Source organism: Paraflavitalea devenefica (assembly GCF_011759375.1).
Taxonomy (GTDB): Bacteria; Bacteroidota; Bacteroidia; order Chitinophagales; family Chitinophagaceae; genus Paraflavitalea; species Paraflavitalea devenefica.
Genome location: NZ_JAARML010000003.1, coordinates 519,043 through 576,713, shown reverse-complemented (window position 1 = coordinate 576,713; position 57,671 = coordinate 519,043). Strand labels below are relative to the sequence as shown.

The 57,671-nt window shown below is 44.3% G+C and carries 50 protein-coding genes, 1 tRNA gene and 1 pseudogene (2 of these 52 only partly in view); 21 read left to right on the top strand and 31 right to left on the bottom strand.

Annotation, left to right across the window (positions count from 1 at the left end; genetic code table 11):
- Positions 1-376, bottom strand: the 5' portion of a protein-coding gene (locus tag HB364_RS20690) for a DUF6056 family protein (protein ID WP_167290228.1). Its footprint begins 1,127 nt before the window's first position; only the first 376 of its 1,503 coding nucleotides appear in the window; the start codon lies at positions 374-376; the stop codon falls past the left edge of the window.
- A gap of 127 nt (positions 377-503) precedes the next feature.
- Entirely contained in the window at positions 504-701 is a 198-nt protein-coding gene (gene rpsU / locus HB364_RS20685) for a 30S ribosomal protein S21 (RefSeq protein ID WP_167290227.1), read from the bottom strand.
- Between the two features lie 97 nt (positions 702-798).
- Here rpsU and HB364_RS20680 point away from each other — a divergent pair, with 97 nt between their 5' ends.
- The gene (locus HB364_RS20680) at positions 799-1,395 is read left to right on the top strand and encodes a riboflavin synthase (protein WP_167290226.1); all 597 of its coding nucleotides are present in this window, start codon (positions 799-801) and stop codon (positions 1,393-1,395) included.
- A 16-nt stretch (positions 1,396-1,411) separates the two neighbouring features.
- Positions 1,412-2,458 (top strand): Gfo/Idh/MocA family protein, encoded by a 1,047-nt coding sequence (locus HB364_RS20675; protein WP_167290225.1) that lies wholly within the window; start codon positions 1,412-1,414, stop codon positions 2,456-2,458.
- A gap of 8 nt (positions 2,459-2,466) precedes the next feature.
- Here HB364_RS20675 and HB364_RS20670 read toward each other — a convergent pair whose 3' ends face one another.
- The 7 genes from HB364_RS20670 to HB364_RS20640 form a co-directional block, all read right to left on the bottom strand.
- Positions 2,467-3,681, bottom strand: coding sequence for a radical SAM protein (locus tag HB364_RS20670; protein WP_167290224.1), 1,215 nt, complete (start codon positions 3,679-3,681; stop codon positions 2,467-2,469).
- Positions 3,682-3,774: 93 nt separating this feature from the next.
- Positions 3,775-5,328 (bottom strand): hypothetical protein, encoded by a 1,554-nt coding sequence (locus HB364_RS20665; protein ID WP_167290223.1) that lies wholly within the window; start codon positions 5,326-5,328, stop codon positions 3,775-3,777.
- 17 nt (positions 5,329-5,345) lie between these two features.
- Positions 5,346-5,702: a hypothetical protein gene (locus tag HB364_RS20660; RefSeq protein ID WP_167290222.1), complete on the bottom strand. Its 357-nt coding sequence runs from the start codon at positions 5,700-5,702 to the stop codon at positions 5,346-5,348.
- Between the two features lie 4 nt (positions 5,703-5,706).
- Complete coding sequence (locus tag HB364_RS20655) at positions 5,707-5,856, bottom strand: DUF5989 family protein (protein ID WP_167290221.1); 150 nt, start codon at positions 5,854-5,856, stop codon at positions 5,707-5,709.
- A gap of 43 nt (positions 5,857-5,899) precedes the next feature.
- Positions 5,900-7,765 (bottom strand): carbamoyltransferase family protein, encoded by a 1,866-nt coding sequence (locus tag HB364_RS20650; RefSeq protein WP_167290220.1) that lies wholly within the window; start codon positions 7,763-7,765, stop codon positions 5,900-5,902.
- A 55-nt stretch (positions 7,766-7,820) separates the two neighbouring features.
- On the bottom strand, positions 7,821-12,890 hold the full coding sequence (gene porU2 / locus HB364_RS20645) for a putative type IX secretion system sortase PorU2 (RefSeq protein WP_167290219.1): 5,070 nt from the start codon (positions 12,888-12,890) through the stop codon (positions 7,821-7,823).
- 39 nt (positions 12,891-12,929) lie between these two features.
- Complete coding sequence (locus tag HB364_RS20640) at positions 12,930-14,042, bottom strand: putative type IX sorting system protein PorV2 (protein WP_167290218.1); 1,113 nt, start codon at positions 14,040-14,042, stop codon at positions 12,930-12,932.
- A gap of 332 nt (positions 14,043-14,374) precedes the next feature.
- Here HB364_RS20640 and tyrS point away from each other — a divergent pair, with 332 nt between their 5' ends.
- Together tyrS and HB364_RS20630 are read left to right on the top strand one after the other, a co-directional pair.
- Positions 14,375-15,652, top strand: a complete 1,278-nt coding sequence (gene tyrS / locus HB364_RS20635; protein ID WP_167290217.1) for a tyrosine--tRNA ligase — start codon at positions 14,375-14,377, stop codon at positions 15,650-15,652.
- Positions 15,653-15,768: 116 nt separating this feature from the next.
- Positions 15,769-16,632 carry an OmpA family protein gene (locus HB364_RS20630; protein WP_167290216.1) on the top strand — a complete coding sequence of 288 codons (864 nt, stop codon included), beginning with the start codon at positions 15,769-15,771 and terminating at the stop codon, positions 16,630-16,632.
- Positions 16,633-16,639: 7 nt separating this feature from the next.
- Here HB364_RS20630 and HB364_RS20625 read toward each other — a convergent pair whose 3' ends face one another.
- On the bottom strand, positions 16,640-17,944 hold the full coding sequence (locus HB364_RS20625; protein WP_167290215.1) for an aminotransferase class V-fold PLP-dependent enzyme: 1,305 nt from the start codon (positions 17,942-17,944) through the stop codon (positions 16,640-16,642).
- Positions 17,945-18,115: 171 nt separating this feature from the next.
- Here HB364_RS20625 and HB364_RS20620 point away from each other — a divergent pair.
- A tRNA-Gln gene (locus HB364_RS20620) sits at positions 18,116-18,186 on the top strand.
- Between the two features lie 178 nt (positions 18,187-18,364).
- On the opposite strand, the gene HB364_RS20615 is transcribed toward HB364_RS20620, so the two are convergent.
- Positions 18,365-18,838: a helix-turn-helix transcriptional regulator gene (locus HB364_RS20615; protein WP_167290214.1), complete on the bottom strand. Its 474-nt coding sequence runs from the start codon at positions 18,836-18,838 to the stop codon at positions 18,365-18,367.
- Between the two features lie 514 nt (positions 18,839-19,352).
- Between HB364_RS20615 and HB364_RS20610 the strand changes: the two genes are divergently transcribed.
- The 6 genes from HB364_RS20610 to HB364_RS20590 all read left to right on the top strand — a co-directional run bounded on the left by HB364_RS20610 (position 19,353) and on the right by HB364_RS20590 (position 25,822).
- Positions 19,353-19,784 (top strand): helix-turn-helix domain-containing protein, encoded by a 432-nt coding sequence (locus HB364_RS20610; RefSeq protein WP_167290213.1) that lies wholly within the window; start codon positions 19,353-19,355, stop codon positions 19,782-19,784.
- A gap of 41 nt (positions 19,785-19,825) precedes the next feature.
- Positions 19,826-20,173 carry a helix-turn-helix domain-containing protein gene (locus tag HB364_RS20605; RefSeq protein WP_167290212.1) on the top strand — a complete coding sequence of 116 codons (348 nt, stop codon included), beginning with the start codon at positions 19,826-19,828 and terminating at the stop codon, positions 20,171-20,173.
- 397 nt (positions 20,174-20,570) lie between these two features.
- The gene (locus HB364_RS20600) at positions 20,571-23,684 is read left to right on the top strand and encodes an NAD(P)/FAD-dependent oxidoreductase (RefSeq protein WP_317170717.1); all 3,114 of its coding nucleotides are present in this window, start codon (positions 20,571-20,573) and stop codon (positions 23,682-23,684) included.
- A gap of 11 nt (positions 23,685-23,695) precedes the next feature.
- Positions 23,696-24,184: a MauE/DoxX family redox-associated membrane protein gene (locus HB364_RS33670; RefSeq protein ID WP_394353241.1), complete on the top strand. Its 489-nt coding sequence runs from the start codon at positions 23,696-23,698 to the stop codon at positions 24,182-24,184.
- 229 nt (positions 24,185-24,413) lie between these two features.
- A complete protein-coding gene (locus HB364_RS20595) occupies positions 24,414-24,710 on the top strand; it encodes a hypothetical protein (RefSeq protein ID WP_167290211.1) in 297 nt (98 codons plus the stop codon).
- Between the two features lie 62 nt (positions 24,711-24,772).
- The gene (locus tag HB364_RS20590; protein ID WP_167290210.1) at positions 24,773-25,822 is read left to right on the top strand and encodes a hypothetical protein; all 1,050 of its coding nucleotides are present in this window, start codon (positions 24,773-24,775) and stop codon (positions 25,820-25,822) included.
- A 33-nt stretch (positions 25,823-25,855) separates the two neighbouring features.
- Here the strand turns inward: HB364_RS20590 and HB364_RS20585 are convergent, their stop codons facing one another.
- The 11 genes and pseudogenes from HB364_RS20585 to HB364_RS20545 form a co-directional block, all read right to left on the bottom strand.
- On the bottom strand, positions 25,856-27,013 hold the full coding sequence (locus tag HB364_RS20585) for a DUF4369 domain-containing protein (RefSeq protein WP_167290209.1): 1,158 nt from the start codon (positions 27,011-27,013) through the stop codon (positions 25,856-25,858).
- 592 nt (positions 27,014-27,605) lie between these two features.
- Positions 27,606-29,042: a redoxin family protein gene (locus HB364_RS20580; protein WP_167290208.1), complete on the bottom strand. Its 1,437-nt coding sequence runs from the start codon at positions 29,040-29,042 to the stop codon at positions 27,606-27,608.
- A gap of 53 nt (positions 29,043-29,095) precedes the next feature.
- On the bottom strand, positions 29,096-29,290 hold the full coding sequence (locus HB364_RS20575; protein WP_167290207.1) for a hypothetical protein: 195 nt from the start codon (positions 29,288-29,290) through the stop codon (positions 29,096-29,098).
- 29 nt (positions 29,291-29,319) lie between these two features.
- Positions 29,320-29,451, bottom strand: a pseudogene (locus HB364_RS33665) (hypothetical protein); the annotation flags it as partial.
- Positions 29,452-29,540: 89 nt separating this feature from the next.
- Positions 29,541-29,672, bottom strand: a complete 132-nt coding sequence (locus HB364_RS33400; RefSeq protein ID WP_262889811.1) for a hypothetical protein — start codon at positions 29,670-29,672, stop codon at positions 29,541-29,543.
- Positions 29,673-29,941: 269 nt separating this feature from the next.
- Complete coding sequence (locus HB364_RS20570; RefSeq protein ID WP_167290206.1) at positions 29,942-31,354, bottom strand: RagB/SusD family nutrient uptake outer membrane protein; 1,413 nt, start codon at positions 31,352-31,354, stop codon at positions 29,942-29,944.
- A 15-nt stretch (positions 31,355-31,369) separates the two neighbouring features.
- Positions 31,370-34,672: a SusC/RagA family TonB-linked outer membrane protein gene (locus HB364_RS20565; protein ID WP_167290205.1), complete on the bottom strand. Its 3,303-nt coding sequence runs from the start codon at positions 34,670-34,672 to the stop codon at positions 31,370-31,372.
- 843 nt (positions 34,673-35,515) lie between these two features.
- The gene (locus HB364_RS20560) at positions 35,516-36,730 is read right to left on the bottom strand and encodes a FecR family protein (protein WP_167290204.1); all 1,215 of its coding nucleotides are present in this window, start codon (positions 36,728-36,730) and stop codon (positions 35,516-35,518) included.
- A 129-nt stretch (positions 36,731-36,859) separates the two neighbouring features.
- Entirely contained in the window at positions 36,860-37,741 is an 882-nt protein-coding gene (locus HB364_RS20555) for a hypothetical protein (RefSeq protein WP_167290203.1), read from the bottom strand.
- Between the two features lie 617 nt (positions 37,742-38,358).
- Positions 38,359-38,814, bottom strand: a complete 456-nt coding sequence (locus HB364_RS20550; RefSeq protein WP_167290202.1) for a hypothetical protein — start codon at positions 38,812-38,814, stop codon at positions 38,359-38,361.
- A gap of 214 nt (positions 38,815-39,028) precedes the next feature.
- Positions 39,029-39,628, bottom strand: a complete 600-nt coding sequence (locus HB364_RS20545) for an RNA polymerase sigma factor (RefSeq protein ID WP_262889810.1) — start codon at positions 39,626-39,628, stop codon at positions 39,029-39,031.
- A 1,376-nt stretch (positions 39,629-41,004) separates the two neighbouring features.
- Between HB364_RS20545 and HB364_RS20540 the strand changes: the two genes are divergently transcribed.
- The 6 genes from HB364_RS20540 to HB364_RS20515 all read left to right on the top strand — a co-directional run bounded on the left by HB364_RS20540 (position 41,005) and on the right by HB364_RS20515 (position 44,482).
- The gene (locus HB364_RS20540) at positions 41,005-41,358 is read left to right on the top strand and encodes a hypothetical protein (RefSeq protein ID WP_167290200.1); all 354 of its coding nucleotides are present in this window, start codon (positions 41,005-41,007) and stop codon (positions 41,356-41,358) included.
- Positions 41,359-41,468: 110 nt separating this feature from the next.
- Positions 41,469-42,026 (top strand): putative glycolipid-binding domain-containing protein, encoded by a 558-nt coding sequence (locus HB364_RS20535; protein WP_167290199.1) that lies wholly within the window; start codon positions 41,469-41,471, stop codon positions 42,024-42,026.
- Positions 42,027-42,163: 137 nt separating this feature from the next.
- On the top strand, positions 42,164-42,736 hold the full coding sequence (locus HB364_RS20530; protein ID WP_167290198.1) for an RNA polymerase sigma factor: 573 nt from the start codon (positions 42,164-42,166) through the stop codon (positions 42,734-42,736).
- 61 nt (positions 42,737-42,797) lie between these two features.
- Positions 42,798-43,139, top strand: coding sequence for a hypothetical protein (locus HB364_RS20525; RefSeq protein ID WP_167290197.1), 342 nt, complete (start codon positions 42,798-42,800; stop codon positions 43,137-43,139).
- A complete protein-coding gene (locus tag HB364_RS20520) occupies positions 43,136-43,663 on the top strand; it encodes a periplasmic heavy metal sensor (RefSeq protein ID WP_167290196.1) in 528 nt (175 codons plus the stop codon). The genes HB364_RS20525 and HB364_RS20520 overlap by 4 nt, the downstream gene beginning before the upstream one ends.
- A gap of 138 nt (positions 43,664-43,801) precedes the next feature.
- On the top strand, positions 43,802-44,482 hold the full coding sequence (locus tag HB364_RS20515) for a TapB family protein (RefSeq protein ID WP_167290195.1): 681 nt from the start codon (positions 43,802-43,804) through the stop codon (positions 44,480-44,482).
- 15 nt (positions 44,483-44,497) lie between these two features.
- On the opposite strand, the gene HB364_RS20510 is transcribed toward HB364_RS20515, so the two are convergent.
- The 8 genes from HB364_RS20510 to HB364_RS20475 form a co-directional block, all read right to left on the bottom strand.
- Positions 44,498-45,712 carry a glycosyltransferase gene (locus tag HB364_RS20510; RefSeq protein WP_167290194.1) on the bottom strand — a complete coding sequence of 405 codons (1,215 nt, stop codon included), beginning with the start codon at positions 45,710-45,712 and terminating at the stop codon, positions 44,498-44,500.
- Position 45,713: 1 nt separating this feature from the next.
- Positions 45,714-46,628, bottom strand: coding sequence for a dTDP-4-dehydrorhamnose reductase (rfbD, locus tag HB364_RS20505; RefSeq protein ID WP_167290193.1), 915 nt, complete (start codon positions 46,626-46,628; stop codon positions 45,714-45,716).
- A 9-nt stretch (positions 46,629-46,637) separates the two neighbouring features.
- The gene (gene rfbC / locus HB364_RS20500; protein WP_167290192.1) at positions 46,638-47,198 is read right to left on the bottom strand and encodes a dTDP-4-dehydrorhamnose 3,5-epimerase; all 561 of its coding nucleotides are present in this window, start codon (positions 47,196-47,198) and stop codon (positions 46,638-46,640) included.
- A 15-nt stretch (positions 47,199-47,213) separates the two neighbouring features.
- Positions 47,214-48,278, bottom strand: a complete 1,065-nt coding sequence (gene rfbB, locus HB364_RS20495; RefSeq protein WP_246228557.1) for a dTDP-glucose 4,6-dehydratase — start codon at positions 48,276-48,278, stop codon at positions 47,214-47,216.
- On the bottom strand, positions 48,278-49,558 hold the full coding sequence (locus HB364_RS20490; protein WP_167290191.1) for a nucleotide sugar dehydrogenase: 1,281 nt from the start codon (positions 49,556-49,558) through the stop codon (positions 48,278-48,280). The genes rfbB and HB364_RS20490 overlap by 1 nt, the downstream gene beginning before the upstream one ends.
- A gap of 139 nt (positions 49,559-49,697) precedes the next feature.
- A complete protein-coding gene (locus HB364_RS20485; protein ID WP_167290190.1) occupies positions 49,698-50,678 on the bottom strand; it encodes a UDP-glucuronic acid decarboxylase family protein in 981 nt (326 codons plus the stop codon).
- Between the two features lie 50 nt (positions 50,679-50,728).
- Positions 50,729-52,048 carry a UDP-glucose dehydrogenase family protein gene (locus HB364_RS20480; protein ID WP_167290189.1) on the bottom strand — a complete coding sequence of 440 codons (1,320 nt, stop codon included), beginning with the start codon at positions 52,046-52,048 and terminating at the stop codon, positions 50,729-50,731.
- 50 nt (positions 52,049-52,098) lie between these two features.
- A complete protein-coding gene (locus HB364_RS20475; protein WP_167290188.1) occupies positions 52,099-53,235 on the bottom strand; it encodes a DegT/DnrJ/EryC1/StrS family aminotransferase in 1,137 nt (378 codons plus the stop codon).
- Between the two features lie 518 nt (positions 53,236-53,753).
- On the opposite strand from HB364_RS20475, the gene HB364_RS20470 reads away from it, so the two are divergent.
- The gene (locus HB364_RS20470) at positions 53,754-55,112 is read left to right on the top strand and encodes a 3-deoxy-D-manno-octulosonic acid transferase (RefSeq protein ID WP_167290187.1); all 1,359 of its coding nucleotides are present in this window, start codon (positions 53,754-53,756) and stop codon (positions 55,110-55,112) included.
- Here the strand turns inward: HB364_RS20470 and HB364_RS20465 are convergent.
- Positions 55,085-55,795 carry a hypothetical protein gene (locus tag HB364_RS20465; RefSeq protein ID WP_167290186.1) on the bottom strand — a complete coding sequence of 237 codons (711 nt, stop codon included), beginning with the start codon at positions 55,793-55,795 and terminating at the stop codon, positions 55,085-55,087. The genes HB364_RS20470 and HB364_RS20465 overlap by 28 nt on opposite strands.
- 76 nt (positions 55,796-55,871) lie before the next feature.
- Here HB364_RS20465 and HB364_RS20460 point away from each other — a divergent pair, with 76 nt between their 5' ends.
- The 3 genes from HB364_RS20460 to ccsA form a co-directional block, all read left to right on the top strand.
- The gene (locus HB364_RS20460) at positions 55,872-56,438 is read left to right on the top strand and encodes a thymidine kinase (protein ID WP_167290185.1); all 567 of its coding nucleotides are present in this window, start codon (positions 55,872-55,874) and stop codon (positions 56,436-56,438) included.
- Entirely contained in the window at positions 56,435-57,100 is a 666-nt protein-coding gene (locus HB364_RS20455) for a heme exporter protein CcmB (RefSeq protein ID WP_167290184.1), read from the top strand. The genes HB364_RS20460 and HB364_RS20455 overlap by 4 nt, the downstream gene beginning before the upstream one ends.
- A gap of 261 nt (positions 57,101-57,361) precedes the next feature.
- Positions 57,362-57,671 carry the beginning of a cytochrome c biogenesis protein CcsA gene (gene ccsA, locus HB364_RS20450; protein WP_167290183.1) on the top strand. Its footprint extends 362 nt past the window's final position, so 310 of the gene's 672 nt are visible here — the first part of the coding sequence; the start codon lies at positions 57,362-57,364; its stop codon lies off the right edge, out of view.

Genomic DNA, 57,671 nt, shown 5'->3' with positions numbered 1-57,671 from the left:
GAAATACCAGCAACATCATGGCCGAAATTCCAGCTATTTGCAGACCATTCAGGACAGGTTCAAACAAACGCCTGCTACATATCCTTACAAAGAAAAAAAGGCAGCAAAAGGTAGTGATCAGAAAGCCAAGAAGAAGAAGGCCATATTGGCTTAGCAAAGACTTTGAGGAGCTGATCGTCAGAAAAACAGGAATACTGGTGAATCGTCCATTCTTTTCACGCAGGTACCATTGTATAGCCCCACCCAGGCCATATTTCTTTTCCAGGTAGCTGCCTGCAAAATCATCCTGTGACGGAAACTGGAAAAAGCAGAGCCAGGCAATGAGGATAAGGAAAATAAGGAGCAGTAATCCCGTAAGCCATGTTAGTTTTTTCATCCGATCCGGTGTTTAAGCGTATACCAATACCCTGCACTTCATATTAAATATTTACGTATACACAAAAAAATAGCCACAAAGCTAAGAACTTTGCAGCTATTCCAATATACTATTCAGAATGAATGAATTATCCTTCGATCTGACCGCTGGCTATTTTTTGCTTATAGACAGCTTTCAACACCTGGTTACGACGCCTTACAGACGGCTTGGTGTAAGATTGACGCTCTCTCAGTTGCAACAGGATCTTGGCTTTTTCAAACTTCTTCTTGTACTTCTTGAGCGCTTTGTCAATATTTTCGCAATCTTTTGAATCAATGATCAGCATAGTTGTATACCTCCTTTAAAATGCTTTTGGGGCAGCAAAGATAACAGAAATTCTGAAATAGAACAAGATTACTATTAAAAAACCGACTTTTGTTACCATGTTTACAGGCATTATAGAGGCCACTGGCCGGATAGAGGAAATTTCACCCGCAGGCACCAATCTTACTTTATGGCTCTCCTCCCCTATTACCGGGGAGCTGAAAGTAGACCAAAGCGTTTCCCACAGTGGGATCTGCTTGACGGTAGAAGCCATCAAAGGCGACCAGTACCGGGTGACAGCCATTGCGGAGACCCTGGAAAAGACGAACCTGGGAAGCTGGAAGACCGGCGACCTGGTAAACCTGGAGCGATGCCTGTCTTTCCAGGGAAGGCTGGATGGCCATATCGTGCAGGGGCACGTAGACGCTACCGCTGAGTGTATTGATAAAAAGGACCGCGACGGAAGCTGGGAATTCAGGTTCAGGTTCCCGCCGGCATTTGCCGCCCTGGTAATAGAAAAAGGGTCTATCAGCCTGAATGGCATCAGTCTCACCATTTTCGGGGTTACCCACGATGAGTTTTCCGTAGCCATCATTCCTTACACTTTCGAGCATACTGATATTCAACGCATTATACCAGGCAGCCGGGTCAATCTTGAATTTGACATGATCGGGAAATATGTTTCCCGTATTTTCCGGGTGCGCAATGAACAATGATCCTTAATTTCCAATGATGTATACCCAACGCCTTATTGAGCGATATAAAACGGCCAGGAAAAAGAAGTTCCTTGATAAGCATTCGAATTATAAGCACCAATATGCATTCATTGGGGTGGGACAGCACAGCATCAGCAACCTGTACCCGGTTATCCAGTACCTGGGTATTCCACTCAGCAAGATCTGCACCCTGCATATACAGAATGCCCAAAAGATGGCGGGCCATTTTACCGGTTGTGTAGGTACGGATAACATCGGCGATATTTTGCAGGACAGCTCCATTAAAGGCGTATTTGTAAGCGCCTCGCCCACGCAGCACTATGGGATCGTAAGCCGGCTATTGCAGGCCGGAAAACAGGTATTTGTTGAAAAGCCGCCCTGTTTTTCATTACAGGAACTTACCACGCTGATCGGGTACCAGGGAACTGCCAATTGCCAGCCAGGATTGCAGAAACGCTTTTCGGCTATTAATAACCTGCTGCAGCCATACCGGGCCAAAACAAAGAATTACAGTTACCGGTACCTTACAGGACCTTACCCGGAAGGGAACCCACCTGTTGAATTGTTCATTCATCCTGTTGATAACCTTATTCATCTTTTTGGCCCAATAGCCCAATCAACAATACATAGTTCCGGGAAAGATAATGCCACTTTCTTTGTGCATGTTACGCATCATTGCGGGATCACTGGTATGCTTCATTTGTCTACCGATCATTCCTGGCAATCGGCTATTGATGAGCTGCAAATAAATACTACCGGCGATGTGCTGCATGCCAGTTACCCGTTCAGGCTTACCGGCATTGAAAAACCTGCCCGCTTTTTAAGCCTCCCGCTGGAAAAGATCTTTAAATCGCCTGTGCACCAAAAGGTATACCTCGACAATAACGGCTTTTCATTAACGGCCGCTCATAATAGCCTTGCCCTGCAGGGCTTCCTGGGCGAGATTGAACACTTTGTAAGTATGACAGAACAAGGTATACAGGACAAGCAACACAACCTGCAAAGCCTGGTGGATACTTATGAATTACTGGAAAAAATGAATGCGGCAGGCATGCGTTCTTAGAAGATAACTTATTGTCCGGCTTTTTTAAAGTAGCCGGCATAGGTAGTGCGGGCGTCGGACTCCCATTGATAGTAGCCAAACATTTTGGAGGTCAGGAACTTTCCAAAGTATTTCTCGAAGGTACGGTACAGGATTACATCGTATTTACGGTGAAAATTCAGCCAGCATTGATTGCAATTGTGTACATACTCTTTATGTAATTCCTGGGTAGCTGCTCCATTAAATATCTCGTCAAGGCTCTTCTCAAAAACATTCCCCAGCTTGAGATCAAGGTTTTGGCAGATGGGCACCCCGCCATCGGGCAATATGACCAGGCTATCCAGGATGCTGTAACAGCGCATTTTCAGGTTTCCCTGTCTCCATTCATTGTATAATACAAGAAAGTCATAGTTTTCACTGAACTCCTTGATGATGGCAGGGATCTTATCTGTGAAGTTCCCCCCTGCCATATAGTTATGTTTGGCAACTGATATATCTCCTGCTATTTCTTCTTTTTTGTGGGCTTTTGCCTGGCCGAAAGCGTCTGATTGTTTCCATTCATTTACCTCGGAAAAACGCAGGGGCTCCTCTCCCTTCCTGCTTCCTATTTCAGTTTCATGGGCTTTATCAATGGTATCGAAGAAAGCAATGTCATTGTATATCCCCACGCGCATATCTATGCCATATTTCCTGCATATTTCCGCCACATGCTGCATATCGTCAAAATCATTGTAAGGCGATAAGGTGAACATGACAGACATGGGCAATACTTTGTGCAGGGCTTCAATCACTTCCAGCACACTGTGGTAGCCCGGTTTTCCGCGCATGTAGAGGTAGGTATCTGCTGTACCGTCCAGTGAGATGAGCAGACGTTGGGGAGGGTATTTTTTGACGGCTTCAATGAGTTTACCAGGCTTCAGGCAGTTGGACAGGAGATCATAGTGAGGATGATTGTGGTAAAACCATTCCATGATCTTTTCGGCATCCGGGTGCAACATAAATTCTCCTCCTTCCAATCCAACAGCCGTATGTTTGGTGATACACTTAGCTTGCATGATCTCCTTTATCTTTTCAAAGGAGAGGTAATGAACGGGACGTTTTGCCCAGATGAGACAATGCTTGCAGGCAGAATCACATAAGTCCGTGGCATATATCATCAGGGTAGACAGTTTCTTGTTACCAGGAAATAACTGGTTGTTCAGAAACGTTTTTCCCCTTGAAATATAGCTTGATAGGTTGTACATACTCTTCTTTCAGATGGTGTTCAAAAGCCTGCCTGGACAAATATCGGATACCGTAAGCATCCAAATTTAATTAATATTTCTGCAGGGCACGATTTATAACGCTATCCATTCCTGTTTATTCCAATAGATGATGACACTGTTTGGGGGAACGGGAATACCCGGCCTGTTCATCTCGCCTATTGTTGTTCCGCCATCTGCCTGTTGCTGAATATAGGTGGATGGCGGGATAAAAATGCCCTGTTTCACTTTTCCGGGCTGCAGAATGCCAGGCCATTGTACCAGGGTATCCCTTTTGGCCCGGTTTATTACTATTACACCGGCAGTGTCAATATTGCGTAGTATTAACGCTTCCCTGAAGCCTACCCTGAAAATATAGGCCCCCTCCGTTTCCTCGGGCAGGTTAATAATATAGATGTTCCGGCCCTGTTCACGATTCTTCAGGCGGTCCAGGATACTGACTACGGCTGCAGAGGCTTTACGCCAGTTCATTAAGGTAAGCTGCAGGCAAATGACCTGGTACAGCGTTAGTCCGGCCACCACCCATAGCAAAGCATTTTTTTGGTAGAAGAAGGTGACGATAACAAAGGCCATGATGGCACATAAAAAGAAGGAAGGGAGATGCAGGAACCTGTCATTTTCTGACGTATGTGTACTGACGCTAATGAGAAAAGGGATCAGCGAGGCCAGGAGAAAGAAGGCAAGCTGGCTTAACAAAAAGTACACGGCCTGCCTGTCGGCCCGTATGCGTTTCCATAATTTGAACAATAAAAAAAGGAGGGCGCCAGCCACTATTATGAAAAGTAGGGTCATGAGCTTGCCTTGCTCCATGGGAGGCAGGAAAAAGCGGCCGCTCGTTTTGACCACGCCCGTTAATACCTTCAGCGGGTCCGTACTCAGCAGCGAGGCGCCATATTCGCCCGTAACGCCACCGGAAGCTTTTACCCGGATGATAAAATGCGCTGATAAGGTAAGCCCCAGGGTCAGCATCCATATTATGTGCCGGCGTAAAGCAGCCTTGCCGGCGAGTAACCACACGAAGACCATTGCCGGCAATATCATTACCGACTCATACCCTGTCATGCCCACAAAGTAGCAGGCGGCAACACCGGCTATTTTATAGGGTTCTTTCCAGGTACTCACCATGATCACCAGCGCCAGCATGCCAAAGGTGTTCGCCAGTAAACAGGCCCTTCCCAGGATCCATACCACGGGTTCGCTATGAAAGGGATAGGTAAGAAAAAGCAAAGCGGCTATACCGGCAAACAGCAACTGCTTATGGGTATCCGGGGTCCACTGCCAGCGCCGGCAAAAATGGAACAGGAGAAGTACATCCAATGCATGCAGGAGAATATTCGTTAAATAGTAGCCGGCGGGATTGAAACCACCCACCAGGTAGTTGATGAATAAGGTAATGTCCGACAAGGGACGGAAGAAACCATTGATGTTCAACTGCCGGTCTATACAAACCTTCTTAAGCACGGAAAAGTCGTCACTCACAAATGAATTGCCAATGATCGGAGCAAAGAGTACCAGCGCCAGCATGCTTATTATTAACCATTGCAACCACCAGGAGGATTTTGCAAACCAAGCCAATGCCTTTTTTACCATGTAATTATTGCTGCGTATTTTTTGAATAAGTTTCAACATGCTGATGAAGCCATGGATCACCAGGTGTTTTCCATGCTTTCCCTGGTATACACAAAATTCCGGACTTCAAAATAACTTTCAGCGCCTGGTTTTAATTGATTATTTTTTCTAAAGAGCTTCGACAGCAATGACAGCGGGTACAAGAGGAGAAAAAATATCAATGTTATTATTATGCGTCCTGTAATATACCCAAGCCCTTCACCCAGCTTCATCCACAACCAGTGTATTTTATCGGCGATATAAGGGGAAAGTATGCCTGAAAAGCCAAGAAGAAGGGCCACTGGTAAGAAGTACTTCTTTCCCGTCAGCCAAAATAATACAATACAGGCTATCACCAGTACCAATATAGTTGCCGTGCTGTTTTTCTTTGTCATGTGATCAGAATAAGGTGTAAATAAAAGGGGCCATGGCCGATCCACCGCCCAGCACCAGCAGGATGCCGACCAATAGCAGGATGATAATAATGGGTGCGAGCCACCATTTTTTTCTTACTTTTAAGAAGGCCCAGAGATCTTTTAAGAAATCCATGATATTCCCTAATTGTCGTTTATAAAAGATGGGTTGCCGGCTGTTAATCCGGCTTAATTTCATTTTTCCAATCAGCATTTTCGGTCCAGGCCGGTTGGTCCTGCTTACGCAATATAAAATTACCGATCACCAGGTAATCCATGCTTGTGCGCATAAAGCACTTATAGGCGTCGTCCGGCGTATTAACAATAGGCTCTCCGCGTACATTAAAACTGGTATTTACCATTACCGCATAGCCTGTTTGCTCTTTCATATAGTGCAGTAATTTCCACAACCGGAAGTTGGTTTCTTTATGTACCGTTTGAATGCGTGCAGAGTAGTCAATATGCGTTATAGCCGGCATGTCGCTTCGCCGAAAATACAACTTCTCCAGCATGCTTGTACCGTTGTATTCCGCAGGATAAGGTACCTGCCGGTCCCTTTTTACCGGTTTCACCAATAACATATAAGGCGATATACCTGCATGCTCAAAATAGTTACTCACCTCTTCCGCCAATACAATAGGTGCAAAGGGCCTGAAGCCTTCCCGGTATTTTATTTTGAGGTTCAGTTTCTTTTGCATCTCAGGGTCACGTACATCGGCCAGAATGCTTCTGGCGCCCAGCGCCCTGGGGCCAAACTCCATACGGCCCTGATGCCAGCCTGTTATATTGCCGGCGGCGATCAGCGCAGCCGCCTTCTCCAGCATGGCATTCTCATCGTCAAAGAAGTCGAAAGAAGCATTGTATTTTCTGAGCACAGACAGTATCTGTGTATCACTGTAAGCAGTCCCCAGCAAAGCACCTTTCAGGCCATCACTGCACGCGTTGTGCTTTTCCCTTGCTTTGTTATAATATATGTGATAAGCAGCATAAGCAGCGCCCAGCGCCCCTCCTGCATCTCCGGCAGCCGGTTGTATATATAGTTGCTTGAACAGTTGGGCTGTATCCAGTTTGCCATTGGCCACGCAATTCAGGGCAACACCTCCTGCCATACACAGGTAATCGGCATTGGTTATTCTTTTTGCTTCCCTTGCCATATTGAACACCGCTTCTTCCAGCACCTGCTGAGCCGCCAGGGCAAGGTCGCAATGATGTTGCTCAACAGGCGCTTCTGCTACACGCCTGGGAAAACCAAACAAGACTTCCCATTTGGCATCCTTTGCCATTGCCAGCCCAACCGGATAGTTATAATAGGACTGGTTCATGAAAACGGAACCATCCTCTTTGATGTCAATCAGTTTTTCTTTTATGGTCTCTTTAAACCGCTTTACCCGTTCGCTGCCGGGATCACCATACGGCGCCAACCCCATCAGTTTGTATTCACCGGAGTTTACCTTAAAGCCGCAATAGTAAGTGAATGCAGAATAGAACAACCCGAGGGAATGGGGAAAATGAAGTTCCTTTAATACAGTGATCCTGTTCCCTTCACCCAGGCAGATGGATGCTGTGGCCCATTCCCCCACCCCATCAATAGTGAGTATGGCCGCGCGCTCATAGGGAGAGGGGTAAAAAGCACTGGCAGCATGTGAAAGATGATGTTCAGGAAAAAGTAATTTTACTTTCTTCCTGTTCACCTTTTCAACAGTATCCAATGCCTCCCAGATCAGTTTTTTCAGGAATAGTTTTTCCTTAAGCCAGACAGGCATTGACAGTATAAAGGACCTTACCCCCCTGGGTGCATGGGCATAGTAGGTTTCCAGCAGGCGTTCAAATTTTAATAAAGGCTTATCATAGAATACAATGGCATCAAGATCATTGATCGAACATCCGGTATACGCAAGGCAAAACCGTATGGCCTGTACCGGAAAAGAAGGATCATGCTTCCTGCGGGTAAAACGCTCTTCCTGAGCTGCAGCTATTACTTCACCATCCTGGATAATAGCAGCAGCAGCATCGTGATAAAATGCGGATATACCTAAAATTGTCATAATTAAAAAAAGCTGCCTTTTCAGGCAGCTTCAAATATATTGTAACCTGTTGTCATTATCTCATCAAATACATTTTTCCATAGCCATTGGTGAAAAACTTATCCGTATCGTCATTCCTGGCCTTGTATTTCTCCATGGTTCTTCCATTCAGGCTGGTAACTACCCGGTAAAGGTAAACGCCATTGGCCAGCTTCTGGCCATACTGGTCTGTACCATCCCATTTGAACTCAGTGATATTCCTGCCAATCCGCAAGGGGCCCAGTTCATTAATGGTTATTTCCCGTACTATTTTACCGGTTACCGTCAATACCTGGATCTTTATATTCTGCGGCATTTCACTGCCTGTGATAGTAAATACAAAGGCAGTAGAAGTGCTGAACGGATTTGGATAATTCAGCAGGTTGGATATCATCGGCTTGTTGATAACCCTGAAAGATATCCTGTATTCCGTGCTACCGGCTCTGTTACCACTTCTGTCGCTACCCTTAATAATGAGCTCATACTCATCTCCTTCAGGATTGGTTTGGCTGGTAAAGGCCGGCGTAAAGTCAATGAGGGCCGAATTATCCGTGCCGCTGGTTGCCGGCGTAAACCGTAGTGTATCATTGTCAAAATGGTAAGTACGGGTAGTATTATCCGGGTATTTCACCTGCACTGAGCTCAGGCTGGTATCATTGAGTAACAGATGCTTTGCTTCATCCTTCAACCTGATCTGTATATGGGGCTTGGCAGAAACAATATCCCGGTTAAGGATATGCACCCCATCAAACGTAACATCCAGGAACGGATTGGTTTTATCCGGCTTCACATAGAAGTTACGGTAAAGGAAATTATTGAAATGATACTGCTCCAACTGGTCATTATCGGGATTAACATCAATATACAAGGTATTATTCCCGATAAATTTGTCTGTTGAATCCAGGTCGAGGGAAACGGTGAGCGTATCACCCGAAACGATGGCCTTCTTTTTAGGTATCGTAATCGTATGCGGTATATTGCTATTATCAGTAACGATGGCTTTAATGTTCATACTGTCAAAGTCGGCCTTACTGATATTTTTAAAGGCAATGGCGAATTTGTAAGGTTCACCGGCTTCGACGGTGTCTTTTGTCTGTAGGAACACGTTGGCCGCCAGGGAGCCCTCCGGCATAGGCGTATAGTAAACACGCCAGTAATCGAGCTGATAGGGCGTTTGGCTCACAGAGTCGGCATTACGCATTTTCAGCCTCATATAAGGATAATCTTTTGCAATCACAGACGACAGATCAACCTGGGTTACACTTTTATCAACCGTCATGAGCGGTGTTTCAACAAAGTTTGAGTTGATACCTATCACACTTACGCTTGCATGGTCGGTAGAAGGGGTCTCCTGGGAAGTGCCATGCCAATGCAGTTCCTTCCATTCTTTGGCAGGTCCTAATACAGGAGAAGAAATATATCCCACTGTATCGATCGTATAACAATTGGCTGTCAGGGTTGTTTTGGTGGTGAAAGTGTCAGTAAAGGCCGACTTCGGTATAAAATCCTGTGCATGGCCTTTCTGGTAAATGAATATCCAGGCCCTGAGCTCATTGATAGAATCTATGTCCACAAATCCTGCCTGCGATAATTTATGATAGAGGGAATTATCGGAGCCATACAACAAAGTATCATTCTGCCAGGTGGGGGTCAAAGAATTGGGATTATTGTAGTCAAAGGTGCGTACCACTACAAAATTGCCAACAGGGATGCTATCCATAAAATCCATCATCAGCTTACGACTGGCTGGCGTCAGATACGAGAACTCAAAATTCCACTTCCTGGTGCTTCCACAAGCGTTATCAGCGCTTCCATACCGTTTCAGGCCGTTTCCATTGGCATCCGAATTGACCCAGGGCTTAAAGGTGACACTGTCAAATACATTAAATACAAGTGATTTACCAATGCAGGCGCTCCGGATATAATCATTGTCATTTACAGCTACTGTAAATTCCCTTTCCACACTACAACCTGTCTGATAAATACAGTTCTTCACAAAAAGCTGGTTCTTTCTTTTTCCATATTTCCATTGCCTGGATGTTGTATCCAGGTACATACGTTCGGCCGTTGATTTTCCCTGCTGGAAGAAGTGCGACTGGTTGTATCCTTCCCGGTTATTAAGGTACATGAAGGAGTGATTGGACCACTGATAGCTTCCATTAGCAGGAGGAACAGGCGAAACACGCCAGTAATATACAGTACTATCCTTGTAGCTTAGTTGCGGATCAAATTCAACAATTCCTCCTGTGGCAGAAACGGTCCGGGACCTTTTATCAAAAGAATTAAATTTCTCAGAAGTGTCTACCTCCATAATGTACTCTTTCAACGCACTAAACGGATTAGCCGTTGAAGCGATCAATTTCTGTGTGGGGTCTTTTATAATGGCATAATTATAGGGATAAGTAGGTCTTGCTTCATCCTGGTAAATATTTACCAGCTTGGTAACAGTGTTATTATTCTCTGTCACTTCATCCACTTCCCCGGCATCATCTACTGATATAGTGAAGATATGGGATCCCTTATCACGGGTAGCAACAATGGGTACCATGAGGTTGACAGAATCCATATACCGTATACCCGCTATTTTTTCTCGGTACAAAATAGCAGTACTGCCATTGGGATATTGTTGTTTTACCTGCACAACGATAGAATCGCTGACTGCCCGGCCAAGGTTTATGAAGCTGGCTTTTAACTCAAAGTGCGTTTCGGCAATAGAAATAAAAGAAGGATTAACCATGACCATAGATTCTTCTATGGCATAATCAGGCCTTCCCTGGGCATTGATACGCAAAGCCGGATCTCCATTTAAGGTAATTTGCTCTGCATGTAACCGCGTGTAGAAATCACTGGGGCCGGTAGCATTGATCATGAGCTGAAAGGCATCCCGCGAGGTTTCACCAAGTGTTTTATTATAGTCTGTCCGCCCGATAGTATTATACAGGTTGGTCAGGTAAAGATTCAGGTAGTTCACAATACCAAAGTGAGTACTCGCCACAAATGCAATACTTCCCCGTTGTTTGGCCAGTACGAATTTCTCTGATAAAGTTTCATTCGCCGACAGCCGCTGGGGGTACCAGGTAAAGAAGTTACCTGCGTTACAACCATTTACAAAGAACACCGGGTATTTGCCCTGGTTATTATAGTTCTGGGGATTATCAAGGTTAAACTCAAGGTTAGTAGCAGAAGAGTGGCCAAAATAATTGAGAAAACATATACCTTCTCCAAACAGCCGGTTAATTTGATCTGTCATAGACTGATCTGATGTACCGGCCAGTATTTTACAAAAAGTAGATGCTTTGCCGCCAAATAAGGTATCCTCAATAATTTGTTTATATACACCCATGTAGTTACACAAAACTGTTCCCAGGTAGGAGTCACTGGATCCTGTAACCTGTACTACATTTTTCATCCAGCCACGGCCGGCCAGTGTATTGGGTGCATTACGCTGCACACTCTCATATTCTTTAACCTTTTCGAGGTAATCTTCAATTTCTCTGCCATTCACTACCGACAATCGCCCGATAGGCGTAAGCGAAACCGTACTGGTTAAGGTGGCGGCACTGAGCAGGTTATCCGAAGCAGGATGACCAAAAGTGGGTATAATATTCAGCCTGTCTGCCAGGGGATCCGACTGCCGCCCCCAGTATTCAGTATAGACCATACCCCGCCCGATGAGCAGCACATCCTTGAGCTGGTCGGCAAAGGTGGCCCTTGCATAACGTATAAAGTTCCTTACAGAAAGCGGGTGTTTTTTGATACCGAAAGCAAACTGGTCCACCAGTTCATCTATGTTTGCGATCAACACCTTATTTGACCCGCCGTCGGATGATTCACGATAGGCTTTATAGTCATTTACAGGATTATTACCGGATGATCCTGTGTAAAGCAGGGGGTGGGAAATGATCAAATAATTGCCCTGGTTTGCCGCCAGTGAATAGTTAACAAAGGTTTTTGAGGTGAGCGCATTAACAGCGCCCACATTGGCGGCTCCTGCATTTACCAATACCAGGTTCCTGGCAGCGGCTGAGCCGGGGAGTGCAAAGAGTATAGATCCCGGCGTAGTGGTAATATCCCCTACATAGCGTTCGCCCAGGGCCATATCATACAATACAGGCGGCAGGCTTCCGTAGTTGAAATCCTTGATGGCCAGGAAATAGCCGGCAGCTTTTGCAGGAAGCGTAAATTTAAAATTGGTCGCATTGCCAAACTTAAACTCCCGCGGATAGGTAAGTTCATAGTACGATGCCACAAAACGGTCGGTCGCAATAGCAGATCCATTTGTAAACTGTACAGTGGCTGTACCACTACTGATATTAGTTAATGGGACTGTAGCCGTGGTATGCAGGTCGTTAAAATAATCCATGACCACATCTTTCACCAACGTACCGCCAACATTGACTTTCACGGTGCGTGCATTCAACGCATTGCCCGATACGCCGAATTTCAGGGTGGCGTCGGGACCACTGCCATATACATAAAGATTATTGAGAGAGGTACTATTGGATACGGCAGGCGTAATACTGCCCGAAGACCAGTACTCTCCCTTGTCATAAGAGGAAGAATAGAGGTATTCTTTTAGGTCAACGGCAAATCCCAGGTTGATCTTATCATTAAAGTATTTGCCGGCCGTGTGCATGAAGTAGGGCTCCACAGGCGGTACAGGGCCTCCTGTATTATTCGTCACGTCCACATACCGGGAACCCGACTGATCGGTATTCACACTGAGGAAATAGACCGCGGTATCTGTAAATAAACTATACTTGTCTGCATGCTGGTAACTGGGATCGCGGTATAAGGCCCGGTCTGGCTTGCCATCATTCTGCTGGGCCCAGAATTCGAGGTATCCGTTGGAAGGAAGCGTGCCACTGGCTACAGAAGGATAGAAGGGCACTTTTACGCCATTGCGCCACAGTTCAAAAAACTGCACCTGCGCATCGCCAATACCGGCAGCATCCAGGGTTGCTTTGGAAATACGCAGTAAGCCTTCATAATTAGCTACTTTGAACTTATAATAAGTCTGATTGAACTTTATCCATTCATTGTTAAATGACTGGCCTGCACCTGACAAAGCCGCCAGCATTAACAACAGTGTAAAAATTCTCTTCATAGTATGATGTTTCAAGGTTCTCGATAGGGTTCAGGAAAACTACTTTTTCTGTTTTTTCCTCAGGTCCAGTTTTAGTGAAAAAACATGGGTATATAACGGATTGGATTGATTGGCCAGGTTCGTAAAGGCATAATCAATCTGTACATCGGATATTTTAAAACCAGCGCCTACACTTGGCTGATAAATCCATACTTTTTTTTGGTTGGTGATATCATCGTCATCCAGGCCCTGCTGAAAGTTGTTGACGCCGCCGCGTACAAAGAAAACGTCTTTCCAGGCCAGTTCCAGCCCGATCTTCGGGTCCACGCTCACCACATCGGATCCCCACACCGTATTCCGCTTTCCATCAAAAGTGAGATCAGCGTTCGCCTCCAGCAGCAGGCCCAGGTTGCGGTTAATCTTAAAATTATAAGCGCCCCCCAGTATCAGCCTGGGAGCAGTCATTTCAGTAGATTTAACAGGTATTTCATTTTTGGTCATGAAGAACACTTCCCGCTCCCGCTCATTCAGATTGAATGTCCAGGCATTGAAAGTAGTAGTAACGTCCCTCACCACAGCTCCCAGTTGCAGCCGTTTGCTTTTGTATTGAACGCCCAGGTCAAAACCAAATCCCCAGCCGGTAGCAAAATCACCCGCTTTGCGGTGAATCACTTTGGCATTGGCGCCAATGCTTAAGCTCTTCTGCGGATCGCGGAGCTTTACAGGCTGGGCAAAGGATAAGAGGAATGCATAATCGGCAGAAGAAAAACTGGTAATGTTATTATAGTTGATGGTGCCATCTGCTTCTACGAGGAAGATGGTATTGGGAATATCATCTACCGCAAAACGGAGCAATGACAAGGCAAGTACCCGTTTATTGTCTTTCAGGGGGATGGCCAGGCTGCCGTAATCGTATTTGCCAATACCGGCAAAATATTCAGCATGCATCAGGTTCAACTGGGGCTGGTCTTTTACATTGACCAGGCCGGCCGGGTTCCAATATCCGGCGGTTCCATCACGTACGCTGGCTACCTGCGCACTGCCCATGGCCAGGCCCCGTGCACCGGCACCTATATTGAGGAATTCATTGGAGTATTTTCGGAATTGAGCATAAACACTTGACTGTGATAACAGCATCACAAGGGTTACGACAACACATAAAAGGCTCTTCATTATACCAATTTTCGGAATAAGCAATTTCATTGACAAAGTTATTTCATTAAGACATTGGCTGTACGTAACCCAGGTAGCAGGCTGATCTACTGAAAAATAAGCCATTTACGGCTGCCCTGAAACCCTGGTTTGGCTAACGATTTTATAACGAAAATATTGCTTCTGTCCGGGTAAACCTGCCGTAATCCTTACATTTGCACAATTCATTGATTTACCTGTAAATGAGGACATAAACCCTTATAACATACGCGATAGAAGCCAAAAAAGTTTGCTGCTGTTTTTTGTTAATAAGGAAATACCATTAGCTGTTCAACGTCAAAGATATACATATTATGAACCTGATAGAAGAATTACGATGGAGAGGCATGCTCCAGGATATAATGCCCGGTACCGAAGAGCAACTGAAGAAAGAGATGACCACCGCCTATATCGGTTTCGACCCCACGGCCGACAGCCTGCATATCGGCAGCCTGGTACCTATTTTATTGCTGGTGCACCTGCAAAAAGCCGGACATAAACCCATTGCCCTGCTGGGGGGCGCTACGGGTATGATTGGCGATCCCTCCATGAAAAGCGAAGAACGTAACCTATTGAGTGAAGAGCAGTTACAGGTAAATGTGGAAGGTATCCGGAATCAACTGGCCAGGTTCCTGGACTTCGATCCTGCCAGGCCGAATGCGGCTGAAATGGTGAATAACTACGACTGGTTTAAGAATATTTCTTTTATCCATTTCCTGCGGGATGTAGGCAAGCACCTTACGGTGAACTATATGATGGCCAAAGACAGCGTAAAAAAGCGCATTGAAGGCGATACGGGTATCAGTTATACCGAATTTGCCTACCAGCTCATGCAGGGATATGATTTTTACTGGCTGTATGCCCACAAAAACTGCAAACTCCAGATGGGTGGCAGTGACCAATGGGGCAATATCACTACCGGTACCGAGCTGGTGCGCCGTAAAGCCGGCGGCGAAGCTTTTGCCTTTACCTGCCCGCTCATCACCAAGGCCGATGGCGGCAAGTTTGGTAAAACCGAAAAAGGGAATGTATGGCTTGACCCCGGCAAAACCACCCCCTACCAGTTTTACCAGTTCTGGCTGAACGCTTCCGATTCCGATGCAGAGAAGTGGATTAAGATATTCACCTTCCTCCCCCAGCCTGCTATTGACGAGCTGTTGGCAAAGCACCAGCAGGACGCAGGCGCCCGGGAATTACAAAAGGCCCTTGCCCGCGCCGTAACTGTTTTTGTGCATGGCGAAGAAGAATACAGGAAAGCCATTGAAACCACGGAAAAGTTATTTGCCAACCAGCACGCTCCTGCTGAAGCACTCAGCGTGGAAGACCTGGAAGGGATGGATGGCGTGGTAAAATTTGACTACGCTGCTGATAAGATCAGCGCCGGGGTTGATATTGTTACCTTCCTGGCCGAAACAGGCATTTTCCCCAGTAAGGGCGAAGCCCGCAAGAACGTGCAGGGTGGTGGCGTAAGCGTCAACCGTAAAAAAGTAGATAGCATTGCGCTTAATATAGACAACACCCGGTTACTGCATGGTCAGTACCTGCTGGTTCAAAAAGGGAAAAAGAACTATTACCTCGTCAAAGCAAAGTAACTATCCATGCAAGGATAATATACCAAAGGGATGACCACCGGTCGTCCCTTTTGTTTGTCTACCCCAACCCTTGGCAGGATCCCTGCGTCTTATTTGTAAACGATAAAACTTCCTGTATGAAATTCCGGTGCTTATTATTACTCCTGGTCCTTTGCCGGGGCGCTGCCCAATCGCAAGTGACCCCTGATACCCTGCTGATACATTTTGATTACAACCAGTCTTTGATCACGCCACGGTCGGCAATTACACTGGATAGTTTTTTACAGGCCAATCGGGCGGCCACCATCACACAGGTCACGCTCAAGGGGCATTGTGACTTCATAGGTTCCCATATATACAATGACTCCCTCTCGCAACAGCGGGTTAAAGCTGCCAAAGAATACCTGGGTGGCAAGGGCCTCCCTCCTTCCCTTTTCAGCCAGGAAGCAGCATTGGGAAAGCGCATGCCCCTCAACCCTGCGGCTACCGATGCAGCCCGGGCCATCAACCGGCGTGTAGAGCTTGTTTTTGTTAAACAGGTTATTGCACAGGCGCCGCCACCTGTCGAGGAACAGGCGCTGGAAGTTAAAAAACCTGCCCTCGCCACGCTCATTAATGATTCCGCCACCAAAGCAGGAAGTACACTGGTACTGCCTGATATGAACTTTGTGCCGGGGCGCCATTATCTTTTACAGGGATCTTACCCTATTCTGCAGGAGTTATTGAAGGCGATGCAGGACAATCCCAACCTGCAAATTGAGATCCATGGCCATATCTGTTGCTTATCGGGAGGAGATGGCCCTGACAGTGATCTTGGCACCAATAACCTGTCAGTAGAACGGGCCAAAGCTATTTACGACTACCTGGTAAATGCCGGTATTTCCCGGGCCCGTATGAGCTATCAAGGATTTGGCAGCAGCCGTAAATTATTCCCTGCAGAACGCACGCCCATGGAAATGTCCAAAAACAGGCGGGTGGAAATTAAAATAGTCAATAAGTAATACGCTATTAAAAACCTCCTTTGGCAAACTGTTCAATACCCCGGATCAATACATCGAGGTTTTTAGTAGTGGTATATACATTGGGCGTTACCCGCACTCCTTTAAGATTTTCATAATCTATCGTGGTGGTGTGTACTTTATAATTTGTCAACAGGAATGCTTCCAGTTCGGCAGGTTTCTTCCCCTCCACATTGACCAACCCGATGGCGCAGCCAAAACCAGGCTTCATGGAGGTGCCCAATTGTACTTTAGGAATGTCTTTTACCCGGCTCATCCAGTAGTTTTTCAGGTAGAACAGCCGTTGCGCTTTCCGTTCAGCGCCGATCATATCATAAAACTCGATGGCTTTCCCAATGGCCTGTTCAATGAAAAAGGGACGGGTCCCTGTTGCCTCAAACTTACGGATGTCCCCGCTTTTGGGATCGGCCGCCGCAAACAGCGGGTACAGGTTCTTGATCTTGTCTTTCTTAACATATAAAAGGCCGCTTCCAATACAGGCGCTCAGCCATTTATGCAGACTGGTGCCAAAATAATCAGCCCCCAGTGCTGGTAGGGTATAAGGGAAATGGGCAAAGCTGTGCGCCCCATCCACCACCACTTCAATGCCGCGCAGGTGTGCCGCATCGGCAATCTTCCGTACGGGCATGATCTGTCCGTTCCAGTTAATAACGTGGGTAAGGTGCACCACTTTGGTTTTGGCAGTAAATACTTTCGTGTAGGAGCTTACCAGGTAATCATTGTCTTCACTGGGCAGGTCCAGGTTCACCCATATTAGCTTGATGCCTTCCCGCAACTCCCGTTGTATCCAGGCATTCATCATATTGGGATAATCCTGTTTACACAGCACCACTTCATCGCCTGCTTTTAGGGGCAATCCGAAGATCACGGTTTCCAGGGCCTCTGAGGCATTGCGGTGGATAGCTATCTCTTCTGCTTCACAGCCTGCCAGGGCGGCCAGCTCCCTGCGCAGCGGTTCCCTGCCCTGGTCCAGTATACGCCACATATAATAGCTGGGCGCTTCATTGCTGAGGTCGTGAAAACGCTTCATGGCTTCCTGTACCGGTTTGGGAGAAGGCGCTACGCCTCCATTATTGAGGTTAATGAGCGAAGGTGATGCGGTATAACATTGCTGAATATAATACCAGAAGTCCTCATCACCGGCCAGTGCATCCGGGGGCATGCCGGCGGCCTGTTGCAAGGCATGATCAAGGCCACGGCTCCAGGCCGGCTGGGTAAGTGCCGTTAACAGACCAGTAGCGGAAAATAAGCCCGCTTTATGGAGAAAGGAGCGACGGGTAGAAGAATTTCTCATGTGCAGTGGGTTTAATGGGAAATTAAACAATAATTCCTGTCTGGGCAGACTGGTTTTGATTACCGGTAAAAGAAAGAATGTGAGGAGAATAGCTATTTTTTCTCAAAAACCATTTGGCGTAAATCGCCGGAAACCCTATTTTTGCACTCCCAATTGAGAAATTGGCAAGGCTGCCCGATAGTATAATGGTAGTACAACTGATTTTGGTTCAGTTTGTCTAGGTTCGAATCCTGGTCGGGCAACAAAGGCCTCGCACGAAAGTGCGGGGCTTTTTTGTTTGGCAGCGCCGCGAGCTCGCTCGCAGGCGCGAACAAACAAAAAAGCCCTGGCACGCGACAGCGTGCCTGGGGCCTTTGGGTAATGCAAATGCGGAGAGGATCACCGCAGGTAATCCAGGCCGGGCAACTCCCCCTCTCCCACTCACGCCTGGCGAATGACCTGACCAGATGCCATCCTGATAATACTTTCAGCAGGCTGAGGCGTAACGATAGGCAGCATGTCGGTGAAGCAGGGCCTGGAAATACCTGCCAGTAACTTATTACTGATCACCTGGCTTCTCCGGTAATGACTTGGCCTGACCTTGTACTTTTTATGAAACGCAGCGATAAAATTCGTGGCGTGCGCAAAACCGCAGCGGATGGCTATTTGCCGGATATTGTCGTCGGTGGTGCTCAGTAAATGGATGGCCCGCGTCAGGCGTTGGTTCTTAAGATAGCTATAAATAGACTCGCCATAGATCAACTTAAATCCTGCTTTCAGTTTGGACTCTTTTACTGCAAACCTGGCAGAGAGATCGGCAATGGTATGGTGTGCAGTAATATCTTCCAGGATCAGGTTCTTTACCTGCTCATACTTTGCCAGGTCCGCTGTTGTAATTTTTATAGATAACTTCATACCAGTTATTATTCAGGTGTTATCATTCCGTCTTTGTTAGATTTGTTACTATATACAGACTGGTTGGCAACCCGCCGGGTATATACGTACAAAGCATACCACTCCATAAACAAATGGTTGTATTTACACCTGTAACTTTTCCGCAGCTTTGCCTTGACTGCACTTTATTTCACGTCCCTACCGCAGAAATGGTAGCAGGTGTTTATCGTTCTGTTTTCCGTAAAGCGTGTGGATCATACTCCTTGAGCAGGAATATTGGTCCATGCAGGTTACCGGCATATTGCTATGAGTAACATACATACGCTTATCGTCTATGTAAGGTACTACAGGAATTGTATGCGATCGGAATTATCCTTGCTGCAATTGGCAGTATCGACCTATGCATCCTCCATTCCTGGATTGGCCGATTAAAATTCTTCTATTGACGGAAAAAATAACAAAACTGCCTAAATGCATTACTATTACTGCCTACATTGCTTAAGGAGATCCCATGCAATCATCAAAATCTTATTATATGCCAGCGTTCATCAAGATTTCACGTGTGGACCGGGAAAAATTCGAATGGGTGAGGAATCATATTCTGGAGGACCTGACTATCCATCATACGATCACTTGTTTATCTGCTAAGTCGAAGCTGAATAGCTTTAAGCTGAAAAACGGCTTTAAGTTGCTTTATGGGGAATCGCTCTACCTTTTTCTGCAAAATAAGCGGTTGAGCCAGGCTATACAGATGCTTTCCAATTCCGAGGAGTCTATTCAGTCCATTGCTGAGCAATGCGGTTATGGATATGCCACGAATTTCATTGCCGCCTTCAAGCGGAAATACAAAGTGAAGCCTACCGACTTCCGGAAGGTAAATCAGATCAATACCTTGCGGTTTTCTGCCAGTGTTAAAGCCTGTTACCCGGCTGAAGGTATCCAGCTACTGCCCAAACCCGCTATCTAACTGCTTTTTGAAATCAATATACTTCCCTTATTGCTTTGTCTATGAAATGGAGTGAAGAAGAGATGGACCGGGCGAAGCAGGCCGCCGTTATTATCAGCAGTTGTCTGCATATACATTACAATATTGACGAGCTATCGAAGAAAGTGAAGCTGCCAGTCAAAAAGCTCAAATCCATCTTCAAATATGTTTTTGGTGTGGGGATGTATACCTATTTAAAAGAAAAGAGAATGCAACGGGCGAAGGTCCTGATGCTGGAAGGGAAATCCATCAAACTGATCATCCCGGAGATTGGCTATGAAAGTGAAAGCAATTTTTGTAAGGCATTCCGGAAAACATTCCAGGAAACACCGGCTGGCTGGAAGAGAAAACAAGGGCAAAAAACAGGGTGAAAACAAAAACACCGGATGGAATATTTATTTGACGGATTGCATTATTTACACGAATTATCTTGCATACAGTTACGACAGAAACGCTACCTCAAACAGTACTTATTATTACAAACACTTTAACCCCAGCTTATATACCGGCCGTACTAAAATATTAAGAGGTTCAACAAGATTGACTTTGGTTGGTCAATGTACAAACGTTCGAAACTTACGGCTTTAAGTATTACCTAAATCCGGGAGGTTGGTTCCTGAGCATGGACGACAAATGTTTTTGTCGCCTTGTATTGGGAATAATGAGCTCAGCTTACGCTGACGGTCTCCAACACCCGGATCTTTTTCACCTTATTCTTTAACCGGTGCAGTCGCTCCGCCCACGTTATGCGTGGGCACATAACGCGCTGTGCCCGACTTTATCCTTATGCCTAAAAAAGCAATCATCATCGGCGCCGGGCCTGCGGGATTAACTGCTGCCTATGAACTATTGAAAAGAACCGATATTAAGCCTATAATAGTAGAAAAATGTAAGCAGGTTGGTGGCATTTCCAAGACTATAGATTATAAAGGAAACAAAATGGACTTCGGTCCGCACCGCTTTTTCTCCAAAAGCGACCGGGTGATGAACTGGTGGACCAACATCATGCCCTTGCATACGCCAAAAGGAGAAGACCTGACCATCAGCTACCAGAATAAATCACGCACCCTGGATACCGGTGATTTCCTGACCACAGCAGAAACGGACGGGAAACCGCCTGCCAAATCCATGCTGGTGATCCAACGGCTTACCCGGATCTACTTCCTGCGCCAGTTCTTTGCCTATCCGATACAATTGTCTATTGCTACGTTGGGACAACTGGGCATTATCACTACTATTAAAATTGTATGCTCCTATTTATATGCCCGGCTGTTTCCCCGTAAGCCGCAGAAGAGCCTGGAAGATTTCATGATCAATAAGTTTGGCAGTGTACTATATCATATTTTCTTCAAAGACTATACAGAGAAAGTATGGGGCATGGACTGCAATAAAATTTCTGCAGACTGGGGCGCCCAAAGAATTAAAGGGGTGTCGCTGAGTAAGGCGGTCATTCATGCCGCCAAAGCTTTAACCAAAAGAAAGAAGGGAGATATTCATCAGAAGGGCACAGAGACCAGTCTTATTGAGCAATTTTTATATCCGGCCACGGGCGCCGGCGCTATGTGGGAAGAGGTAGCCAGGCAGGTAGAAGTATTAGGTGGCAGGATCGTCTCTAATTATGACGTGAAGCATATCCATACCGATGGAGAAAAGATCACCGGTATAGAAGCGCTGAATACGCAAACCGGGGAGCTGGAATCCCTGGAAGGAGATTACTTTATCTCCACCATGCCCATCCAGGAACTTATAGCCGGCATACAGGGCGAGGTGCCCACAGAAGTAAAAGAAGTAGCTGAAGGTTTGATCTATCGGGATTTTGTGTATGCAGGTGTGCTGGTGAAGAAAATGACGATGGACACGCCCAAGGACAGTTGGATCTATATACAGGAGAAAGATGTGAAAGTGGCGCGGATGCAGGTGTATAATAACTGGGGGCCGTACATGGTAGCTGATCCTAATACGGTATGGTTAGGGCTGGAGTATTTCTGTACCAAGGGAGATGCCATCTGGAATAAGTCGGATGAAGAAATTAAAAAGCTAGCTGCAGAAGAACTGGTCAAAATGGACCTCATTCTTGCCGAAGACGTACTGGACAGCACTGTCAATAGAATGGAAAAAACGTATCCTGCATACTTTGGGACTTATGAACGGTTTGACGTGATTCGTAATTACCTGGATAGGTTCGCCAATCTTTTCCTGGTGGGCAGGAACGGGATGCATAAGTATAATAATACGGATCATAGTATGCTCACGGCGATGGTGGCGGTGGATAATATTGAAGCGGGTCGTATTACAAAAGAAAACTTGTGGGAAATAAATACAGAGCAGGAGTATCTCGAAGAAAAAAGTAGCCCTGACGATTATAGACGAGAGAATAATGAGGCAGAATTACTCACACCAAAAGAACATTTGTTAATGCATTTCATATTCAAAAATAAGGCAAACTTCGGATACCTTGTCGGAGGACTAGTTGCCACTATAGTTCAATTCATCATCTTCAAGTCAATATATCCTTTTGCTGATTATTCAAACGATTCATACAGCTACATAAATGCAGCACTACTTGACTCCTATACGCACATAAGGCCAATTGGCTACTCAAGATTCCTATCTCTATTTAGCGTACTATCGTCCTCAGACAATGCGTTGGTATTTTTTCAATATATTATAAACTATATTTCAAGTATCACCCTCTTTTTTTGCATTTCTTTCTATCTTAAGCCTGAAAACAAGGCTAAACGGCTTATTTTTTTATTCTTAACTTTCAATCCCATCTCGTTATATGCAGCAAATTATGTTGGCCCCGATTCCCTTTTCTCGTCCTTAACTTTACTTTGGATATGCCACTTACTTATCATTATTCAAAAAACAACTAAAGAAGATATTATAATTCACTGCTTAATACTTTTCCTACTTCTTACTTTCCGCTATGCGGCTTTGATATTCCCTATCATTACGACGCTTGCATTTATACTAACACAGCGTCCCGCCAGAACCAAATGGGCTATCGCCTTGTCGTCTTTGTTCACACTATTCGCATTTATTACAATTACCAGTTACGCTAATTATAAAAAGTACGGTGAATATCTCTTCTCCCCATTCGCAGGATGGCAGCTAAGCAATAATGTGATGCATATGTATACCAAAAGCACACCTCCGAAAATGGTCCCAAAACAATTTTTAGAATTACATAGACTGTCTAAGGAATACGCCCACGCCTTAGGAGTTGAAGCAGAAAATATTGTAAGTTCCAATTATATGTGGGATGACTCGGGAGCACTAAAAAGATACTGGTATCAGTCCATGACGACCACCAAAACAAAAGATTCCGTGAAAGCTTGGGTATCTGTCAGTAAGGACCTTAAAGCATTTGGTCAAAACCATATATTAAGTCATCCAGTCGCATTTCTTCAAAGCTTCGTTATACCAAACATGAAGGAATATCTATCACCCCCATTAGAGATTTTCCGCCAATATAACATGGGAGATACTCTAACAAAACCTATTGCTGCCTATTGGTTTGACTATACATCTCCAATAATACATTCCAAATATCCAAAACTGGGCTATAAACTTCTACTGCCCTTCAAAACATTGTTCTTGTTGCTTAACGTAATGTTATTATTAGCAATTGTCGGACTAACCCTACACAAGCGAAAAACAATACTTAACGAGATTGCCGCCAAGGCACTTTTAGTACTCATCCTGTTTTTGGTTGGCAACTTCGTTTTCAGCACATTCTCCGCACCCGTTGTAATGAGATACCAATTGTCATCTTTATCTGTATTATTTCTAACAGTGACACTATTGTTTGAAAGAGTTGTCGGATCCTTTCAAATCACCTCAGTGGTAGCAAAGATTTCAAATATCCAAACAAGCTAAAATAATATCACATGTTCTTCCGTCTGATTACAAAAGTTGTATCTTACTTTCTAATTCTACTGTTTTGCTATACGGGCTTCACCAAAATAGCCGACAATAAGACATTCGAACTCGAGATAAGCCAATCTCCATTTATCTCAGATTTTTCAGAGCCCTTATCAATCTTGATACCTTGGGGAGAAGTTTTAATATCATTACTACTTTTATTAAATAGCACTAGACTGTTAGGGCTATACGCATCTTTCTTTTTGATGACAATATTTACTGAATACGTATTTGTAATGCTCAAATATGCTCCAAACATACCTTGCTCATGCGGAGGAATCATTTCAAATTTATCCTGGAATCAACATTTATGGTTCAATACCGCAACAGTATTTCTGACAATATTTTCAATTTTACATGGGAGATGGTCAAAAAAGGGAGTGCAACACTTAAAAGCCAGCAGACCCTTAAGCGACAATATACTTCCGACCGCCAAAGTTCTACAACACATCTAACCATTGAACCTTATATTATGAAGCTATCCACACTTATAGCACCGGCAGATAACATAATATCACAGCTCTCACAGCATAAGTTAACATTCATATCACCATTGCTGCAGCACAGAATTAATGTAGATTGATCCACTACATTAAAATACAATTCTGTTCAATTATAGGATTCAGGACTAGCCGAACACCTGTAAACAAAGTAGGCCTATCGTTAATCTCTTAATTATTTTTTATGAAACAGTTTAAAATTATCCTCGCATCTTTGATTTTATTGACATTCGTAGGTGCCAGTGCCTTTAACAACAGCAAAATGAAAAAATTGGCAATCAACGACTATTACAAAGTGACTGTGGCTACTACATCCGTAACAACCACCACTCAAATTAACACAACTCCTTTAACCTCAACAGAGAGGGATGAATTCGACCTGGATACTCATTGTCCAACTCAATCGGCAAACCTTTGTATTGTTAAGCAAACCGGCGTTAGCACTTATTCACCAGTAGTACTTTTCGGAACTTACCAATAATTTGCCATCATAAATGGGAACAAAGGTTTTCTTTGTTCCCATCTTTCTTGAAAATCTTATCTATGAGACAGAGACTTTTAATACTTTCAACTGCATTTTTAATAGCAACAGCAATTGTCGCTGCATTAGCTTGGATGTCAACCAAGTCACTATATGCTAAAAATGGTTTTAACAGAACATTCACCTCAACATCCTTAGCATCAATTCATTCGTTTGCAAATCGGATAAAAGCTACAAGTGCAACAGTTATCGACTCAGGCAGGATTTTACTGTCAGGAAACGACAAGAGGTTGATTCAAATTTTTAATCCTGAAACTAAACAAATAGAAAATAAGGCCATCATGCTACCCGACTCGTTAACGGGTCTTGAACATAACATACTCACATATTCTCAAAATACATTGCAGATTATACTGCCGCAAAAGAACATTATCTTTACAATTAATCCCTCTGGCCAGATTGAAAACACATTAAAATTAGGTGATAAGACAGTTACAAGAGCAACAGCAATCTCTAGAAATTCATTCATCTTTAGAACACTTTCAAATAATAACGGAATTCTAGATCAAAATTTCACCAAAGCGGATCTTGTTGCAGATATATTCAAATCCGCCCAGATTACTGAACAAAGAAATGACGCGGGTATTTCTACAGATGGCAATCTTATATATGATCCGGAAACGGCGACAGTTATTTATACATATGCCTATAGAAACGGTTTTATTACCTCGGATACGACTTTGAGCAAGATTGATTCATTTTCAACCATTGATAACATAAAATCATATCAAATTGCGGCAGCGGGATTGAAAACATTTACAGGTAAACAATATACCAAAACGAAGCCAAGTAGGACTGTAAATGCAAATGCAGCAATCAGCAATGGAAAACTATACGTTAACTCCAAGATAATATCCAATAATACCGAAGTTCAACAATTTAAAGAAAATACAACAATTGATGTGTATTCCAGTAAATCAGGCAAATATCTAAATAGCTTTTTAATACGTAAAATAGAAGAAGAAGAGCTGATTTCATTTGCCGTTGTTCAGAATTATTTGTTAACAATGGACAAGAAACAAATTTCTCTTTATAGGATTTCAAATGATTAAGAAACACCACATAGAAACGGGGAGTATTGCTATTCAATCTTCCTTATTGAAAACTTTAGATAAATATAAACTTACTTGATCCATTAAAAGACCATGCGAAATAATCTCACCCTTTTCCCCAAGCAAGACCTTGTAACAATCCTTCTTGGTTTTGAAATATAAAGCTCCAAACGAAATAGTAGACTCACTACTACCCCAGTCCCCTTTTCTAACATCGCCCAAGTCAAGCCAAGGAAGAGTCGCATTTACGTCCCTTTCTAAGTATTTTCGGTCATTCGACCAAGCATCAAAACTCCAATAACGACCAATGGAGATGACTCGCAGTCCCTCATTATAATACTTGTCCTGTATTTCCTTGATTCTTTGGAACTCTTCTCTAACAGTCTCCTTGTAAGGCTTCCATAATAAAAGCAACGTCAATTTGGCATTGCTTTTTCCTATAAAAGAATATAAGCTGTCTTCACGCCTATCATCTGTGTACAATTTAAAGTTTGGAATCCTTTCACCAACTATTGGAGATTTCAATGAAAGAAACTTTATAAAATCTTTCTCCTCAAAGTACATAGCCAATTGTTTTCCCCAATAAATTGTCCACAAATGCCTATTGAGACCCGCATAAAGCTCTTTTCGCTTTTCATAAGGAATTGTCAAATCGAATTCAGACCATGGATGTATCAAAAACATACAATACGAGTTATTCGGATTCTGAATCACAAATTGCTGTGCAATTTGTGATAATTCGTTTTGAGAGGTGGTTGCAGATAATTGCTTATTTACGAATTTTAAAAATACATTTTTTGAATTCTGACTACCATCTCGCCTATCATCAATCACTGTAATATTCGGATGGGTCGAGTGACTGATTATTGAAACATCTTTAAATGTCCACGTGCCCGTAACTCTCAATTGACTTCCGGGATCTACCAACAAAAGAATGGCATTAGAACTTTCACGTTTAAACAATCTCAATGGAAAGCCAATTTCATCAGTTTTACCACTAAATTTGCATGTACCATTCTTGACAATTGATCCAGCGACAACGGCGTCATCAAGGTATCCCTTTAGATAAAAAGAATCATTATCATCGACCCCTTTAAGTCTTATCTCAACAGAATAGCTCTTGTCTTGACACTTGCCAGATGTTCCAACGATAGTAGAAAGAAAAAGACTTAACAAAATAAAAAAATGCATTTCATTTAGTTTAAATTATTGTTCAATGAAAAAGTGAATTAAATAAACAACAGCCCACAGCCGAGTAAACCACACCAACTGCAATTCAGTCAATGATCTGAAACAAAATGGCTCAGTACAAACGGCGGTTAGTCGTATGGATGCGTACGATTTTATAAGTGGCCAAAGATGCAAATTGAACGAGCCCTCCAGCAACTACTCGCCACAAACATCAAAAAAAGAGATGGCCACTACTTTGTATAACCAGTGCGACAGTCAAAGAATATCAGAAAAATTTGTCCAAAAAGCCGTTTGAAAGGCTGATGAAGACAAACAGATAAACGAGGCAGAGCTAGCAGCACTGCTTTATTACCAAACAGCTGAGGCAGCTTCATAAAGCGGATAAACGCCGGAAAGCTTTTGCTAGAAAAAGTAAATATTATAAAAAAGAACTATCAAGAACCGGAGTAACCGAGCAACGACTTCGAGAGAAGTACGGGTTGATTGCGTCAAATCTCCGGAAAGACTCAGCCAGCGTTTGTTTATGCTAATTGAATTCTGACAGAAACCGAAACATTTGGGTAATTGATGATCTTAAAAATTCAAAAAGCCTCTATTCACCTTTCCCATTACGTGCCTGTCTGTTATCGATAAGATCATCAATCTTAGAATTGTTCCGTCCCACCTGTCGAATCACTATAAGTTGCTGCTCTACCTGTTTTTTAACAAAAGATAGCTTATACCTATTGAGTGCTGCCTTCACGGCGTCGAAATCTCTTAAGTCGCAATTAAGGGATAGGGATATAGGTTCTTCAATTTCTGTATTATCAATTAAAATCCTATCAGGCTGGTATAATGAATTTAGGAGCTGAACAAACACAGATACTTTGTTCAAATTCATATTAAAGAAGTACCTATTGTGCTCCAAACTAGCATTTTCATTCTTCGATTGAACTAAAGCTGACCTATTACCAGTGCTTACTAACGAATAAACATCCACCTTTCGTTTCTCTAGTTTCCCTTCGATCCCGAAAAGTAAGCCAAAATAGTTATTTAGATCATTCAACATTATCTCATACTTTCTATTTCTTCCCCATGATGCCGGAGTAACTATTTCGTAGCAAAAAGTATAACGTTTCAACCATTCTCTGAAAACCACTTCATTGCCTTTATTTATTTTACTAAATAAATGGGAATTTAGTATATTCAAGCTGCTATCTTTCAATTCCCAAACTACTTTATCTCCTGCCATGAAGGCGATAGCCCCTTCACTTAACAAATTCTCAAAGGCCTTTACATAAAGGTTCCGAACATCAACATTTGAAACGGTAATTCTATTGTCATCACCTCCCCCGAAGAAACCGTTAAGGTAGTCTTCCTGGTAAGGAGTCATAATAGATCTAAAAACATCGCCGTTCAAATTGACCAAACTTATTTCTTCCTCCTTAGTTGACCTATTGACATGCTTAATAGCAGGAATAAAAAGTGGCGAATTGAAATAATCAATTGCAAGAATTCGCTTGGGGGAAATACTTTCAACCAATTGATTTTGCAAAGCTCTATCAATATTGGAAGCCGTAATCTGATCGGTTTGCGTCAGAGCTAGAATTTTCCCCTTTTTATTTACCCAAACATAGTGAGGAATTACAGAATGAGGGAATAATTTCATTAAGACAGTATCATTGACAACAGACGGGAAAGAAGTTCTGTTTATCGAATTTATCTTTCCCAGATGAAGAGCTACTTTTTTCCTACTTTCATAGCTGACAGGAAGAAATGCAATTTTACCTAAATAAGCCCTCTGAAGAGAATCTAATTTTTTAAATGACGAAATACAAGCACCACACCATGTAGCCCAAAAATCGAAAACTATAATCTCTTCATCAAAGTCCGAAAGCGTAATAAATGGCTGCTTATAATTAACGACTTCAAATTTTAAGTTAGGAAGTTCATCGCCCACCTTCATTTCTTTTTGTTGGGCCATCAAATTAGAAAATGGGATTTGAAGCACGATAATTAACAACAAACAACAACTCTTAATTAATATCATAAACTAAATTTTTAACGTAGTTGATAACCAAACATATTTACCAGTTAGCAAATCTAGTAATGCTCGTCAATGATGTCCACGTTCAGCTTGCGCAGCACTGAATCCATGTTCCTAAACTGTGGATTGGGCGAGTAGTCGGTGCTAGGGATAAGCTGAATAGCGGGATAACGCTGTTTGATGGCCCGGGTGAAGGCCTGTAAGCGCTCATTGTATTGCGGGCCCAGTTCTCGTTGTCGATGCCCAGCCATTTCATGTTGAAAGGGGCCGGATGGCCTAATTCGGCTCGTTTCTTTCCCCAAGGATTATTCACATCGCCATTGGCAAATTCTATGATACCCAGCGTGTTCTGGATGTAGGGACCGAGTTGGCCCATGGGCACTACTTCGACGGTGTTGAACTGGCAGTTCATTCCGCAGTTGATGATGGGCATAGGCCCTGCGCCGATGTTTTCAAGTCGAAATAGCCAGCAACCACGGTATTTGTCAACTCTTCATAAACTCATTTAGACAGATCATGTCCAAGCTCCAATTCAAATTTTTCAATAATAATTTTTTCAATCTGCTCATCAAAGCGAAAACGGCCTCTTCCCTGAGCCTGCTTATTAAATGATTCTTTATGAACATCAGACATACTGTCAACATAAATCTTATAAGAACATTGAGCATTATTAAGGACGAAAGTACCCAGGCATACGTTGACCGCTATATCTTTTGCCGACAGAACAAGTTCGACGATTTCAACTCCACAATTTTTGTCAATTATGTGGTGAAGCGTGGCCGACCATTCAGTATGGCTCCCCAGCTCTACCTTAAGGGAGTTCTTGAATATGTCTTGTGTTCATTGTATGTCTTTTAAATATGGAATCGGTTTGTTGTGATCGGTAAGGCTTGTACCACCTTCTAGTTATACCCTGGATTTTGTTTTATATTAGGATTTACTAACAATTCCGCCGCTGGAATCGGGTAAAGGAAATAAAAATTATTTATTGTGCCTTTTGACAGCTCCAGAATTGATTTGCCAAAGCCCCATCTTTTCAAATCAAACCAACGATGTCCCCATTCCGAGAAAAATTCCTTCCTCTTTTCAGATGCAAGCTCTTTCAAAAGCTCCTCACTATCATCTATAACGTTTTTCACAGGAAGTCCAGCTCTTAATCGAATTCTGTTAAGATCATCTAATGCCATTGACAGTTGATTCATTCTTGCATTAGATTCTGCTCTAATAAAGAAAAGCTCTGCATAACGGAAAACCACGTAATATTCATCTATAGATCCTGGTTGACCGTATTTGATCTTGTACTTCGCAGGAAAGTAGAAATGTTGACTTTCTCGCTCAACTGTACCAATCCAAGTTTGCTTTCTTTTATCACTCAAATCAAACGAATTCAGTAATTTATCAGTCAGAAAAAAATTGTAATTGAATCCATTATCAGCATTTTCTATAAAGAAGGTGTTTCCCTCCATTGTGGCATAGGGATCCAAATCAAGCGGCTTAAACTGTAGAATAGATTCTTTACTATTTTTTTTGAATACATTGTTCAAGTCGTCTTCTAATAAATAAAAATTAGTGCTAATAAGTTTATCTGCAAAAAATCTGCTTTTATCCCAATCTCCGACGAAAAGATATACTCTAGCAAGTAGAAATTGAGCTGCAAATTTATTGGGCCGCACTCGTTCAGCAGTTGGATATTCAACAGGAAGTAGGGAGTCCGCCTTCGTTAGATCTTTTAATATTTGTCCATAAACCATTTCCTGGGAAGACCGACCTAGTTGAGAATTTGTCCTCCAATCTGAAGTGGTGGCTATAGGGATATCTCCATATAGATTAAATAAATAGAAATGAATAAATGCTCTTAAGAAAAGAGTTTCACCCACCAATTGATTAGCAGTGTTCTCAGAGAGACTTTTTGAATTCTCCAACCCTTCAATACACATGTTTATTTGATATAGAAAAGCGTAGGCCCGTTGCCACAAATAAAGTATATAACCATTATCCTTCATAAGATCATTTCTCAAAAACTGATTCAAGCTAGGATTGACGCCACCCGGAGTGAGTTCATCAGATGAAAGGCCAGTAAGAACTGTAATACCTCTGTTACAGAAATCAAAAGATGAGATGTTTAAATCATCATTCATTTTACTATATATCCCATTAACAGCCGATACAGCAGATTTATCATCGATAAATACCTTTTCTGTCGTTATTGATGAGATTGGCGGTGCAGGTTCCAATGATCTTCTGCAGGCTACCGATACTATCAACTGCAGGACAAAAACCTTTACTAAAATCGCCTTGGTTAAATATTTAGACATAAGTAGAATTTGAATTTATAAGCTAAATTTTATTCCAGCTACAACCGTTTTAAGAGGCGGCATCATACCGAAGTTTTGAGTTTCAGGATCTACCCCTTTATAATTTGTTATAACAAATATGTTCTGACCCTGAAAGAAAAAACTAAAAGAATTCAATCCAATCTTTTTACTTACTTTATCTTCTAAAGAGTAAGCTATGGAAACGTTAGACAATCTAATAAAAGAAGCATCCGTAAATATTCCATCGGACCCTCTGAAATCGTTATAACTTTGACCACCTGTAGCAGAGAATTTCGCGATAGACGTTATATCACCAGGCTTTTGCCATCTCTTCATAACCTCTTTTGGCATATTCGACATACCTTCAAAACCAGGAGCTGGGTTAATTGAAGCAAATGCATTATAACCCATTTGTTTTGCTATATTAAAGAAAAAATTCACTTGGAATCCCTTCCAAGCAAAGTCACTCCCTAAACCTCCATTAAACTTGGGGAACATTGTGTATTGATATCTATCATCAGATTCCCCTGGATTGGTTGAAATTACTCCATCTTTATTTTTATCCTCGAAAGTATAAAGGCCGGTTTGAGGATCTACTCCAGTAAAATGAAGTAGTCTGATAATACTAAGAGGTTTCCCAATTTCATAAATACTTGCATATGGAGAGCTCTCTAAATTAGGAAACGCAAGAAGTTTGTTTCTATTTTGCCCGGTATTGAACGTGAGCGACCAAGAGAAATTTTTAGTTCTAATAGCCTTTGCATTGATATTTATCTCCCATCCACTATTTTGAACAGTAGCAGGTGAGTTGTTTACTACAGAGGGGAATCCCGAAACAAAGGAAATTGGAACCGAAGTTAATTGATTGCCACACCGGTTTCGATATATTGAGAAAGAAGCAACTATTCGATCGTCAAAAAGACCCAATTCAATTGCGCCTTCCAACATTTTGGTCTCTTGCCACTGATAATTCGGGTTCAATAAATTGACTGATGTGATTGCTACAGCTCCATTATAATTAGGGGTTCTTGTCCATTGACTTAGGTATGCATAATCTCCTACTCCATCGCTTCCCGACAATCCTAAACTGCCACGCAATTTCCCAAAACTCACCACGTTCGAATTCTTTAGAAATCCTTCTTGTGAAAATATCCATGCTCCTGCAACAGAATAAAATGTTCCAAATCTATTTGTGAAGCCAAATTTGGAAGAACCATCACGTCTCACACTTACATTAAGTAAATATTTATTAAACCAATCGTAAGAAATCCGTGCAAAACCTCCAAAATATTTGTATTCGGCGAAATTGTCGCTATTGACCCTGACAGAGCCTGCAGTAAACATAGACCCCATAAGAGCATCACTCGCATAATCTGTTCCAGTTATATAACTACCACTAGTTGTATTTTTTTGGATGCTTGCGCCTAATAGAGTGCTAATTTTATGCTTTCCTAGAAAAAAATTGTAGTTAATCTGCGGCTCTATTATCCAGGTTCTAAGTCTATTGAATCCAAAATCAGTGTAGGATTTTGGATTAAGTTCTGGATTTCTAGATTTAGCAGGAAAGAATTGTATCTGATTGTTGTTCGACTCTGTAAACCCAATGCTTGTTTTTATGCTTGCGCCTTTGAATACCTCATAGTTTAGAATAAGGTTAGAGATCAAGTTATTCCCTATTGAGTTATATGGTTGATAGAGCCTCGCCATCGGATATCGATATTGAAGCGGTACCCATCCTTGCCAGTTTAACTGACCGTCCTTTGTAAACAAGTCTGGAGCATTGGGTAACAATATCGCAATGTCAGGAGAGAGGCTCCGTAAGTTATTCTTCGTACTTGAATAGTTCGCGGACAATTCCACACCAAAATTCTTGGCTATCTTTTGATTGAAATCAAATTGAATACTTCCCCTTTGATTTGCACCGCTCACGGTAAGTACATCTGTAAATCGACTATATGCCCCCCCTAAATAAAACTTCGTCGCTGTATTACCTCCAGATAAACACAGCTGAGCGTCGGATGTTCTGCCTGTACCACCAAATATTATATCTTGCCAATCTATATTTCTTGAGGAATCCCAAATTTTGATATCCGGAACATATGGATCCCAGATTGGATCTTCAAGAACCCAGAGTAAATCATCATTCTTTAACGCTTCCCTTCTCATTTCAAGATACTCCTTGGTACTAAGCATCTCCCACTTTTTTGTAACTTTACTAATCCCCTGTCGAAAGCTACCATTTGTTTGAACTGTCCCAACTCTTGCTTTTTTAGTTGTGATAACAATCACGCCATTCGCCCCTCGGGAACCGTAAATAGATATAGCGTCAGCATCCTTAAATACTTCAATACTCTCTATTGTAGAAGGATCTATACTAAACAATGGACTCTGCCCCAAAGCTGGTCCGCCAAAGCCGCTTGCTAAAACATTACTAGAGTTTCCTGGTCCGGTCACAGTACCGCCTATTACCAAAGGCACGCCATCTATGATATAAAGAGGATCTGAGCTTACACTTCCTCCAGTAGGCAAGTCTATTTGCTGCTTCCCACGCAGAGTCACAGAAACCGGTGCGCTTGCATATCCACTTGTTTGCGATACAACTAGGTTAGCGACCTTTCCCTGAAGGGCTAAAAGCGGATTCATCACGGGTTGCCTTTGAATTTCATCTGCTGAAATCCTAGCAATGTTTCCTGTATTGAGTCTTCGCGTTATTTTTCCATAAGGCCTGACAATAGCTTCATCAAGTTCATTATTCGCTAACTCCATTTTGATCGGAACAGCATTTACGCTTTCGGCTTCTACAGATAACGTTTTATAACCTGTATAAGAAACTAATAATATATCGTCAGGCGACACTCCTGTGATGGAAAACGTCCCATCTATTCCAGCAAGAGTACCTTCTTTTGTCCTTTTGACAATTACGCTGGTTCCAACAAGAGGCTCGCCTTCCTCGTTAATAACGCGGCCCCTCACAACAATTGGGGAAGTATTTATGTTTTGAAAGGTTTCGACTGTAGTATTTTTCTGCTTTATTCTCTTTATAAAAACAGTCTTATCCGCAATCGTAAACTCCAACGGCTGACCCTCCAGGCACTTCTTCATAATAGTTTCTATCGAAACATTTTTCACATCAATAGTCACTGGCCTGGTATCCTTAAGATCTGCCGGACTATACAAAAAAATATAACCGGTTTGTTTCCCGATGGCCTGGAAGACGACGTCTAATCGTACATCCTTACCGGAGAAAGTAACCTGGGCGCCGGAATAGGCGCTAACCTGGAGACAGCATGCGGTGAGTAATACAGCTATAAGTTTCATAGCGCGTTGCAGTTTTGATGCGCCACCCATGTTTGCTACTATGCCCGAAACACAGGAAGCTAACAAAGTCATGGAAATAGTGACCTTGTTATGACAGGGATTGTTCATAACTTTGAAATAGTTTTGGATGAATAATGATGAGCAGACCAATGATCATCAGGAACCAAAACTTTTACAACCGGCAGTGTGACAGCACTTCCGGTTTTATTTTTTAGTTACCTGGGGTGCAGGCATGCAAGAAAACACGCCCTTATTTTTTCCATAAGCAGGCATAATGCGCGAGCGAAACTTCAACACTAAAGGGTAGGTCAGGCGTTTAATGATCGCCATAACGCTTAAGCACAGCTCCACCGTGAAAACACAGTGCGAACTTGCTAACAGACAAAGTGAATAAATAAACTAATGTCCAATCGGAGGTTGTTAAGGAATACAGGTTCAGCCGTCCAGGCTGAAACATCCGAAACAAAAAAGAATTTGGTTGTTGTGGTAATGGTTCGCGTATATAATAGAGGGGAAATGGATAGCATGTTAACGAAGCGGTAACCAATGGCAGTAACCGGCTACATCCTGCGTTGACGTGGCTGGTAAAATGGCAGCGTATGCTGCCCGGGCTACTAATGGGTGCTTTTTTCAATGTGCGGCTTATTTTATAATCATGAACCCGATAGCATCCGGGAAAGCGCGTCCCTTAGGACGCACTTTGACCGTAGCTTTTTGAACAAAAAGAAAACAGCAATCACTCGTTAAAGTATATCTCCTCACTGGTAAAAGTGAATGCTCACAGGACAGTCTATAGTTGTCCCTGGTTTCCTATTTTGTTATCATATCCTGTTTTATGGTTTTTCATGGCATTCCTTGCTTAACATGCAGTGATTTCCCCTGCAGCTCTATACTGATGCCCCCGATTGCTTCAAGCTGTGGCAACACAACAGAGAGGGGGAGGTTCCTTTGCATCTTTCCATAAAAGGGCTTATCTACGGGCACGCCCTGTTCATATTGTACGGCTTCAATATCATACCAACGCTGCAATTGGTGAATCACATCCGATAAAGGAATATTATCAAAAAAGAATTGCTGGCGCGTCCAGGATATAATATTTTCAGCATCCACCGCTTTTAGTGAAAGCGTATGAGGGTCATTTTGAATAATAGCCTGCTGTCCGGGAACTATAATGCGGGAATCCTGGGCAGCGGCGGAAGAAACTTTAACTGACCCCTCTAGTAAACTGGTCAATATCTTTTTGTCCTCCGGGTAATTCGAAATATTGAATTTGGTCCCTAATACCTGGACAGTCGCATCACCTGACTTCACGTAAAAGGGTACTGCCTGGCGGGTTCCCGGAGCAACCATTTTAGCCACCTCGAAATAGGCCTCGCCTGTTAATTCAATCGTTCTATTCCTGGTAAAATTCGAAGGAATATACCGGATAGACGAAGCTGCATTTAACCATACCACGGTTTTATCAGGCAGTATGAGTTTATAATAACCTCCTTTGGGCGTGGCCAGTGTATGTACTTCAGCATTTGACGGGTTGCTCAAAGAACCGGTACTTCCGTCATATAATAATTCTCCGTCAGCCCTTTTTTGTATACCTGCCGATTGCGGAATTAAACCATTTTTTATATCCGCTAAAACAATAACTCTTTCGCCCAACGTAAGCGTGGCTTTTTGCGAGCCGGGTAACAGATCGGGCTGTTGTTGCGGTTTTACGGAAAGATCATTGGGTGATTCACGAAGAGAAGGTTTAAGAAAAAGGTAAGCACAGATGCTTATCAAAGCGATAAAGGAAGCGGCAATGGCCAATTTCCTGGGCCATCCCGGATTCAGCCTCACCACCTTACCATAGGTTGGCTGTTTTCCTTGAATATTTTCCACCGCATATGCATACTCCCTGAGCGTAGCGTGCAAGGATGCTTCATCTGTCATACTTAGAAAAAATGCCTCGTTCCTGGCTGATGCTTTAATCCACTGGTTAAGCTGGGCTTTTTCCGGTTCGGTCAGTTCCTCCCGCAAATGCTTCAGGATCAGCTCTACGGCTAATTGATTGTTTTCGTTCATTGCTTAAAATGTTTCCGGGTACATAGTTCTTCCTATATAACTGTTTTTGGGGTCGACTGTACCGGTCTTTTTTGAAAAAAAATAACGCAGATATAATAGTATCACATAACCAATTGAAAATGAAAGGTATTACTCCAGCAAAACCACCTCAGCTTTCTCCACCCTTACTCCCAATTCGTGTAATTCGCCTATAATTCGTGTTCCCTGTAATTCCTCCTCAATGCCCGTTCCCCCTAGTCCATCTTCATATTGTATCTCCTGCCTTGTTTCCTCGTTGCCTTGCTGCCTCAATGCCTCATTGCCTTCTTCTTCCAATGTCCTCTTGCCCTGGTTCGTGTCCTCACGAACCGATCCGCATTCCAATTCGTGTAATTCGCTTTTAATTTGTGTTTCTATCCTTACCACCTCCAATATCCGCACCGCGCTGCCCTTCACCAACACCTCTTTCCCCTCCACCAGCTTATAAAACTGCATACCCAACGCCTGCACCATCACCTTTCCTTCACCCGGTTCCAGCCAGTGCTCAAAACAGATATCCGCTGGCGTTTTCTTACTGAGCGGCAACAATGCACTCCGCTGCACATCCTGCCTGTAGCCCCGGCAAATGAAATCAATCATTGCCACGCCCGAGATGATACGGAAATGCGTGGCCTCCACCGGAAACCCTTTTCGCTTCCTCGCAATAAAACATGGCAGTTCCGCCCGGCAGACGCCCGTCTCCACATCCAGTTGATGCGTTAATCGCACAGGCAGCGCATACGCCAGCGACAACTGCTTATTAAAATCAAAACCCGTCAGCATACCGGTAGCCCCCTTCGAAGCCCGGCGACTTCCCAAATCACTTTCACCATCCTGCCGGGCCGCCTTACAAAACATGCCATTCATACGCCCATTCAGGGAAGAACCCGTTTTCCCATTCAGTGCTGCACCCAGCGCGTGCCGCAGCAACCGCGTCTTGGATGGCCAATTGAAACTCAGCCGCATTGCGCCGCGTACGTTTAAAATTTTCATGCGTCAGCACCTTTTCCCGGGTAGGCCCAGGTTTCATGCCAGCAATATTACCCTCTGCCGTTTTGCGGAACGTCGTGTCTCCAATCGTTCCGCGGAGCTCAATTAAACTGGTTACTTTTGCCATAAGATTGGGTTTTATCCAAACTTACAACGCCACATACCCCCTTTCCAAATGCGCATGTCCCTTTTCAGTCCAAACCTGCACAAATGGCCGATTTGTCCGTTTTTATACGTCAAAAAAGACACATTATACATCCCGCTTTGCGGGGAAAAAAGAGGTACTTACCAATTAATTTGCGCATAAACATAGTTAAACGATAATTAGACCAGCTACTTTGCTAAAGAAATTATCAACGTAATGACGGATGTTTGAAATAAGTAACTAATAAAATAGCGCCCGTTTTATGGCAGGCGCTATTTTATTTCAGTTTAAGCAATTTTTAATTACCCTGATATCTTCCAGTACCGAATTCAGTACATGGAGCAAAAACATCCGGGTCTGATGAAACTTTATAAAATTTACAGTATTCAGTAGGGAAAAGTATGTTACAACCAGAACCATACAGCACTACAAAAGGCATCCGAAAAGATGCCTTTTGTAGTGGTACAGGTAGCGGTTATGGATTATACGTAAAGCTGACAAGGCCATTGCCCGAAATGATAGTCGATGTAGTGGAAAAAGAAGAGGCGAACGATATTTCCATATCCGAGGTAGTAGTAATATTCCCTACATAATAAGCGCCTTTGTATGTTTTTGTGACGCCATACGGTATTGTGCCGACGGTAAAGCTTTCACCGGCTTCCGCTACAATATAGCCGTTTGCCCACAATCCATTTGTATAGTCCATCAGGTGCACATATGCATACAATTCGTCATTTGTAAGTTCCAGGTCATTTAAATAGGGGAAATGCACGGTGAATTCGAAATAAATGCTGTCGCTGGCATAATATACTTCGCCGATCTCGTGGTAGGGCGACTCAATTGACACATAGGTATCCACGTTTGAAATACTTTGCGCGTGGGCGGCGGCAAACATCGTTACAGCAAAGAGCGTAATGAGGATCTTTTTCATTGGTTTGATCGTTAAAATGCTTAGGCGCCTGCTTATATATAACCCAACAAAGAGCAAGCAGGCATAATCTCCCTGTTGAGTGTTATTAATAAGTAACGTCTTTCTAAATTATTGAATTCTCAACGATTACCGACCTGCTCCATCCTGTACGAATAAACTAAAACAATCTTTTTATAGATATAGTGGTTGAATTGCAAAGTACAGTCTGTAGGTGTTATAAAAAATAAATTCGGATAAACAGGGCGACCAGGAGGAATAACTTTTTTATAAGCAGTCGTGTCCGTAACAAATTGCGCACTTTCGTCAAACTATTTCTTACCGTCTGCTCAGATATATTCAGGGATTGGGCCACCTGCCTGGTAGTTTGCTCCTCCATAATAATGAGCTTTGTAATGGATCGCAGGCGTGGGGATAGTTTATCAATTTCTTTGTAGAGTTCGCTTACAATAAGGGAACGCATCATTTCGAATTGCTGGTCTTCATCAGCCATTCGATCAGCATGTTGCTCAATATCATCAACGGAAACTTCAATATTTCTTTTGGTATTACTGGTATACCTGTTATGATCATAGGCGGAGTTCCGGGAAGTTACATATAGGAAAGCCCGCATGCTGTATACCGACTCAAAATTTTCTTTCAGCAACCAGAGTTTATTGAAGGATACAGAAACGATGTCTTCCGACTCCTGCAGGTCCTTGGTAAGGTTATACGTGTAATAGACCAGGGGGCCATGTAAATCATTAAACAACTGCCCGAAAGCATGGGATGCTTTTCGATGATCCTTGCTTTTGATCATTTCGATCAATGTTTCCATATTGTACCTGGGCAAGGCCATTATAGTTCAGTCATTAATAGGCAAATTACAGATAAATAAGTTATTACTAACTTATAATTAATTAACAGACAATTGATTAACGTAAAGGATGACGATAAACTTCCAGAAGATGAAGGTGTAATAGAAATGGTTACAAGGGGATACTTCCGGCAAGATTAAAAAAAGAAAGCCAGATTATCAGTAGAATTTACGATTAATAAGCAGATTTCCCAAATTTAAATGACAGTAATACGTATCCTAATAAAAAGAAACCGCGCTGTCTTCTTCGTACGTTTGAGTCGTGATGTTACTGTCAGCAACAAAGAAGCAATCTTACCATTTTGCATAATTTTATGCATAAATGTCACCCGTATTTGATGTCCTTCCGTACTCAAACTACATTTGTGTGAAAGACTGTAAAGCCCATTCTGTAACAATACTACCCACCTGTAAAGTTTTTTCAGTACAAAACAAGCATGCGGGAAGCATTGCCTAAGCATGGGGGAAGCATAGCTGAAGCATACCCGAAGCATACCAATAGCATGCTAATAGCGTAAAATAAAATTATCAGCGACTTATGAAAAAGTGGCAGGGTAACTGGCGCCCGTATACCAAAGCTCCCTCAATACTCAGCCCGGCAGGGATACTCGCCCCTCTCACTGGCGCAAGTACGCAGCCCGGCCTCGTGCGGCTGTGTACTCATATCTTACCTTGTGCCCATCGGAAAAGGCTCAGCCGGGGTTCCGCCGCAGGTCCGGCAAGGATGCGGTATAGGTCCTCCCACCTGGTCGTAAGCCAGAGACAAGCCAGTAGCAAGATAATAGCAAGACAATAGTAAGAGAACAAGCCTCAAATGCAGGCGGGACGCGGAAATCCCTGCTGAGGGGGTTGAACACCAACACGTAGGAAGGATGCAGAAAAACAATATAAGCCGCTGTTATTCATATAAATGGAAGATACAAAAACTACCATAAAAAACCAAATATCAATGCGACACTCAGGTCAATAGAAATACTCCCCAACCAGGTTCCCGGCAACCCACAGGCTGCAAAAACCGGCACAACCAGCAGTTGCTCCATCACATATTTATGTCTGAACCAGGGAGAAAATATTCGGTTATTTTTGTTGCCTTTTGTACAACGTTTGCGTCTAATCCAGTGTCAATAGCAAATAATGGCCAGCGCCCTGTTCTTCACACCCTCCGGACAGGCCGGCCAATGGATCAAGAATGAATACACCCTCCATTTAAGATTCCCACCCAATCCATTATTGGCGTAATGGTACTGTTAAGGTATCCTTATGCCCGATAGTATAACGCTGTAACAAGCGTCTGTGTAATCCTATATTACACGGGCACACTTATTAAGTATAGTATCATGAATAAGCAACCATCCATGTATGCCCTTACCGGGCAATACCACACCGTCTGCCTGCCCGGCAGCAAACACTGTAACTTGCGGGGTATATCGGTTTTCTTATTCCTTTCCCTATGTATGATCACCTTTCTTTCGGGATTCAGAAAAGAACAAAGCAGCATCGTGCTCCCCGAAAAAAGGGCATTGGCCTATACCACCATCAGCACAACAGTTACACCAGTTAAGCAAGCCAAACGTCAAAAGCTTTTCTCTTTTGAATATGCCGGCTTTATTTATTGTAAAGTAGTGATCACTTCCGCCGATCCGGAAGCGCTGTTTTTTGCCAACATTGACATTACCACTTCTATACCATAATTAATATAACCAGGGGGCGGGGCTTCATACAGGCTGCTTCCATACAGGGGCAGCCTTCTTTTTTAACCGTGAGATGGCATGATTTTTAAGCAGTCATTGTTAAAAAATCCGTGGAGCATATTACCAATACCATTGTATGGGAAGGGCTTGACCGGAAAAGCATGGAATGCCTGCACTGGCAGGAACAGGAGAATGGCTATATCATTAACAGTCATCTTACCGGTGTGATGGACAATGTGCCCTTTGCCATTCACTACCGCATAGAAACGGATAAGGGCTGGCAGGTACGCCATTTCCGGGTGAACAACCTCCATAATACAACTCAATACCTGGAATTGTACAGCGATACCAAAGGCAACTGGTTTGACAATGACAAGCCTGTTGAAGAGCTCGCCGGTTGTATTGATATCGACATCACGCTTACACCTTTTACAAATACATTGCCCATCCGGCGTATTGATTATCCCCACCGGGAACGGGTATTTATAAACGTGCTGTATATCACGCTGCCGGCATTCACGATGGAAAAAGTGGTGCAGCAATACACGAAGATTTATGAATATTATTATTCGTTTGCCCTTGACGATTTCAAAGCGGAATTACCGGTAGATGAAAACTATTTCGTGATAGATTACCCCGGGCTGTTTAAAAGGCTGTATCCTGTTTAGGCAGGCGCTTTTGGCAGCAGGAGCCAAATGATGGCGCCCCTGCAAAATGCTATCATATTTTAATGAGTTACTATCTGGCAGTTGTAATTCTGAAGTATTTCGTAAGTTGTAGCATCAAACTCTAAACGGGCGATTTCTTGAATGAGCAGGAACTGATACTACTTCTCCGGCAGGGCGATGAGCTGGCATTTAAAACGTTGGTAGAAAGTTACCAGGATATGGTATATAATACTGCCCTTGGCGTGGTCCAAAGCGAACCTGATGCAGAAGATGTAGCCCAGGAAGTGTTTATCCAGGTATACAAATCAATCGATCAGTTTAAAGGAGATGCACGCTTATCTACCTGGATCTACCGCATTACCACTACCAAGGCTTTAGACCATATCCGGAGCAAAAAGCGGAAGAAACGGTTTGCATTCCTGACCAGCCTGTTTGGGGCAGACAATGAGTTGCTGCACGACCCGGTTGATTTTTATCATCCCGGGGTGGTGCTGGACAGGAAGCAGCAGGCAGCCCTCTTGTTCAAGGCTATTGAACAGCTGCCTGAAAATCAAAAAACAGCATTTACCCTCCACAAGGCAGAAGAGCTTAGTTACCAGGAAATTGCAGAGGTCATGGGGCTTTCGGTCTCGGCGGTGGAATCCTTGCTTTTCCGGGCCAGGCAAAACCTGCGGAAAATACTGGAAAAACATTCCCGGCAAGGGGACTGATATTCGCAGGTTTCCTAATCTGATATCGTCAAATAAGATAGTTTACATAAATTACAGCATCATGTCAACCAAGCCGAACAACCCCAAAGAGATCGACGAGGTGCTCAACAGCCTGGAGGGTATCCAAAGGGCCAAGGCTCCGGCGTTCTTTTATACCCGTCTCCGGGGACGGATGGAACGGGAATTGGAAAATACAGGCGGCCCCCTGGTGCGGCTGCTTGCCAGGCCGGCATTGGCCCTTAGCCTGGCCGCTATTATCCTTATTCTGAATGCTACGGCCATTATGAAAATGTGGCACGAGGAGAAAACCTTACCCACTGAAAGCGCGCAACAACAATTATTGGCATCCGACTACCCTATGGGTACGTACCCCGTATATGATGAAACCCCTGTAGTACCATGACGAAATTTCCGAGGCAGAAGTGGTTACTGTTATTAGTAGCGATATTATTGGTAACCAACATCATTACTTTGTCTTTTTACTGGTCCATGAAGCCGGCAGACCGTCCCCGCAACAATGATGGCGGCGACAGGCAGAAACGCATGGGACAGTTCATGGTCAATGAGTTGAAGCTCGATAAAGAACAGGAAACCATTTACTGGCAATTAAGAGATACGATGATGAGCCGGCAAAAGCCGCTCATGGACTCCATCCGCAATACCAAAAAGAGGTTCTTTGATCTGCTGAAAGAACCTGCCCCACAGGATTCCGTCCTGCAGGCAAAAGCAGATGAGATCGGCGCCTTACAAAAACAATTGGACCTCATTACCTTCCAGCATTTCCAGCAGGTACGCGCACTGTGCAAACCCGAACAGGTATTGAAATTCGATACGGTTATTAAAGAGATCGTAAACCGTATGACAGGGGCCTGGCGCAATCCCGGAAAGCAGGGAGCCTCCAAAGACTCCGCAGCAGTAAAAAAATAATCCCTTTCGCAGCATTGCTATTTACACCACGGTTTACGCCCGTTACGGGTTAAATCATGCCTACCACCAAGAGGGTATTGTCTTCCCTTTCAAACGGCTGTTACTTTGCAGGTATTAACACACCTTTAAAGCAGCATTATGAAAAATAACTGGTTGCCTGCACTATTGGCCTGTATCATTGCCTTGCCCGGTAGGGCACAAGATTGCAAAAGCTTTTATTTCCTGCAGAATAACAAGACCATTGAAATGACCATCTACAACAAGAAGGGCGATGAAAATGGTAAACAGGTATATGCAGTAACAGATGTAAAAAATGGCGGTGGCACCCTCACAGGCCAGCTTAACTCAGAAATGTTTGACAGGAAAGGAAAGTCTTTTGCCAAAGCTAAAGGTACTATCCAGTGTAAAAGCGGGGTGATGATGGTGGACATGAAGATGTCTTTACCGGCTGCCCAGCAGGAGCAGTTTGGTACCACAGAAGCCAAAGCCGATAATATCTATATAGAATACCCTGCTGCTATGAAAGTGGGCGATGAGCTTAAAGACGCCAGTATGAATATAGAAGTAGAGAATAAGGGCATGAAACAATCAGTGATCATGGTGGTCAATAACCGTAAGGTAGAAGGCAAGGAATCAGTAACTACGTCTGCAGGTACCTGGGAGTGTTATAAAATATCTTACAAAAGCAAGATTACCATTAAGACCATGGGTATTGGCATACCGGTGAATATAGAAGGTACCGAATGGTTTGCGCCCGGCTTTGGGATCGTTAAAACACAAAGCAAACATGGCGGCACGGCTATTACCGCTATTAAGTAATACGCTTGCGCGCATTTAAGCTTTCTTCGGCTCTCTTTCAATGATGTTCCAGAACTGCTCTACCCTGGCCGTCCAGGTATTGGTAGACGCCACCTTGATGCGCGCCTGCCTGCGTGTTTCATTGTGTTCTGTGATGGCCTTATCAATGGTTTGCAGGAATTCCTCATGACTATCTACTACATAAGCAACATCGCGGAAGGTATAGATGTCTTCTGAGAAATGGGTGGCGATTACCGGCTTACCGGCTGCCAGGTATTCATTGATTTTGAGGGGATAGATACTTTTGGTAAGTGTATTCTTTTTAAAAGGAATAATCACGCAATCAAAGTACTGCAGGTAATTGGGCAGCTCTGTGATCTTGCGCGGGCCGGCGAAGATCACATTGGGCAGGGTATCAAGCCCCACGGCTTTGTGTTCATCGCCCTGCACAGGCCCTACCAGGAACAGGATCTTGTCCTTATGGTATTCTGCTATCTTCTTCAGCAGTTCAAAGTCCGACCGGTATTCAATACTGCCGGTATAACCAATGATGGGCTGGGTAATGTTTTGCAGTTCCGGCGGCTTGGGTAATACTTCCGTAGCAGCCTTTTTGAAAATGTCAATATCGGCTGCATTGGGATGAAAATACACGTTGGGCGAAAAGGCCGACTTCAACCTGGTAAGCTCTTTAGAGGTACACAACGTATAATCGAAGTTACGGATGATCTCTTCCTCCAGTCGCGTGCCATGCCGGTTGGAATAAGCCACCTGTGAAATATCATCCATCGATTGGTAGATGGTACGCAAAGGCTTAATATCAGGCGGAATGCTGCGTACGAAATAAGGGTCGAAGAAATTAACGTATATAAAGTCTTTGAGCTGATAATCTTTTATTACCCGGCGGATCGCTTTCAGTACAATCCGGTCATTGTATTTCGATAGGGTGTTGTACAGGATGCCCGGTGGCAGGAAGTTAACAGGAAGGGTAAGCTGTGAAGTAACCACCGTTAAATTAGCAGGCAGCGAAGGCGGGTTGGCATAAATGTTTTTGCCTTTTAATAAAGCGTCTTTCCGCGGCCGGGTGAACTTGTTGTATTGAGACTGCCGGTAATCCTGCCAGGAGAAGGGATGCTCTACATAAAATACCCGGTTGTTCCTGGCAAATTCAATGGCCAATGCCAGTGCCGGTGAAGATATTTCGGAATCCCATCGGGAAAGGGTAAAGCAGATAATATCGCAGTTTCTGTTCATGTTATAACAAATGCGTCAAACAACGTTGCAGGCTCTCCTTCCAGTGGGGTATTTCCAATTGGTAGGCAGCCTGTATCTTATGCGTATCCAGTAAAGAAAAAGCCGGTCTTTTGGCAGGTGTAGGATATTGAGCGGAAGGAATGGGATTGACCACACAGGCGCTGCCAGACAGCTCTTTGATGGCCACGGCAAAATCATACCAGCTAATACGCCCTTGATTGCTGTAGTGATAAATGCCAGGTTGCCAGTTCCCGGTTACCATTTGCTGGTCGCCCGCTTCTGTATTCTGTATTCTGTATTCTGAATTCTTCCTCACTATCTCCAATATCGCTTTTGCCAGATCACCCGCATAGGTAGGCGCACCGATCTGGTCATTCACCACATTGATGGCGGGGCGCTCTTTCATCAGCCGCAACATGGTCTTCACAAAATTGTTACCATGCTCAGCATATACCCAGGCAGTGCGGATGATCACAGCTTCGGGATTGTATAGCAAACACAGGGCTTCACCGCGCAACTTGGAAAGCCCATATACATTGGCAGGATTGGTACGGTCATCTTCCTTATAAGGTTCCGGTGAGGTACCATCAAATACATAATCCGTGGAAATATGAATGAACCGGGTACCGTACTTCTTGCAAGCTGATGCCAGTACCCCCACAGCATCACCATTCACCAGGAAAGCAGTATCCTTATCTGTTTCTGCCTTGTCTACAGCAGTATAAGCAGCCGCATTAATACAATAGGCAGGCTTAACCACATCAAAGTACTGGCTTACCAGTTCAAACCGGTGAATGGGCAGCTCATCTTTGGTGAGGAAGATAAAATCAAAGGAAGGATAGGCGGCCGGCAAAGCTTTGAGCGAAGTGCCTACCTGGCCATTGGCGCCTGTAACAAGTATTTTGGGCTTTGCCATAAGCAATGATTATCCTTCAAAAACAAAATTATTTTTACAATCGGCCAGTCCGGGCTGCTTTATATCCTTATCGGATATAATAGCTTTATCCGGCGCTATTTTCCAGTCTATCTGTAAGGCAGGATCATTATACAGGATGCCGCCTTCACTCTCCTTATTATAGAAAGCATCGCATTTATACAATACTTCCGCCGTTTCACTCAGCACAGAAAAACCATGGGCAAAACCGGCCGGTATGTACAATTGCTTTTTATTCTGTGCAGATAGTTCCAGCGCATATACCTTACCAAAAGTGGGAGATCCCTTACGGATATCCACGGCTACATCCAGTATTACACCACTCAGTACGCGCACCAGTTTGATCTGTGCATGCGGCGACAACTGGTAATGCAATCCCCGGATAACACCGTAGGAAGAGCAGGATTGGTTGTCCTGTACAAACTTGGTGGTAATGCCCTGTTGGGCAAAAGCCTTCTCGTTATAGGCTTCGTAAAAATAACCCCGGCTATCTTCAAATACAGTGGGTTCAAAAACTAACAATCCCGGTAATCCTGTTTCAATAAAAGGCATGAGAATAATAGGTGTTTATCGCTTTGCGTATTGCTCGTTGTAATAATGCTGGTAATCGCCGGACGTAACGTGCTTTACCCACTCTTCATGTTGCAGGTACCAGTCTACCGTTTTCTCCAATCCTTCCTCAAACTGCAGGGAAGGGCTCCATCCCAGTTCTTTATTCAGTTTGGTAGCGTCGATGGCATAGCGCAGGTCGTGACCGGGTCTGTCGGTGACATACGTGATCAGTTTTGCAGAAGCGCCCGCTGCACGGCCCAGCTTTTTGTCCATGATGTTGCACAGCAAATGCACCAGGTCAAGATTCTTCCACTCATTAAAGCCGCCGATATTGTATTTCTCACCATTCTTTCCTTTATGGAAAATGGTATCAATAGCGCGGGCATGATCTTCTACATACAACCAGTCGCGCACATTTTCCCCCTTGCCATACACGGGCAGCGGCTTATTGTTCTTGATATTATTGATCATGAGCGGTATCAGCTTCTCCGGGAAGTGATGAGAGCCATAATTGTTGGAACAATTGCTCATGATCACCGGTAAGCCATACGTATGGTGATAGGCCATTACAAAATGATCGGAAGAGGCTTTGGAAGCTGAATAGGGTGAACGCGGGTCATACGCCGTTTCTTCTGTGAAGAAGCCGGTTTCGCCCAGTGAACCATATACTTCATCGGTAGATACATGGTAAAAAAGCTTGCTGCTCATCTCTTCTTTCCAATACTGGCGACAGGTATTCAGCAGTGTTACCGTACCCAGTACGTTGGTGCGTACAAAGGCCAGCGGATCAATGATGGAACGGTCCACATGGCTTTCTGCCGCCAGGTGGAGGACGCCGTCAAAACCATACTGCTCAAATAAGGCCGCTATTCTTTTCTCATCCGTAATATCCCCTTTCTCAAACACATAATTGGGTTTGTCCTGCACATCGGTGAGGTTCTCCAGGTTGCCCGCATAAGTGAGGGCATCGAGGTTTACAATACGGTATGACGGGTATTTGTTTACAAATAACCGCACTACATGCGAGCCGATAAAACCGGCCCCGCCTGTGATCATGATGGTTTTACTATAATTAGCCATTACAAACTCCAGTATTTTCTGCTGGTGATAGTATTTTTATAAATTCCTTTCAGGTCGGCAATCATGGCATGCTCCCGTGTCATGGCAGCAAAATCGGCATCCTTCAACGTAGTATAAGGTTTATGCGGAACAGTGACAATTACGGCATCGTAATCCACCGCCGGCTGTTTTACCAGGTGCAACCCATATTCTTCATGCACTTCATCCGTTTCTGCATAAGGGTCTTCCATATCCACCTGTATATTGAACGCCAGTAGTTCTTTTACGGTATCAACGATCTTCGAATTCCGGATATCACTCACGTTTTCCTTGAACGTAACTCCCTTCACCAATACCTTAGGATCATTGGAATTACGCAATACGTGGGTAATGATCTTACGGGCCACATACCTGGCCATATCATCATTGATGAACCGGCTGGCCGTAATCACCTTCGACTCATAGCCCAGTGAAGCCGCCTTGTAGGTAAGGTAGTAAGGGTCTACCCCGATACAATGCCCGCCTACCAGTCCCGGCTGGAACTTCAGGAAGTTCCATTTGGTGCCCGCCGCTTCAATCACTTCATAAGTATTCACGCCCATGCGGTCAAAAATGAGCGACAGCTCATTCATCAGGGCTATATTCAGATCACGCTGCGTATTCTCTACAATTTTGGAAGCCTCTGCTACTTTGATGGAAGAAGCCCGGTGTACACCGGCATCTACCACCAGTTCATAGATCTTTGCTACCTGCTCCAGTGCTTCCGCATCACTGCCCGATACGACTTTGATCACGGTACGCAGGGTATGTTTTTTATCACCGGGATTAATACGTTCCGGTGAATAGCCCAGTTTGAAATCTATGCCCAGCTTTAAGCCAGACATTTTTTCCAGCACTGGTAAGCAATCCTCTTCTGTACAACCGGGATAAGTGGTGGACTCATAGACCACATAATCCCCTTTCTTCAACACTTTGCCCACTGTTTCTGAAGCACTGATCAAAGGCTTCAGGTCGGGCACATTATACTTATCAACCGGCGTAGGCACCGCTACTATAAAAAAGCTGGCCTGTTTTAATACTTCCAGGCTGTCTGTGAAAACGATATTGGCGCCTTTGAACTCGTCGGCTGTTACTTCTTTACTGGGATCAATGCCCTGCTGCATCATCTCAATCCGCTTCGCATTGATATCAAAACCGATAACCGGTACTTTGCGGGCAAATTCCAAGGCTATTGGTAACCCAACATAGCCTAAGCCAATAACAGCTAACCGGGCTTTCTGATCAACTAAATCCTGGTACATGATGGTATTGAATTTATAAAACCTGACAAGTTACATAATCCCGCTACGCGGAACAAGCACTGTCAGGTTTTTGCAATAGGTGTATTTAGTCGGCCAGGGGTTAATGAAGTCCCGCATTGCGGAACAAACGCTGACAGGTCTATCGGCTAATAAACTCCTTGGGTTGTTTGAACCATTCTTCCGGCTTCAGGGATTTGAAATACTCATAAGTGATCTTCAAACCTTCTTTACGGCCCACTTTAGGTTCCCAGCCCAGTACCTCTTTAGCACGGGTAATGTCCGGTTTACGTTGTTTGGGATCGTCTACAGGCAGGGGCTTATATACGATTTCCTGTTTGGTACCGGTCAGGGCGATGATCTCTTCCGCAAAGTCTTTGAGGGAGATCTCATCGGGGTTACCAATATTTACCGGCTGGCGGTAATCACTCAGAAGCAGGCGGTAAATACCTTCTACCAGGTCATCCACATAGCAGAAGCTTCTTGTTTGTGAACCATCGCCAAATACCGTGAGATCCTCACCACGCAAAGCCTGGCCAATGAAGGCAGGTAATGCACGGCCGTCATTGAGACGCATACGCGGACCGTAAGTATTGAAGATGCGGATGATGCGTGTTTCCAGTCCATGGAAAGTATGGTAAGCCATGGTCATGGCTTCCTGGAAACGCTTGGCCTCATCATATACACCACGCGGACCTACCGGGTTTACATTACCCCAGTATTCCTCGTTTTGCGGGTGCACCATCGGGTCGCCATAGATCTCCGAAGTAGAAGCTACCAGGATCCTGGCGCCTTTGGCCCTTGCCAAACCAAGACAGTTATGTGTACCCAATGAACCTACCTTCAGTGTCTGGATAGGGATCTTCAGGTAATCTATCGGGCTGGCCGGTGAGGCAAAGTGCAGGATATAATCCAGGTTGCCCGGCACGTGGATGAAAGTAGAAACGTCGTGGTTATAGAACTCAAACTGTTCCAGTTTGAACAAATGCTCAATATTCTTCAGGTCGCCGGTAATCAGGTTGTCCATGCCAATAACATGAAAACCTTCTTTGATAAAGCGGTCGCTCAGATGCGAACCCAGGAATCCGGCAGCTCCGGTGATAAGTACTCTTTTTCTTGCCATGTTGTGTTGTTTGTGATGGGAGTGGTTGCAGGGAATTATACTGGTGATGGTTATTTGCCGGGAGCGGCTACGGCCCTTCCCACGCTTTCATAATAGAATCCCAGTTCTTTCACTGCATTGCCTTCAAACAGGTTGCGGCCATCAAAGATGACTTTATTCTTCAGCGCCGTTACCATTTTCAGGAAGTTGGGCGTGCGGAATTCATTCCATTCAGTGGCAATGATCAGGGCGTCGGCGCCTTCCAGGCAATCATACTGGTTCTCAGCATACTCTACCTTGCCGCCAATAACACCTTTTACATTGGTCATTGCTTCGGGGTCAAACACACTGAGGGTAGCGCCTGCTGCCGTCAGCTCATCAATCATATATAAAGCCGGAGCCTCGCGTATATCGTCTGTATTGGGCTTAAAGGCCAGGCCCCACATCGCAAACTTTTTACCTTTCAGATCATTGTTGAAGAACTTCTTGATCTTAGGCATGAGGTGCAGTTTCTGCTTCTCGTTCACATCCATTACTGCATTCAGGATCTGGAAGTCATAGCTCACTTCTTTGGATGATTTTACCAGCGCCTGTACGTCTTTGGGGAAGCAGCTTCCGCCATAACCGATACCGGGGAACAGGAAGCGTTTGCCGATACGTTCATCACTACCCACGCCACGGCGCACCATGTCTACATCAGCACCCAGGCGCTCGCACAACTGGGCAATCTCATTCATGAAAGAGATCTTCGTAGCGAGGAATGAATTGGCGGCATATTTGGTCAGCTCGGCTGAACGGAGGTCCATGTTGATAACAGGGTTGCCGGAGCGAACGAATGGCGCATAGAGATCGCTCATTACTTTCTTAGCTCTTTCAGAAGAAGCGCCGATCACTACACGGTCGGGCTTCATGAAATCGTCTACAGCCACCCCTTCCCTTAAAAACTCGGGATTGGATACTACATCAAATTCACCTTTATAATTCTTAGCGATCGCAGTATGTACTTTCTCGGCAGTGCCTACCGGTACGGTACTTTTATCTACGATCACTTTATAATCTTTCAGGATCTTACCCAGGTGATCAGCAACGCCCAATATGTATTTCAGGTCGGCGGAACCATCTTCGCCCGGAGGCGTAGGCAGGGCCAGGAAAATGATGGCGGCATCTTTGATCCCGTCTTCCAGGCTGGTGGTGAAACGCAGGCGCTCTTCCTTCAGGTTACGAAGAAACAATTTCTCAAGACCTGGTTCGTAAATGGTGATCTGACCATTACAAAGCTTCTCCACTTTCGATTTATCGATGTCCACGCAGGTAACATCATTTCCTGTCTCAGCGAAACAGGTCCCGGTCACCAATCCAACGTAACCGGTTCCAACAACAGCAATTTTCATATTGAAACGTTTTTGTTAGGGTTCTTACTAAGCCTTCTGGCGGCTAAGGTTTATGAATGTTTATTAATAAACTCCAACACATGGCTGGTGATGAACACGAGCTGTTCTTCATCCAGTTCCGTATGCATTGGTAGCGAAATCACTCTCTCCGTCAACCAATCGGTAGTTTCGAGGATATAGGATGAGCCGCCGAATGCTTCAAACATTTGTTGCCGGTGGGCGGGTACAGGATAATAGATCATAGAAGGAATACCCTTATCAGCGAGATACTGATTCAATCCATCACGGTCAACACCTTCAAGCAGGAGGGTATATTGATGAAACACATGGTCACTATAGGATGCCCTGGCCGGTGTAGTGATCTTTGGATGATTGGCAAAAGCCTTATCATAAAAATCAGCGGCCTGCTGGCGGGCAGCAATATAACTATCCAGGTGTGGCAATTTTGCATTCAGTACAGCAGCCTGGATAGAATCGAGGCGGCTGTTACAACCAACCACGTCATGGTAGTATCGTTTACTCTGACCATGATTGGCAATTTTTTTCATCTGGCTGGCTAACGCGTCATCGTTGGTGAATATTGCACCGCCATCTCCATAACATCCAAGGTTTTTGGAGGGGAAGAAGGAAGTAGCGCCGATGGTGCCAATGGTACCACCTTTCTTTACCGTGCCATCTTTGAAAGTAACCGAGCAACCAATAGCCTGTGCGGTATCTTCAATGACATACAGCCCGCGACGGTTAGCTATTTCCATGATCGCTTCCATATCGGCTGCCTGTCCGTACAGGTGCACCGGCACAATCGCTTTGGTTTTTGATGTAATGGCTTTCTCTATAGCAGCAGGATCAATACAAAAAGTTTTGGGATCAACCTCCACAAAAACCGGTTTCAATTGCAGGAGGGCTACTACCTCCACGGTGGCGATGTAGGTGAAGGAAGGTGTGATCACCTCGTCGCCAGGTTGCAAATTAAGTGCCATCATGGCTATCTGCAGGGCATCCGTACCATTGGCACAGGGAATTACGTGTTTTGCCCCTAAGTACTTCGTTAAGCCGGTCGTAAAATCCGTAACTGCTTTACCATTTATAAAAGCAGCAGCATCTATTACTTCCTGAATACCTTTGTCCACTTCTGTCTTGATCTTCGCGTACTGCTGTTTTAAATCCACCATTTGTATCGGCCGCATACTCAACGTTTTCTTTTTGAAACGGGCACAAACCTACCACAAAAAACTGGTTTATGCAATGGGGGGATCGTAAGTAACGCAATCAAATCAGGAGAAATCCGATTAAAAAGCGTATCCTTACGGATATTAAGCCCTAAAATCCTGCGTATTTTACCCATTCCCCACCTGTTTGCATCATAACTTTTTCTACCTGCTACTCATCGCCCTGCAACGCTTATATGTTAATTTATTAAAATACAATCTGCTTCACTGTTATGATACTTGCACTGGGGTGTGAGCGACAATATAATCAGTATGCATATAACCTACTGATAATAGGCGCATTTCCTTACTTCCTATGGCATTCGTAAATAGTGGTAATTGCACTGGGACTACTATTCCAGTGCAAGTCGGAGAGCATTCCAGTGCAAGTAGGGAGGCCTTTCTAAGCAGCCTCACACGCATTCCGGCACAATAACAGTAAGACATCCAATAAGTTCTTGCAGTTTTTCCGACTTTTGTACCTAATCTATTAACCCGTGCACCTGTTTTTCTATACTATTTTTTGCCGTTTTTACCTGCTGGGCGTACGCCTGGCGGCGCTCTGGAACCCGAAAGCCAGGCTGTGGCTGGAGGGAAGGAAGGGATTGTTGGAGAGAATACAGTCGGCAATCGGCAGTAATGAGTCGGGAGAAAAGAGTCGGGAGCCGGGAGTAGAGAGTTGGGAGTCGGGAGTAAAGAGTCCAGACTCTGAACTCAAGACTCCAGACTCCAGACTCATCTGGATGCATTGTGCTTCCCTGGGGGAGTTTGAGCAGGGAAGGCCGGTGCTGGAGGCGTTGCGGAGCCGGTATCCGGGTATTAAAATATTATTAACCTTCTTCTCGCCTTCCGGCTATGAGGTGCGGAAAAACTATGAAGGAGCCGATTATGTGTTTTACCTGCCCATGGACTCCCGGGCCAATGCCCGCCGTTTCCTGGATATGGTACAGCCCAGCCTGGTGATCTGGATTAAGTATGAATACTGGTACCATTACCTTACCGCCCTGAAAAAACGGAAGATACCTACCCTGCTGGTATCGGGCATCTTCCGGCCCGACCAACCCTTCTTTAAGTGGTACGGCCGCCTGCACCGGTACATCCTGGAAAGCTTTACCCACCTGTTTGTACAAACCCCCGATTCCCGCGACCTGCTGACCGGTATTGGCTTTACCGCCAACGTAACCATAAATGGTGATACCCGCTTTGACCGCGTGACGCAGATCGCTCAGCAATTTGCGCCCATACCGGCTGTGGAAGCCTTCTGCGACAATCACTCTACAGTTGTTGCCGGCAGCACCTGGTCGGAAGATGAAGAGGAGCTGGACCATTATGCCAATACCCATCCGGAGATGCGTTTTATCATAGCGCCGCATGAGGTGAATGAGGCCCACCTGGTGGAGATCGAAAAATTATTCAAGCATACGGTCCGCTATTCTGTATTGCAAAAGCGTGTTCCGGGAACGGTGAGCCGTGATCAGCAGGTGACCAATACCCTGATCATTGATAATATCGGCATGCTGTCCAGGCTGTACAAATATGCTACCATCACGTATGTAGGCGGCGGCTTCGGCAGCGACGGCGTACACAATGTGCTGGAGGCGGCTGTGTACAGCAAGCCGGTAGTGCATGGGCCTGTCTATGAGAAGTATGTTGAAGCGACAGAGCTGGTGGAGCAGGGCGGCGCATTTCCCATTGAAACAGCGCTGGAGCTGGAAAAGGTGCTGAACAATTTACTGGCTGATACAGCCGCCTATAATAAAGCCTGCCGGCAGGCAGGCGATTATGTACATGCTAAAGCAGGCGCTACAGATGCCGTGCTTCAATTCATTCAGGAAAAGCGTCTTTTAACCAATTGATAGAAGTGGCGGGTGATTTCCTTGGAATCGTCCCAGGCCAGTTTTATTTTCAATTCCCTTTCTATCCAATATTGCGCTTCGGGATAGATGCGGAAGTTGTTGATGGTTTTAATGCTGCGCTCATACATCACTTCATCACCCCGGAACAGCTCATTAATAAAAACGAAGCGGTCGTTAATACCGATGGCTTTTTTCAGGTCGCGCACAGGTGAATCGGTGAGGCGGTGCGCCACTTCCACCCTTTCTTCTTTTAACTTATCATTAAGAGATGACTGGGCCGTAGCCATCATTTCATTGAGCTCTTTGGCCGATGACTGGTGCGCCAGCGTAGGTATTTCGGTAAGCGGGTTGAATTGTAGACCTGTTTGCACAGCCGCCGCAGGCGCATGTACGCCATTGCCATTCTTGGCGGGCTTTTCTTCCTGTTTTTCAACAGGTAATGCTATTTCTTCTGGTGATTTTTCGGCTAATACGGGAGTTTCCACTGCTACCGTATTGTATACTGTACGCGCAGCCGGCATTACCACCGCTACTTTGGAGGTGCCCTGTGCCACACGGGTAGCAGCGGACAACCGCATTAGTTCCGCCTCAATGAGTTGAGTGGTCACTAATAGTTGTTTATTATCGGCATTTTGTTCGAATTGTTCGTTTAATTTGCCGATTAATTGTTTTAAACGCTCCATAATAGATTGAGTGGGTACTTTATGGGTTAGTATATTGACTATAAAGTTAACAATTATTATACCTATTTCCGTTAACATGTTCATAGAACCAAATATATCAGGCGAACGGCGCGGCTTTATTGAAGTGATCTGCGGCTCTATGTTTTCCGGCAAAACAGAAGAATTGATACGCCGGTTAAAGCGTGCACGCATTGCCAACCTGCGGGTAGAGATCTTTAAGCCCCGGATAGATGTACGCTATCATGAAATGGATATTGTATCGCACGATGAACGGGCCATCCAATCCACCCCCATCGATAATTCACAAACCATTCTATTGCTGGCGGGCGAAGTAGATGTGATAGGTATTGATGAAGCCCAGTTCTTTGACGATCAGTTGCCCGATGTATGTGACCAGCTTGCCCTGAAAGGCATCCGTGTGATCATTGCCGGCCTGGATATGGATTATACAGGCAAGCCTTTCGGACAAATGCCCTTCCTGCTGGCAAAAGCCGACTTTATTACCAAGCTGCATGCTATTTGTGTACGCTGCGGCAATATTGCCAATTACTCCTACCGCAAATCGCCCGAGGCTGCACAGGTAGTACTGGGTGAGAAAGATCTTTATGAACCACGCTGCAGGAAGTGTTATTACGAACAATGAGTAAACAGCTAAAACATATACGCGCACTGATCAAAAAGGATTTCCTGCTGGAGATCAGGCAGCAATATACCTTTTACGGGATACTGCTCTACGTAGCCTCTACCATTTTTGTGCTGTATATGGCCATGGGTGAAGGGCCGGAAGAGAAGGTATGGAATGGCCTGTTCTGGATGATACAGCTCTTTGTATGCATCAATGCAGTAGCCAAGAGTTTCCTGGCGGAAAGCCGCGGACGCATGCTGTACTTTTATACCATTGCCGGCGCCCGTGATTTTGTACTCTCCAAACTGCTCTTCAATATTGTGCTCATGATGCTGATGAGCCTCGTAAGCCTGCTGCTGTTCCAGTTGCTGCTGGGCAATCCCGTACACCACCCGCTGAAGTTTATAGGTATTGTTTGCCTCGGCGGATGCAGCCTGAGCCTGGTATTTACCTTCCTGGCAGCCATTGCGGCCAGGGCCCAGCAAAATGCAGCCCTGATGGCCATTATGGGCTTTCCGCTCATTATTCCCCAGGTAATGCTGCTGATGCGTATTTCCAATACCGCTTTTTCCGATGTGATCCAGGCAGGACTGGCCAGCCTCGTACTGACCCTTATAGCACTGGATATTATGATCATAGCCCTGGCGGTGATCTTATTCCCCTTTCTTTGGAAAGACTAAACCCGTTACGGGTTTCGGGTTTGGTGTTTCGGGTTCTTCAATTACAGTCTTCAGCATTTCAATAAAGGCTTACTGAACTTTTAAAAGCACAGCCTGCCTGTATTTAGTCAGCTATTTCAAAATTCAGAACCCGAAACCTTAAACCCGAAACTCTAAACATATTCGCTCTTTTCCCCTAATTTTGCCCCCTGATTCAGGTAGTTGGCAAGTCTCACCCCGATCCTGCAAACGCCAATATCTATCACAATAGCCCGGAAATATATGCGCCAGTACTGGTGGAAAATACTGTGTATCCTTTTACTGCTCTACACTTTTGTTGCAGGTTTTTTAGTGGATGTACCTCAAATAGGTAATCTTTATCAAACCATCCGTAATCTCTTTTTCCATGTGCCCATGTGGTTTGCCCAGTTGGTATTGATCTCCGTATCGCTGGTATATTCCATTAGGTACCTGCGCGACCCGAAGCCTATTTATGACCTGTATGCCTTTCAATATGCCCAAACAGGTACGGTGCTGGGTTGCCTCGGACTGCTTACCGGTATGATCTGGGCCAACTATACCTGGGGTACGT

Bases quoted from the DNA above. Each gene is read 5' to 3' on its own strand.
- rpsU (WP_167290227.1), bottom strand. From the start codon at position 701: ATGCTGATCATTGATTCAAAAGATTGCGAAAATATTGACAAAGCGCTC.
- HB364_RS20680 (WP_167290226.1), top strand. From the start codon at position 799: ATGTTTACAGGCATTATAGAGGCCACTGGCCGGATAGAGGAAATTTCA.
- HB364_RS20675 (WP_167290225.1), top strand. From the start codon at position 1,412: ATGTATACCCAACGCCTTATTGAGCGATATAAAACGGCCAGGAAAAAG.
- HB364_RS20670 (WP_167290224.1), bottom strand. From the start codon at position 3,681: ATGTACAACCTATCAAGCTATATTTCAAGGGGAAAAACGTTTCTGAAC.
- HB364_RS20665 (WP_167290223.1), bottom strand. From the start codon at position 5,328: ATGTTGAAACTTATTCAAAAAATACGCAGCAATAATTACATGGTAAAA.
- HB364_RS20660 (WP_167290222.1), bottom strand. From the start codon at position 5,702: ATGACAAAGAAAAACAGCACGGCAACTATATTGGTACTGGTGATAGCC.
- HB364_RS20655 (WP_167290221.1), bottom strand. From the start codon at position 5,856: ATGGATTTCTTAAAAGATCTCTGGGCCTTCTTAAAAGTAAGAAAAAAA.
- HB364_RS20650 (WP_167290220.1), bottom strand. From the start codon at position 7,765: ATGACAATTTTAGGTATATCCGCATTTTATCACGATGCTGCTGCTGCT.
- porU2 (WP_167290219.1), bottom strand. From the start codon at position 12,890: ATGAAGAGAATTTTTACACTGTTGTTAATGCTGGCGGCTTTGTCAGGT.
- HB364_RS20640 (WP_167290218.1), bottom strand. From the start codon at position 14,042: ATGAAGAGCCTTTTATGTGTTGTCGTAACCCTTGTGATGCTGTTATCA.
- tyrS (WP_167290217.1), top strand. From the start codon at position 14,375: ATGAACCTGATAGAAGAATTACGATGGAGAGGCATGCTCCAGGATATA.
- HB364_RS20630 (WP_167290216.1), top strand. From the start codon at position 15,769: ATGAAATTCCGGTGCTTATTATTACTCCTGGTCCTTTGCCGGGGCGCT.
- HB364_RS20625 (WP_167290215.1), bottom strand. From the start codon at position 17,944: ATGAGAAATTCTTCTACCCGTCGCTCCTTTCTCCATAAAGCGGGCTTA.
- HB364_RS20615 (WP_167290214.1), bottom strand. From the start codon at position 18,838: ATGAAGTTATCTATAAAAATTACAACAGCGGACCTGGCAAAGTATGAG.
- HB364_RS20610 (WP_167290213.1), top strand. From the start codon at position 19,353: ATGCCAGCGTTCATCAAGATTTCACGTGTGGACCGGGAAAAATTCGAA.
- HB364_RS20605 (WP_167290212.1), top strand. From the start codon at position 19,826: ATGAAATGGAGTGAAGAAGAGATGGACCGGGCGAAGCAGGCCGCCGTT.
- HB364_RS33670 (WP_394353241.1), top strand. From the start codon at position 23,696: ATGTTCTTCCGTCTGATTACAAAAGTTGTATCTTACTTTCTAATTCTA.
- HB364_RS20595 (WP_167290211.1), top strand. From the start codon at position 24,414: ATGAAACAGTTTAAAATTATCCTCGCATCTTTGATTTTATTGACATTC.
- HB364_RS20590 (WP_167290210.1), top strand. From the start codon at position 24,773: ATGAGACAGAGACTTTTAATACTTTCAACTGCATTTTTAATAGCAACA.
- HB364_RS20585 (WP_167290209.1), bottom strand. From the start codon at position 27,013: ATGCATTTTTTTATTTTGTTAAGTCTTTTTCTTTCTACTATCGTTGGA.
- HB364_RS20580 (WP_167290208.1), bottom strand. From the start codon at position 29,042: ATGATATTAATTAAGAGTTGTTGTTTGTTGTTAATTATCGTGCTTCAA.
- HB364_RS20575 (WP_167290207.1), bottom strand. From the start codon at position 29,290: ATGGCTGGGCATCGACAACGAGAACTGGGCCCGCAATACAATGAGCGC.
- HB364_RS33400 (WP_262889811.1), bottom strand. From the start codon at position 29,672: ATGTCTGATGTTCATAAAGAATCATTTAATAAGCAGGCTCAGGGAAGA.
- HB364_RS20570 (WP_167290206.1), bottom strand. From the start codon at position 31,354: ATGTCTAAATATTTAACCAAGGCGATTTTAGTAAAGGTTTTTGTCCTG.
- HB364_RS20565 (WP_167290205.1), bottom strand. From the start codon at position 34,672: ATGAAACTTATAGCTGTATTACTCACCGCATGCTGTCTCCAGGTTAGC.
- HB364_RS20560 (WP_167290204.1), bottom strand. From the start codon at position 36,730: ATGAACGAAAACAATCAATTAGCCGTAGAGCTGATCCTGAAGCATTTG.
- HB364_RS20555 (WP_167290203.1), bottom strand. From the start codon at position 37,741: ATGAAAATTTTAAACGTACGCGGCGCAATGCGGCTGAGTTTCAATTGG.
- HB364_RS20550 (WP_167290202.1), bottom strand. From the start codon at position 38,814: ATGAAAAAGATCCTCATTACGCTCTTTGCTGTAACGATGTTTGCCGCC.
- HB364_RS20545 (WP_262889810.1), bottom strand. From the start codon at position 39,628: ATGGAAACATTGATCGAAATGATCAAAAGCAAGGATCATCGAAAAGCA.
- HB364_RS20540 (WP_167290200.1), top strand. From the start codon at position 41,005: ATGAATAAGCAACCATCCATGTATGCCCTTACCGGGCAATACCACACC.
- HB364_RS20525 (WP_167290197.1), top strand. From the start codon at position 42,798: ATGTCAACCAAGCCGAACAACCCCAAAGAGATCGACGAGGTGCTCAAC.
- HB364_RS20520 (WP_167290196.1), top strand. From the start codon at position 43,136: ATGACGAAATTTCCGAGGCAGAAGTGGTTACTGTTATTAGTAGCGATA.
- HB364_RS20515 (WP_167290195.1), top strand. From the start codon at position 43,802: ATGAAAAATAACTGGTTGCCTGCACTATTGGCCTGTATCATTGCCTTG.
- HB364_RS20510 (WP_167290194.1), bottom strand. From the start codon at position 45,712: ATGAACAGAAACTGCGATATTATCTGCTTTACCCTTTCCCGATGGGAT.
- rfbD (WP_167290193.1), bottom strand. From the start codon at position 46,628: ATGGCAAAGCCCAAAATACTTGTTACAGGCGCCAATGGCCAGGTAGGC.
- rfbC (WP_167290192.1), bottom strand. From the start codon at position 47,198: ATGCCTTTTATTGAAACAGGATTACCGGGATTGTTAGTTTTTGAACCC.
- rfbB (WP_246228557.1), bottom strand. From the start codon at position 48,278: ATGGCTAATTATAGTAAAACCATCATGATCACAGGCGGGGCCGGTTTT.
- HB364_RS20490 (WP_167290191.1), bottom strand. From the start codon at position 49,558: ATGTACCAGGATTTAGTTGATCAGAAAGCCCGGTTAGCTGTTATTGGC.
- HB364_RS20485 (WP_167290190.1), bottom strand. From the start codon at position 50,678: ATGGCAAGAAAAAGAGTACTTATCACCGGAGCTGCCGGATTCCTGGGT.
- HB364_RS20480 (WP_167290189.1), bottom strand. From the start codon at position 52,048: ATGAAAATTGCTGTTGTTGGAACCGGTTACGTTGGATTGGTGACCGGG.
- HB364_RS20475 (WP_167290188.1), bottom strand. From the start codon at position 53,235: ATGCGGCCGATACAAATGGTGGATTTAAAACAGCAGTACGCGAAGATC.
- HB364_RS20465 (WP_167290186.1), bottom strand. From the start codon at position 55,795: ATGGAGCGTTTAAAACAATTAATCGGCAAATTAAACGAACAATTCGAA.
- HB364_RS20460 (WP_167290185.1), top strand. From the start codon at position 55,872: ATGTTCATAGAACCAAATATATCAGGCGAACGGCGCGGCTTTATTGAA.
- HB364_RS20455 (WP_167290184.1), top strand. From the start codon at position 56,435: ATGAGTAAACAGCTAAAACATATACGCGCACTGATCAAAAAGGATTTC.